The 42555-nt window shown below is 44.4% G+C and carries 37 protein-coding genes and 1 pseudogene (1 of these 38 only partly in view); 19 read left to right on the top strand and 19 right to left on the bottom strand.

What is annotated here, in order from left to right; all coding sequences use genetic code 11:
- The first annotated feature begins 427 nt into the window (after positions 1-427).
- The 5 genes from rpmH to yjgA all read left to right on the top strand — a co-directional run bounded on the left by rpmH (position 428) and on the right by yjgA (position 3439).
- Complete coding sequence (gene rpmH / locus J5X96_RS09685) at positions 428-562, top strand: 50S ribosomal protein L34 (RefSeq protein WP_007241546.1); 135 nt, start codon at positions 428-430, stop codon at positions 560-562.
- Between the two features lie 12 nt (positions 563-574).
- Positions 575-934, top strand: coding sequence for a ribonuclease P protein component (rnpA, locus tag J5X96_RS09680; RefSeq protein ID WP_209363443.1), 360 nt, complete (start codon positions 575-577; stop codon positions 932-934).
- Positions 898-1161, top strand: coding sequence for a membrane protein insertion efficiency factor YidD (gene yidD / locus J5X96_RS09675; protein WP_209363441.1), 264 nt, complete (start codon positions 898-900; stop codon positions 1159-1161). Before rnpA ends, yidD begins: the two co-directional genes overlap by 37 nt.
- Positions 1161-2792: a membrane protein insertase YidC gene (gene yidC, locus J5X96_RS09670; protein ID WP_209363439.1), complete on the top strand. Its 1632-nt coding sequence runs from the start codon at positions 1161-1163 to the stop codon at positions 2790-2792. Before yidD ends, yidC begins: the two co-directional genes overlap by 1 nt.
- Before the next feature lie 107 nt (positions 2793-2899).
- Positions 2900-3439 (top strand): ribosome biogenesis factor YjgA, encoded by a 540-nt coding sequence (gene yjgA / locus J5X96_RS09665; protein ID WP_209363437.1) that lies wholly within the window; start codon positions 2900-2902, stop codon positions 3437-3439.
- A 146-nt stretch (positions 3440-3585) separates the two neighbouring features.
- On the opposite strand, the gene fis is transcribed toward yjgA, so the two are convergent.
- From fis to J5X96_RS09640, 5 genes are all read right to left on the bottom strand, one after another.
- Positions 3586-3882 carry a DNA-binding transcriptional regulator Fis gene (fis, locus tag J5X96_RS09660; RefSeq protein WP_011608721.1) on the bottom strand — a complete coding sequence of 99 codons (297 nt, stop codon included), beginning with the start codon at positions 3880-3882 and terminating at the stop codon, positions 3586-3588.
- A gap of 20 nt (positions 3883-3902) precedes the next feature.
- A complete protein-coding gene (gene dusB / locus J5X96_RS09655; protein WP_209363435.1) occupies positions 3903-4865 on the bottom strand; it encodes a tRNA dihydrouridine synthase DusB in 963 nt (320 codons plus the stop codon).
- A gap of 370 nt (positions 4866-5235) precedes the next feature.
- Positions 5236-6606: a glutathione-disulfide reductase gene (gene gorA, locus J5X96_RS09650; RefSeq protein WP_209363433.1), complete on the bottom strand. Its 1371-nt coding sequence runs from the start codon at positions 6604-6606 to the stop codon at positions 5236-5238.
- Between the two features lie 108 nt (positions 6607-6714).
- The gene (locus J5X96_RS09645) at positions 6715-7560 is read right to left on the bottom strand and encodes a 23S rRNA (adenine(2030)-N(6))-methyltransferase RlmJ (RefSeq protein ID WP_209363431.1); all 846 of its coding nucleotides are present in this window, start codon (positions 7558-7560) and stop codon (positions 6715-6717) included.
- Positions 7561-7659: 99 nt separating this feature from the next.
- Positions 7660-10224, bottom strand: coding sequence for a penicillin-binding protein 1A (locus tag J5X96_RS09640; protein WP_209363429.1), 2565 nt, complete (start codon positions 10222-10224; stop codon positions 7660-7662).
- Between the two features lie 126 nt (positions 10225-10350).
- Between J5X96_RS09640 and J5X96_RS09635 the strand changes: the two genes are divergently transcribed.
- The 8 genes from J5X96_RS09635 to J5X96_RS09605 all read left to right on the top strand — a co-directional run bounded on the left by J5X96_RS09635 (position 10351) and on the right by J5X96_RS09605 (position 16763).
- Complete coding sequence (locus tag J5X96_RS09635) at positions 10351-11160, top strand: competence protein ComA (protein ID WP_209363428.1); 810 nt, start codon at positions 10351-10353, stop codon at positions 11158-11160.
- A gap of 9 nt (positions 11161-11169) precedes the next feature.
- A complete protein-coding gene (locus tag J5X96_RS09630; protein WP_209363426.1) occupies positions 11170-11688 on the top strand; it encodes a PilN domain-containing protein in 519 nt (172 codons plus the stop codon).
- Complete coding sequence (locus tag J5X96_RS09625; protein ID WP_209363424.1) at positions 11685-12218, top strand: competence protein; 534 nt, start codon at positions 11685-11687, stop codon at positions 12216-12218. The genes J5X96_RS09630 and J5X96_RS09625 overlap by 4 nt, the downstream gene beginning before the upstream one ends.
- Positions 12218-12613 carry a competence protein ComD gene (locus tag J5X96_RS09620; RefSeq protein ID WP_209363422.1) on the top strand — a complete coding sequence of 132 codons (396 nt, stop codon included), beginning with the start codon at positions 12218-12220 and terminating at the stop codon, positions 12611-12613. Before J5X96_RS09625 ends, J5X96_RS09620 begins: the two co-directional genes overlap by 1 nt.
- A 9-nt stretch (positions 12614-12622) precedes the next feature.
- Complete coding sequence (locus J5X96_RS09615; RefSeq protein WP_209363420.1) at positions 12623-14029, top strand: type IV pilus secretin PilQ; 1407 nt, start codon at positions 12623-12625, stop codon at positions 14027-14029.
- A gap of 222 nt (positions 14030-14251) precedes the next feature.
- Positions 14252-14779: a shikimate kinase AroK gene (aroK, locus tag J5X96_RS09805; protein WP_005715891.1), complete on the top strand. Its 528-nt coding sequence runs from the start codon at positions 14252-14254 to the stop codon at positions 14777-14779.
- 33 nt (positions 14780-14812) lie between these two features.
- Positions 14813-15901 (top strand): 3-dehydroquinate synthase, encoded by a 1089-nt coding sequence (aroB, locus tag J5X96_RS09610; RefSeq protein ID WP_245193463.1) that lies wholly within the window; start codon positions 14813-14815, stop codon positions 15899-15901.
- A gap of 4 nt (positions 15902-15905) precedes the next feature.
- A complete protein-coding gene (locus J5X96_RS09605; protein WP_209363418.1) occupies positions 15906-16763 on the top strand; it encodes a Dam family site-specific DNA-(adenine-N6)-methyltransferase in 858 nt (285 codons plus the stop codon).
- Between the two features lie 27 nt (positions 16764-16790).
- Here the strand turns inward: J5X96_RS09605 and selB are convergent, their stop codons facing one another.
- Positions 16791-18650, bottom strand: a complete 1860-nt coding sequence (gene selB / locus J5X96_RS09600) for a selenocysteine-specific translation elongation factor (RefSeq protein WP_209363416.1) — start codon at positions 18648-18650, stop codon at positions 16791-16793.
- A complete protein-coding gene (selA, locus tag J5X96_RS09595) occupies positions 18647-20041 on the bottom strand; it encodes an L-seryl-tRNA(Sec) selenium transferase (RefSeq protein ID WP_209363414.1) in 1395 nt (464 codons plus the stop codon). Before selA ends, selB begins: the two co-directional genes overlap by 4 nt.
- Before the next feature lie 153 nt (positions 20042-20194).
- On the opposite strand from selA, the gene proS reads away from it, so the two are divergent.
- Positions 20195-21910: a proline--tRNA ligase gene (proS, locus tag J5X96_RS09590; protein ID WP_209363413.1), complete on the top strand. Its 1716-nt coding sequence runs from the start codon at positions 20195-20197 to the stop codon at positions 21908-21910.
- Positions 21911-22011: 101 nt separating this feature from the next.
- Here the strand turns inward: proS and J5X96_RS09585 are convergent, their stop codons facing one another.
- A complete protein-coding gene (locus J5X96_RS09585) occupies positions 22012-22695 on the bottom strand; it encodes a 2,3-diphosphoglycerate-dependent phosphoglycerate mutase (protein ID WP_209363405.1) in 684 nt (227 codons plus the stop codon).
- Between the two features lie 249 nt (positions 22696-22944).
- On the opposite strand from J5X96_RS09585, the gene J5X96_RS09580 reads away from it, so the two are divergent.
- The gene (locus tag J5X96_RS09580; RefSeq protein ID WP_209363403.1) at positions 22945-24603 is read left to right on the top strand and encodes a phospho-sugar mutase; all 1659 of its coding nucleotides are present in this window, start codon (positions 22945-22947) and stop codon (positions 24601-24603) included.
- Between the two features lie 70 nt (positions 24604-24673).
- Here the strand turns inward: J5X96_RS09580 and J5X96_RS09575 are convergent.
- Both J5X96_RS09575 and J5X96_RS09570 read right to left on the bottom strand, forming a co-directional pair.
- Positions 24674-24850, bottom strand: a pseudogene (locus J5X96_RS09575) (lipopolysaccharide kinase InaA family protein); the annotation flags it as partial.
- A 365-nt stretch (positions 24851-25215) separates the two neighbouring features.
- Positions 25216-25944: a 3-deoxy-D-manno-octulosonic acid kinase gene (locus J5X96_RS09570; protein ID WP_209363401.1), complete on the bottom strand. Its 729-nt coding sequence runs from the start codon at positions 25942-25944 to the stop codon at positions 25216-25218.
- A gap of 86 nt (positions 25945-26030) precedes the next feature.
- Here J5X96_RS09570 and J5X96_RS09565 point away from each other — a divergent pair, with 86 nt between their 5' ends.
- The 3 genes from J5X96_RS09565 to eno all read left to right on the top strand — a co-directional run bounded on the left by J5X96_RS09565 (position 26031) and on the right by eno (position 29329).
- Positions 26031-27074, top strand: a complete 1044-nt coding sequence (locus tag J5X96_RS09565; RefSeq protein WP_209363399.1) for a glycosyltransferase family 9 protein — start codon at positions 26031-26033, stop codon at positions 27072-27074.
- An 80-nt stretch (positions 27075-27154) separates the two neighbouring features.
- Positions 27155-27817 (top strand): thiamine phosphate synthase, encoded by a 663-nt coding sequence (gene thiE / locus J5X96_RS09560; RefSeq protein WP_209363397.1) that lies wholly within the window; start codon positions 27155-27157, stop codon positions 27815-27817.
- A gap of 201 nt (positions 27818-28018) precedes the next feature.
- Positions 28019-29329 (top strand): phosphopyruvate hydratase, encoded by a 1311-nt coding sequence (gene eno / locus J5X96_RS09555; protein ID WP_209363395.1) that lies wholly within the window; start codon positions 28019-28021, stop codon positions 29327-29329.
- A 186-nt stretch (positions 29330-29515) separates the two neighbouring features.
- Here eno and ileS read toward each other — a convergent pair whose 3' ends face one another.
- Together ileS and ribF are read right to left on the bottom strand one after the other, a co-directional pair.
- A complete protein-coding gene (gene ileS / locus J5X96_RS09550; RefSeq protein ID WP_209363393.1) occupies positions 29516-32338 on the bottom strand; it encodes an isoleucine--tRNA ligase in 2823 nt (940 codons plus the stop codon).
- Positions 32339-32377: 39 nt separating this feature from the next.
- Positions 32378-33316 carry a bifunctional riboflavin kinase/FAD synthetase gene (gene ribF, locus J5X96_RS09545; protein ID WP_209363391.1) on the bottom strand — a complete coding sequence of 313 codons (939 nt, stop codon included), beginning with the start codon at positions 33314-33316 and terminating at the stop codon, positions 32378-32380.
- A gap of 168 nt (positions 33317-33484) precedes the next feature.
- On the opposite strand from ribF, the gene lpcA reads away from it, so the two are divergent.
- A complete protein-coding gene (lpcA, locus tag J5X96_RS09540; protein WP_021616266.1) occupies positions 33485-34063 on the top strand; it encodes a D-sedoheptulose 7-phosphate isomerase in 579 nt (192 codons plus the stop codon).
- A gap of 134 nt (positions 34064-34197) precedes the next feature.
- Here the strand turns inward: lpcA and J5X96_RS09535 are convergent, their stop codons facing one another.
- The 7 genes from J5X96_RS09535 to fucK form a co-directional block, all read right to left on the bottom strand.
- Entirely contained in the window at positions 34198-36462 is a 2265-nt protein-coding gene (locus J5X96_RS09535; protein ID WP_209363389.1) for an NADP-dependent malic enzyme, read from the bottom strand.
- Positions 36463-36701: 239 nt separating this feature from the next.
- Complete coding sequence (locus J5X96_RS09530) at positions 36702-37658, bottom strand: ABC transporter substrate-binding protein (protein WP_209363387.1); 957 nt, start codon at positions 37656-37658, stop codon at positions 36702-36704.
- 27 nt (positions 37659-37685) lie between these two features.
- Positions 37686-38687, bottom strand: a complete 1002-nt coding sequence (locus J5X96_RS09525; RefSeq protein ID WP_209363386.1) for an ABC transporter permease — start codon at positions 38685-38687, stop codon at positions 37686-37688.
- 1 nt (position 38688) lies between these two features.
- Positions 38689-40221 carry a sugar ABC transporter ATP-binding protein gene (locus J5X96_RS09520; RefSeq protein WP_209363384.1) on the bottom strand — a complete coding sequence of 511 codons (1533 nt, stop codon included), beginning with the start codon at positions 40219-40221 and terminating at the stop codon, positions 38689-38691.
- Between the two features lie 17 nt (positions 40222-40238).
- Positions 40239-40886: an L-fuculose-phosphate aldolase gene (gene fucA, locus J5X96_RS09515; protein ID WP_209363382.1), complete on the bottom strand. Its 648-nt coding sequence runs from the start codon at positions 40884-40886 to the stop codon at positions 40239-40241.
- 20 nt (positions 40887-40906) lie between these two features.
- Positions 40907-41341, bottom strand: coding sequence for an L-fucose mutarotase (gene fucU / locus J5X96_RS09510; protein ID WP_209363381.1), 435 nt, complete (start codon positions 41339-41341; stop codon positions 40907-40909).
- 17 nt (positions 41342-41358) lie between these two features.
- Positions 41359-42555, bottom strand: partial view of an L-fuculokinase gene (gene fucK / locus J5X96_RS09505; protein WP_209363379.1) — the 3' portion only. 225 nt of this gene lie beyond the right edge of the window; the window shows 1197 of its 1422 coding nt (coding positions 226-1422); its start codon lies off the right edge, out of view; the stop codon is at positions 41359-41361.

The raw sequence follows: 42555 nt of genomic DNA, 5'->3' as shown, positions 1-42555 counted from the left end.
TTTATGTATCCCTAATTAATAGTAATTGATGATTTTCATAGGTGTTTAACCAACCGGCGATATGTTTGTTTTTATGTAGCCTAGGCAACCGAACATCCTAAAACGCGGATCTTCGGCTGAAAGTGCGGTTGGAAAGGGAATTATTCTACAATAAAGGGAGAAAAAGATCTTCAACCCACGATCAAAAAAAGCAAAAAAGGTTGCTTGCCATTTTTAGCCAAAACCGTATAATCGCCTCGCTTTTAAATGCTGTGGGTGATGGAAAAATGAACGGATTGCCGTGTTTTGCCCTAATCTCATTTGACGAACGCTGAATTTATGATTACAATTCCGTTCCTTATTTTTTGATAATCTTTGTTTATTTAAACGTTTTCTAACGTTTAAAGTAGAAACAGTTACTGAAACTCTTTGACTTAGGTACATTATAATGAAACGCACATTTCAACCTTCTGTATTAAAACGTAACCGTACTCACGGTTTCCGTGCTCGTATGGCAACTAAAAATGGCCGTCAAGTTTTAGCTCGTCGTCGTGCTAAAGGTCGTAAAAGTTTATCTGCCTAATCGCATATCAATGTGGTTAAGCTAAACTTTCCTAGGGAGTTACGTTTGTTAACTCCCGAACATTTTAAATACGTCTTCCAACAGCCGTTTCGCGCTAGTTCACCTGAAATCACCATTCTTGCTCGCCAAAATCACCTTGAGCACCCACGCTTAGGTTTAACTGTGGCAAAAAAACACCTCAAACGTGCCCATGATCGTAATCGTATTAAGCGTTTATGCCGTGAATCCTTTCGTTTGAGCCAACACCGTTTACCGTCTTATGATTTTGTTGTTGTCGCTAAACAAGGAATTGGTCGTTTAGACAACCGCACTTTATGGCAAATACTGGATAAATTATGGCAACGACACATTCGTTTGGCGCAAAAATCCTGATCGGATTCATTCGGTTCTATCAAGTTGTTATCAGCCCATTAATCGGCCCTCGCTGCCGTTTCACTCCCACTTGTTCCTGCTATGGCATTGAGGCGTTAAAAAACCATGGCATGGTAAAAGGAGGTTGGCTTACGATAAAACGTATATTAAAATGTCATCCCTTACACGCGGGTGGATACGATCCTGTTCCACCAAAGATCAATAATAACAAAACAGAGAATAAATAATGGATTCAAGACGAAGCCTGCTAGTCATCGCACTACTCTTTATGTCTTTTGTTGTTTATCAGCAATGGCAACTTGATTATCACACGCCAAAACCAACGGTTACCGAGCAAGTAAAAAATGCCGTTTCTGATGTTCCCTCTTCAGCAAATTTAAATGCCGTTGCAGCAACAAACGAAACGTCAACCAACGGTCGTATTATCACCTTAGAAAATGATGTATTCCGCTTGCAAATCAATACAGCTGGTGGTGATGTTATCCGTTCAGAATTATTAAAATACGATGCCGAATTGAATTCTAATACGCCATTCGTATTATTACAAAATACACCGGAACACCAGTATGTTGCGCAAAGTGGGTTAATTGGTAAAGACGGCATTGATACCAAAGCTGAACGTGCCTTATACCAAGTGGAAGGCGATACCTTTAAATTGGCAGAAGGACAAAATGAATTGGCGGTTCCTTTTACCTATGAGCGTAACGGGGTAACCTATCGCAAAATTTTTGTGTTGAAACGTGGTGAATATGCGGTTGCGGTTAATTATGAAATTAATAACCAAAGTGATGCGGCAATTGAAGTTGAACCTTATGCTCAATTAAAGCATCGTTTAGTGGACAGTTCCGATAGCATCGCGATGCCAACCTACACCGGTGGTGCTTATTCTTCTTCTGAAACTAACTACAAAAAATACAGTTTCAGCGATATGGAAAATGCCGATCTCTCTATTCAAACAAAAGCTGGTTGGGTTGCGGTATTACAGCATTACTTTGTTTCTGCTTGGATCCCAAATCAAGATGTAGATAATCAGCTTTATACCCGAACTGATAAAGCTAATAATGTCGGCTCAATTGGTTATCGTAGTCCGGCGGTAGTGATTCAACCACACAGCACTGAAACCTTAACCAGCAAATTATGGACAGGTCCAAAATTACAAAATGAAATGGCAAAAGTGGCCGATCATTTAGATTTAACCGTGGACTATGGTTGGGCATGGTTCATTGCAAAACCGCTTTTCTGGTTACTTACGTTTATTCAGCAATTAGTCCATAACTGGGGCGTTGCCATCATCTGTATTACATTAATCGTGAAAGCCATTTTATATCCGCTTACGAAAGCGCAATACACGTCTATGGCCAAAATGCGTATGTTACAACCGAAATTGCAAGAAATGCGCGAACGTTTCGGTGATGATCGTCAACGTATGAGCGAAGAAATGATGAAATTGTATCGAGACGAAAAAGTGAATCCATTAGGCGGTTGCTTCCCGTTATTGTTACAAATGCCGATTTTCATCGCTTTATACTGGACGTTTATGGAAGCGGTTGAACTACGCCATGCGCCATTCTTTGGCTGGATTCAAGACTTGTCTGCACAAGATCCGTATTACATCCTACCAATCTTAATGGGCGCATCCATGTTCTTGTTGCAAAAAATGTCACCGACAGCGGCGGCTGACTCAATGCAACAAAAAATCATGAACTTCATGCCATTAATGTTTATGGTATTCTTCCTCTGGTTCCCGGCAGGTTTGGTACTTTACTGGTTAGTGTCTAACCTCATCACGATTATCCAACAACAGCTGATTTATCGTGGTTTAGAGAAAAAAGGGTTACATACCCGTCATAAAAAATAAACCTTACGCTTTCAATGAAAGTAAGTAACATCGGGACTGGTTTCTAAGAAACCAGTCCTCTTTTTATCTTACTTCCCAAAAGAACGACACAGAATCGGAGATAACACATGGCAAAACGCAAACAAGATGATTTTGAATGGCAAAATGAAGAACAAGAAGAGATTATTTGGGTTAGTAAAAGTGAAATAAAACGTGATGCCGAAGCATTAAAAAAACTCGGTGAAAAATTGGTTGAGTTAACCCCGGCAAAATTAGACAAAATTCCACTTGATGATAACTTACAAGAGGTGATTTTTCTTGCTCAGCGTTTGCAAAAAGAAGCACGTCGTCGCCAGTTACAATATATTGGTAAATTATTGCGAAGTACAGACGTTGAACCTATTCAAGAGGCACTTGATAAGATTGAAAATAAACACTTACAACAGCAGATAGTCCTACACAAACTAGAATTATTGCGTGATGAACTCATCGAACAAGGCGACACGGCATTAACTCGCCTACTTAATGACTATCCACAAGCCGACCGACAACAATTACGCAATCTTATTCGTTCAGCCAAAAAAGAAAGAGAGCAAAATAAACCTGCCAAAGCGTATCGTGAACTTTTTCAATGTTTAAAGGAGATCTTTCTTACGGAGTCGTTTTAGTAGGCGGTGATAAGGCTTTAAAAGCGTGAATGTGGAGTTTAATACAGTCAAATGGTTTTTGGATTGGTTATGACCACAATAAACTACTGAATAAACAAAAAGCCCTTGTCACAGGGACAAGGGCTACGATCAAAATCAGTTAAAAACTAACCCATACCGTATTTTTTTAATTTTTTACGCAAAGTGCCGCGGTTAATACCGAGCATAGTTGCAGCACGAGTTTGATTGCCGCGAGTATATTGCATAATCATATCTAACATTGGGTGTTCGACTTCTGCCAGTACCAATTCATACAGATCATTCACATCTTGACCGTCCAATTGGGATAAATAATTTCTTAACGCTTGTTTTACAGAGTCGCGCAATGGTTTGTTAGTGACTTGAGATTGAGAATTCAGCACTGAAACAGTTAATGCTTCTGCCGGATTACGTTGTTCTAGCATTTTTCTATCCATTAATTAAATCAAATTAAACTAAAAAATCGCTCTAATGCGGACAATTGTGCCGAAGCAGAGGTGAGCGCATTAAAATCTTGTTTAAAAACAGAATCGGGTTGAATGTCCTGTAAATACCAAGCAATATGCTTGCGTGCAATTCGGTAGCCTTTTTCTTCTCCGTAAAAGCGATGCAATTCACGGATATGCTGTAAAATTACACGACATTTTTCTTCTAAGCTTGGCGCCTGAATAATCGAATCATGTTCCACCAGTCCGACCACAGATTGAAACAACCAAGGTCGGCCTAATGCACCACGTCCGATCATAATGCCATCCGCACCCGTATCATCGAGTACCGCTTTGGCTTTTTGGGCAGAAGTAATATCACCATTAGCAATCACTGGAATGGAAACTTGCTGTTTCACCAATCGAATATGTTCATATTCCGCCTCGCCTTCAAATTTGCAGGCGCGGGTACGACCATGAATGGTTAACGCTTGAATACCACTTTGTTCCGCGATTTTGGCGATTTCTACACAATTTCGATTTTCCAAATCCCAACCAGTGCGAATTTTTAAGGTTACCGGAACCTCAACAGACTTCACCACAGACTCAAGAATTTGTCGAACAAGTTGGGGATATTGTAAAAGTGCGGAGCCCGCCATTTTACGATTCACCTTCTTTGCCGGACAGCCCATATTAATATCAATAATTTGAGCGCCGTATTCCACATTAACTTGAGCGGCTTGTGCCATTTCATCGGGATCGGAACCCGCAATTTGTACGGCGTTTATACCGGCGTCTTGGTGATGAGCCAGACGCAATTTCGATTTCTCGGTGTGCCATACCTGCGGGTTGGTTGACATCATTTCTGAGAAGGTCAAACCTGCGCCGTATGTAGCACAAATTCGACGAAAAGGTTGATCAGTAATGCCGGCCATGGGCGCCAATAAAATGCGATTTTTTAATTGATAATGACCAATCCGCATTATGACTCCCAAATTTCCAACGACTTGACCAAGCTCGGTTGCCAACCGACAAGGTGCGCTATCATACGCACTTTTCGAACATTTGCAAAGGGTAATTTTTATACAAAATAGATTTTTTTGATCATCCGGTGAAATTAGCAATGAGGTGGGAAGACGTGAAAGTGAGATAAGTCATTGTGAATCAAAAAATCTGCCGAAAAAGTTGTTTTAAAAGGGGCGGAAATCGGTGAAAAATCGCAGTGGTCTGATGATCGTCGCTATGGCGTTTAGTATGTGTTGACACTATACAAAGTGCGGTCGTTTTTCTTATTATTTTCGAAAAACAAAGGGCCTGATGATGTTCAGGCCCGAAGTGATTGTTCACAAAGTATTAACGCATGGTCACGAATTCTTCCGAACCGGTCGGGTGAATAGCCACTGTGTTGTCAAAATCTGCTTTTGTCGCGCCCATTTTAATAGCAACAGCAAAACCTTGGATCATTTCGTCCACGCCAAAACCGATACCATGTAAGCCCACAATTTTTTCCTCTTTACCAACGCATACCAATTTCATACGGCAAGGTTGACGATGCTGGGTGACAGCCGTATACATAGAGGTAAAGGAAGACTTATACACTTTCACATTTTCCGCACCATATTGTTCAATGGCTTGTGGTTCGGTTAATCCGACAGTGCCAATTGGCGGATGACTGAACACCACGGACGGCACTAAATTATAGTCTAAATGTTCGTTTGGTTTATTGTTAAACAGGCGTTCGGATAAACGACGTCCGGCTGCAACTGCCACCGGCGTGAGTTCAATGCCGCCTTCAATAATATCGCCTACCGCATAAATCCCCGGCACATTGGTGTTTTGGTATTTATCCACCTTGATGAAACCACGCGCATTCGCTTCTACGCCGGCGGCTTGTAAATTAATTTTATCAGTCGTCGGCTCACGTCCTATCGCCCAAATCAGGCAATCTACGGTTTGCTCACGACCGTCTTCAAGGTGAAGCGTTACTGAACCGTCTGCATTTTTCACCACCTCTTTTGGAATGGCATGGGTGTGCAGCGTAATGCCGTCTTGTTGCATAGATTCCACCAAGGTTTCCACCATCATTGGATCAAAATTACGCAACGGCGCGTGTTTACGCACAAATAAATGGGTTTCCACACCAAGGCTGTTCAAGACGCCTGCCAACTCCACGGCAATATAACCTGCGCCGACAACGGCTGTGCGTTTAGGCAGTTCGGTTAACGCAAAAACGCCATTAGAATCAATACCGTATTCCGCGCCTTTTATTGCTGGAATACTTGGGCGTCCGCCTGTAGCAATCAAGATATGATCTGCAGTCACTTGCTCGGTGGAACCATCGCCGAAAGTCACTTCAAGGGTATTTTTATTCACAAATTTGGCAAAACCACGAATCACCTCCACGTTATTTTTTGCCAATACGTTATCATATGAAGTATGAATACGGGAAATATAGGCTTGACGGCTTTCCACCAACTTAGCGAAATCAAATTTTTTCACACCCACATCAAAACCGTAATCCGGTGCATAATGATGGATGGCTTCCGCAATTTGTGCGCCATAGAACATCACTTTTTTCGGCACGCAGCCCACGTTAACACAGGTTCCACCTAAATGTTTTGCTTCAATAATGGCACATTTTTTGCCATAACTTGCTGCACGGTTAACGGAAGCGATACCGCCACTGCCACCACCGATGGCAATATAGTCATAATGTTTTGTCATAGTCTGTCCTTAATAAATAAAATTACGCCATATTCTCTAATAAACTGCGTTTTTCATGCAAACTGAATAAATAAATCGGTCTAATCGGTATTATCTCTGTCAACGAAATTACTCCGGCGTAATCCAATTCACCGACCAATTGCCGGTACCTTGTGGCACAAGTGCGGTGGTTAAATACGGCAAAATGGATTTCATCTGTTGTTCCAACGTCCATGGCGGATTCACCACAATCATGCCGCTCGCCGTCATACCACGTTGATCTGAATCTGGGCGCACCGCCAATTCAATTTGCAAAATTTTACGAATGCCCGAAGCTTCCAAGCCTTTAATGATGCATTTTGTTTGCTGACGTAGCACCACCGGATACCAAATGGCATACACACCGGTCGCAAAACGTTTGTAGCCTTCTTCAATGGCTTTCACCACCAAATCATAGTCTTCTTTCAGTTCATAAGGTGGGTCAATTAGCACCAAGCCACGACGCTCTTTGGGCGGTAATGTGGCTTTGACTTGCTGAAAGCCATCGCCGATTTTCACCGTCACATTTTCAAATTCTTTGAAATTATTGCGTAATAACGGAAATTCGCTTGGGTGCAATTCCATCATTAATGCGCGATCCTGTGGGCGCAATAAATTGGCAGCTAATAACGGGGAACCGGCGTAATAGCGCAATTCTTTCCCGCCATAGTTGAGTTTTTTAATCAGTGCCACATAGCGCGCCACTTCCGGCGGTAAATCCTCTTGCTCCCACAAACGCCCAATGCCGTCCACATATTCTGCCGTTTTCTCCGCCTCTTGGCTAAACAGACGATAACGCCCTGCGCCTGCATGGGTATCTAAATAATAAAAACCTTTTTCTTTTTGCTGTAGGCTTTCGATAATCAGCATTAACACGATATGCTTTAACACATCCGCATGGTTGCCGGCATGAAAACTATGGCGATAACTTAGCATAAATCCTACTTATAACCGTTTCAAAAAACGTTGTAAAAAACCACCGCACTTTTGTGCAGAAAAAAGAAGCCCAACAGCTGTCGGGCCTCCTATAATACACTAGAATAATTCTTCCGGTTGACCACCGGCAGGATTGTTTAATAACTCACTTGGTACATAATAGCCACGCTCTTCAACATAAACACGGGTTGGTTCGGTGCCTTTAATAAAATATTCCACACGCCCACCGTTGGCTAGCAAACCAGAACGCACATCAATGCGTTTTTCCACAATATTTGCCGGTGTCGGTAAATTACGCTCAGGTGTATCTTTCAAAATAGCCTTCATATAACTTATCCATGCCGGCATCGCACTTTTCGCACCGGCTTCGCCACGGCCTAAATTAAATTTATTATCATCGAAACCAATATACACGGCAGTGGTTAAATTCGCACCAAAACCGGCATACCATGCGACCTTGGAGTTATTGGTCGTTCCGGTTTTACCGCCAATGTCTTTACGTTTAATTTCGTTTGCCATCCGCCAACTGGTGCCTTTCCAACCCAATCCTTGTTCACCATAGATAGCGGTATTTAATGCGCTGCGAATTAAGAAGGCTAATTCACCGCTAATAACCCGTGGAGCATATTGTGTGGCGGATGAGCTTGTTTTCGCGTCTGCCATAAAATTCAAATTCTCTTCTTTTATTGCATCAGCACGCGGTTGTAATTCCGGAATATCCGGCACATTTTCCCCTTGCTCGATTTCTTCTTCTCCGTTGGTCGCCTCATCACTGCGTTTTAAATTATCCGCAACCGTCAAATCCGTATTTTTAAAGCCATCTAGCTTTTCTGTTTCACCATAAATCACCGGTACGTCATCACAAGTTGGGCAAGCTAATTTCGGATTCGCCACAAAAATTTCCTTGCCGGTGTTATCTAAGATTTTATTGATAATATAAGGATCGATTAAATAACCGCCATTATCGAACACCGCATAACCGCGAGCCATTTCAAGTGGTGTAAAGGAGGCCGCACCTAATGCAAGGGCTTCACTGGCAAAATATTGATCCCGTTTGAAACCGAAACGTTGTAAGAAATCCGCCACGAAATCAACGCCGGTCATTTGCATGGCACGGATCGCAATCATGTTTTTAGATTGCCCCAATCCTACTCGTAAACGTAACGGGCCATCATAACGATCCGGGGAATTTTTCGGGCGCCATTCTTTTTGTCCCGGTTTTTTTAATACAATCGGCGTATCTTGCAACACACTGGATAGGGTTAAGCCTTTTTCTAAGGCAGCAGCATAAATAAACGGTTTAATGGAAGAGCCCACTTGTACCAAAGATTGTGTTGCACGGTTAAATTTACTTTGTTCAAAACTAAAACCGCCCACAATGGCTTCAATGGCACCGTTGTCACTGTTTAATGACACTAACGCGGAGTTAGCTTGCGGAATCTGGCCTAAGACCCATTCACCCTTGTCATTTTTACGAATCCAAATTTGATCCCCTGTTTTCACCGGATTGGCTTGTCCGGTCCAACGCATGGCGCTACTTGGCAATGTCATCTTTTCCTCAGATGCTAACAGCAATTCTGCGCCGGATTTGGAAACGCTGATGACGGCGGCGGGAATAAACGGTTCAGAATTCGGTAATTTTTTCAAGAAGCCAATAATGGTGTCGTTATCCCAAGGGGTTTCGCCTTTTTTCCACAATGGCGCACCGCCACGGTAGCCATGACGCATATCATAAGCGATTAAATTATCACGCACGGCTTTTTGCGCGACTTCTTGGTCGTTAGAAAGCACGGTGGTATAGACTTGATAACCTTTGGTGTAGGCATTTTCTTCACCAAAGCGTTTTACCATTTCCTGACGCACCATTTCTGTCACATAATCCGCACGAAAATCTAATTTCGCACCATGATAGCTGGCGACAATCGGCTCTTTTAGGGCAGCATCGTATTCTTGTTGTGTGATGTATTTTTGATCCAACATACGCCACAACACAACATTGCGACGCTCCAGCGCACGTTTTGGCGAGGAGAGTGGGTTCATTGTGGAAGGGGCTTTTGGCAAACCGGCAATGACAGCCATTTCAGATAAGGTTAATTGATTTAATTCCTTACCAAAATAGGTTTTTGCCGCAGCCGCAACGCCGTAAGAACGGTAGCCGAGATAAATTTTATTTAAGTAAAGCTCAAGAATTTCGTTTTTATCCAGGGCGTTTTCGATCTCAATAGCTAAAATCGCCTCTTTGGCTTTACGAATCAAACTTTTTTCCGGTGTTAAGAAGAAGTTACGTGCCAACTGTTGCGTGATGGTACTTGCCCCTTGGGAAGCTCCACCTTTACTGATCGCCACCATCACCGCACGGCCGATCCCGATCGGATCTAGCCCATGGTGATCATAAAAACGACTATCTTCTGTTGCCAATACGGCTTGAATTAATTTTTCAGGAATATTTTCCAATTTTACCGGAATACGACGTTGTTCACCGACTTCACCAATCAACTTACCGTCTGAGGTGTAAATTTGCATCGGCTGTTGCAACTCCACCGTTTTTAAACTTTCTACATCGGGTAACTCTGATTTGAACTGGACATAGACCATGCCGACAGCAACACAGCCCAGAATAAATAAGGTTAACAAGGTGCTTAATATTAATTTTGCGATCCGCATCGAAAATTTCTCGCTTACTTAAAGGGGGTTAAGAAAATTAAAATAAAGTTAGCCAATAAGTATAAAGACTACGCGCCTAAAGAAAAAGCGAAAACTGTTGGAAATCGGGGGAATCAGGATAAATTTATGTTCATAAAACGTACACCTTCAATTCAAGTCGGCCTCTGGTTGCGTCATCACGCTATTGATGTGGTTTGGTTCGATAAGGACAATCGTCCGCATAGTGAGTGTTTGGAAAAATTAGATTTACTGGAGCTTCCCGCCACCCTTAATCGCCGACTTGCTATGCCTGCACGCAGAAAATCGCCTTATAAATTTATTACCGCCATCATGCCGCATCATATCTGGCAAAAAACACTGATTTTGCCGCACAATCTCACCCCGCTGGAATGTGAGCAACAATGTCATTTTACACTTTCCAACGAGCTGCCGTTGCCGCTTGAGGAGATTTGGTATGACTATGCCGCCACCCCATTAAAACAGGGGTTCCGTTTGGAAATCTTCGCGATTCGCCAACAAATTGCAACGGATTACTTACAGCAATTTATGCCGCTACAGATTGAGGTGTTAGACAACATGGCAAAAGCCTTGTTACGTGGCGCAGAATATGTGTTAGGCAAGCCCTTGCCGGCAGCGGCCATTTTCTTATATCAAGATGAACAAGGCGGATTAGCCGTACAATCTAAACTGCAACAAAATCAAACCTTATTCCAAACAGAGACAAATTTGACCGCACTTTTTGAGCAATATTGCCATCGTTATGACGAAAAACTGGAAGCCGTTTTTTACTTGCAAACGGAAGACACTGAAACAGCAGTGCCGGATCACTGGCATTGTCTCTCAACGGAATTGCCGCTTATCGCCCTTGGTAATGCCTTATGGCAACAAGATACGTATGCCAAATCCACCGCACTTTTCGATGCACCGATTGGTTAAGGAAGGGCGATGAAAAAAGACATTAATCTGTTGCCGTGGCGATTACAGCAACGCCGCCGGCAGGTCAAAGCCTTGGTGACGAAATGCGTGGCAGGTGCAGTGCTTTGTACGGTAATTAGCGTGGGGTTATACCGTGCTGCCGAACAGTACGCAAAACAGGCGGAAAAATTACAACATGAATACGTTGCATTGCAACGTGAGCTACAACTTACACAACAACACATTCAGCAGATCAGACATCATCAACGTCATGACCAAGAGACCCAAGCAATCACCAAAGAAACGTTTTTTTTATTGTTAAATCAATTAGCTGAGTTACCACTTACACAAGGAGAGCTATCCGCGTTGGCGCTTTCGGAGCATCATTTAACGCTTACCGGCCAAAGTGTTAGCCAAGAGGAGTTCGATCGTCTTAACCATTTTCTGACCGAGCAAGCGTTATTTAGCGAAGTGAAACTCACGGAATTTAAACCGCAAGCGCAAGAAATGCGATTTCAGTTTGATCTCAAATTGCAGGTAACCCCATGAAATGGATAGATAAAATGGCGACGACAAACCTATTCAGCCATTGGTATCAGCTTGCTGCTTGGCAACAGACGGCCTTGTTATGTGCGCTGGGTGTTGCCTCACTTTCTTTGCCGGCACAACATTATTGGCAGCAATGGACACAATTAGCACAACTGACAGAACAACAGGAAATGCAACAGGCGACACTAGCACATCAACAAAAAATTTTGGCAGCACTAAAAGAAAAAGCCGATAAGCATTTACTTACACCAAAATTAGCCGGCAAACTTGCAGCAATTAATCAGCAAATTCAACAGCTTGCCCAATCATTACACATTGAACATAGCCAGTGGGACTTTCATCAAACAGCGTTGTTAACACTGCACGTTCAAGGCTATTTTGATGAGTTAAGTGCATTTTTGACCGCACTTTTAACGGCAAGTAATGGGTTGGCGTTGGTGGAATGGCAGGTGCAAAAACGCAGCGAGCCGAATGACGACAGTATCCTTTTCAGCGAATTGTTATTCCAGTTCAATCCCGAGGAAAAATAATGGTAAGACAAATGTTATGGTTATTCATCAGCGTGATGATCAGCCACGCCGGTTTAGCGAAAGATCCCTTTGACAAAAATCGCCGGCAAAGTACGACGCAAGCCGCACCGGAAAAACAAAACAGCACGCTAAATTTAACCTGCCACACTGCACCTTCAACCATTTTCCCGCAAACGGCCTTTGAACAGATTCAAGTGATCGGCGTATTACAACATCACACCGATTGGCAAGTCATCTTGCTTGCTGACAATCAAGTCAGCCTTGCCCATCCCGGCGATTTGATTGCTGTCGAGCATATTCAAATTACTAAAATCGACAAACAACACATTGATTTTTTACGTTGGGACACTAGTGCGAACTGTGAGAAAACCACCCCTTTTCAAGTGAAATTTTAAGGAAGATTGATGAAATTAGTGCTTTCCCTCTGCCTAAAGTGCGGTCTGTTTTTCGGATGTTTTGTGAGTCTGGTGATGAGCTTTGCCGTATATGCGGAACAACCTCGCGTGTTTTCGATTCGGTTGAAGCAAGCACCATTAGTGCCAACGTTGCAACAGCTGGCATTAGCACAAAACGTCAATTTAATTATTGACGATGAATTACAAGGCACCCTTTCACTTCAACTGGATAACGTGGACTTGGATCAGCTCTTTCGGTCTGTTGCCAAAATCAAGCAGTTGGATTTGTGGCAAGAAAACGGTATTTATTATTTAAGTAAACTTGAGACCGCCGCCAAATTTGCCACCCAAATGGAAACGCCTTTTACGTTGCCTGCCGAGATGATGGAACAACCCACACAACTCACCACTGCCACGATTAAATTGCATTTTGCGAAAGCTTCGGAAGTGATGAAATCGCTCACCGGCGGTAGTGGTTCGCTCCTTTCTCCCAACGGCAGTTTAAGTTTTGACGATCGCAGTAATTTATTGTTAATTCAAGATGAACCGAAAGCCATTGCGAATTTAAAAAAGCTCATTAAAGAATTAGATAAGCCCATTGAACAAATCGCCATTGAAGCCCGAATTGTGACCATTAACGGTGAAAGCCTCAAAGAATTGGGGGTTCGTTGGGGAATTTTTAATCCAACAGAAAATGCGCATCACCTCAGTGGAAGTCTGGCTGGTAATGGTTTTGACAATATCACTCATCAATTAAACGTTAACTTGCCGACGGCGACCACGCCGGTCGGTTCTGTTGCGCTGCAAGTGGCGAAAATCAATGGGCGACTTTTAGACTTAGAATTGACCGCACTTGAGCGGGAAAACAATGTGGAGATTATCGCTAGCCCTCGTTTGCTTACCACCAATAAGAAAAGCGCGAGTATCAAGCAAGGGACGGAATTGCCTTACATTATGGTGAATGAAAAAAGTGGGACACAAAGCGTAGAATTTCGCGAAGCCGTATTAGGCTTGGAAGTGACACCGCATATTTCACAGGATAAACAAATTTTGTTGGATTTAGTGGTCAGTCAAAATGCGCCGGGTGGACGTGTTTCATACGGCCTGGGTGAAGTGGTTTCCATTGATAAACAAGAAATTAATACACAAGTTTTCGCCAAGGACGGCGAAACCATCGTGTTGGGCGGTGTTTTTCATGATACCATCACAAAAGGCGTGGACAAAGTGCCTTTGTTGGGGGATATTCCGGGCATTAAACGCTTATTTAGCAAAGAAAGTGAACGCCATCAAAAACGTGAGCTGGTGATTTTCGTCACACCGCATATTTTACGCCAAGGGGCATTTCCGGAAAGTCTAAAAAAATCATCGCAGGTAACGCCTCAGAATAAACGCAACGAACCGGCAAAAAAACGATAAATTCACTATGAACCTGTCATTTACATGGCGGTAAACGAAATAAATCGCTTGTTTAGGTTGAAAAGAATAGGGATTTATTGAGATAATCTTGGACAATTTTGGGGTGATCTTTTCCACTTATTCAAAACTTTCACACGACCACATGAATCATCACTTGCGGTCGTTTCTTATTTTCTAAAAGATCACATTTTTTCCGATGACATAAATTTAAGATGAATAACAATGGCAGAAAAACGTAATATTTTCCTCGTGGGGCCTATGGGGGCAGGTAAAAGCACTATCGGTCGCCAACTTGCACAACTACTTAACATGGATTTTGTCGATACCGACGCAGAAATTGAAGAACGCGCCGGTGCCGACATCGGTTGGATTTTTGATGTAGAGGGCGAAGAAGGATTCCGCAAAAGAGAAGAACGCCTTATTAATGAATTAACACAACGTCAAGGCATTGTATTATCTACCGGTGGTGGTGCAGTGTTATCAAAAGACAACCGCAATCATCTTTCCGCACGCGGTATCGTAGTTTATTTGGAAACTACCGTAGAGAAACAATATCAACGCACCCAACGAGATAAAAAACGTCCGCTATTGCAAGATGTTGACGATCCGCGCCAAGTGTTGGAAGACTTAGCTAAAGTTCGCAATCCGCTCTATGAAGAAGTGGCGGATATCACCCTACCAACTGACGAGCAAAGTGCCAAAGTTATGGCGACACAAATTATCGACCTGATTGACAACTACAACGGTTAATGCGAACGGTTAAATACTTCAAAGGCAAAGTAAATGTTGTATGTAAATGTTGAATTAAAAGAAAGAAGCTACCCGATTTATATCGGCGCCGGATTACTCACGAATAGCGATTGCTATCCGCTGCAATCCGGCAATAAAGTCATGATCGTGACCAATCCAACTGTTGCACAACATTATCTTTCTACCGTGACGGACACCTTAGAAAAAATCGGTTGTCTTGTTGAGCACGTGGTATTGCCGGACGGCGAACAATACAAGACACTGGATTCTTTGAACCTGATTTTCACCGCACTTTTAAAAGCTAACCATGGACGCGATACCACGATCGTGGCATTAGGCGGCGGTGTCATCGGTGACGTGGCAGGCTATGCCGCAGCAAGTTATCAACGTGGCATTCGTTTTATTCAAATTCCGACGACATTATTAGCCCAAGTGGATTCTTCCGTGGGCGGCAAAACGGCAGTAAACCACGAATTAGGCAAAAATATGATCGGCGCGTTTTATCAACCGAGTGCCGTGATTGTCGATACGCTCACCCTAAACACCTTACCAAAACGTGAATTCAACGCCGGCCTAGCCGAAGTCATCAAATATGGGGTGATTTTAGATTTCCCATTTTTCCAATGGTTAGAACAACACATCGATGACTTAGTCGCCCTTGACCAAAACGCATTACAACAATGTATCGCCCGTTGTTGCCAATTAAAAGCGGATATTGTAGCGCGCGATGAAACGGAAAAAGGCGATCGTGCGCTATTAAATCTTGGCCACACGTTCGGCCATGCCATCGAGACCCATTTAGGTTACGGCAACTGGTTACACGGCGAAGCGGTATCCGCCGGCTGTATGATGGCTGCGGCGTTATCAGAAAAATTAGGCGATTTAACACCGCATGATGTCGCACGGTTAGAAAAACTTTTAGCGCGCGCCAATTTGCCAACCGTTTCACCGGATGGCATGACCGCACAAGATTATCTGCCACTGATGATGCGTGATAAAAAAGTGCTCAATGGAAAATTGCGTTTGGTGCTCCTCAAAGCCCTTGGACAGGCTTATGTGGCGACAGATGTCCCACAAGAACAGGTGATTGAAGCCATCAATCGTTGTACGCAAGTTGACTAACCCCATGCCTAAATCTGCTAAAGCTACGACATCAACACCCAAAACTAAAAGTCGCCCCTTTCTCAAATGGGCGGGCGGTAAATATCGTCTCACAGACGAGATCAACCGCTTATTGCCAAAACGCAAACAATGTTTGGTCGAACCGTTTGTCGGTGCCGGTGCGGTATTTCTCAACAGCCATTTCGAACGCTACATTCTGGCAGACATCAACCCTGATTTAATCCACCTATTTAACATCGTCAAACAGGACGTTGAAGGTTACATCCAAGCGTGCAAACCAGTTTTCTTCCACCCGGATGCCAATACTGAAAGTTACTATTACAGCAAGCGTAAAGAATTTAATCAAAGTACCGATGTATTCCAACGTGCCGTATTATTCCTGTATTTAAATCGTTTTGGCTTTAACGGCTTGTGTCGCTACAACGCCAAAAACGAATTTAATGTGCCTTTCGGCGCTTACAAAACCCATTATTTCCCGGAAGAAGAACTCCGTTTTTTTGCCGCTAAAGCACAAAGTGCGGTCTTTATTTGCGCCGATTTTCAACAAACCTTCCAAATGGCGGATGAAGACTGCGTAATTTACTGCGACCCACCCTATGCCCCCATTTCACAAAACAGCAATTTCACCAATTATTCCGGCAATGAATTTTCCATCGCAAACCAACGCGATCTTGCCAACCTTGCCAAAGACACTGTGAAACAACGCAATGTCCAAGTGGTGATTTCCAATCACGACACGCCATTCACCCGAGAAATCTACCAGGGCGCGAAAATCCGCCGCTTAAAAGTGCAACGCTCGATCAGCCAAGCGCCGCATAAACGCGTCAAAGTAAGAGAGTTGATTGCGGTCTTCAACATCTAAAAAATAACTTAAAAACTTACCGCACTTTTACAAATCAAACACGTCCGCATCGCGTAACACGTGAATATTACCTTTGCGGCGTAAGAAACCACAGCGGTCAAAATATTCCACCAGTTGGACGGTCATTTTGCGTCCGAATTGTAAGACGTCTCGCAATTCGTTCACCGATATACCTTCTTTTCCGGCGACAAGCTGTTTGATTAAGCGAGCGGTGGCATAAATGTTCTCGGTCAGGAAGAAACGGTCTTTTACCACAGCGGTGAGATAGCCTAATTTACCGGCTTTGTAGAGGAAATTGCGCATGACACTTTCTTCTTGCCCTAATAAGCCTGCAAGATCACGCACCCATAATGCTTGTCCGTTATGTTGCTCAAATTGTTCAAAAACTTGCTGCCATAATGCGCGTTCTTGTTCATTAAATTGAATTTTATGATCGGCGGTGTGTAGCCAACCACGGGTTTGTTGTAGCTGATTTTCGGCTAATAATTCATCAATAAAATGATAAATCAGTTTTTCAGGCTGATTCAGTGCCGCAATGCGATATAAACGGGCTTTGCCTAAGCCGAGTTGGTCGGGATGTTGTTCGTGATATTGCGCAAGTGCGGTCAATAATTTAGATGTTTGTTGCGTGCGATACTCGGCATTAAAACACCAGGTTTGGAAACGAATGTCGCCGTTTTTTTCAAGAATGTCATCCAGTTGCGTGTCCGTCAGTTGCTCAATCCACATTAACTGCTCGGCTTCCACCGCATGATTTTGCAGATAAAGTGCGGTACGTTTTTCGGCTGTTTCTGCTTGAATCAGTTGGCGTAAATAATCGAAACGGGCTTCTGTGCGCTTATGGCGTTTCGGTGAATGGATTTCAATCACTTTTGCGCCACCGAGTACGGCGGTTGAGTTGCTGTTGCGTAAGATGATTTTGTCACCATGTGCCAAAAACAACGGTTGTTCTAAAATCAGTTCTGCCAGCGCGTGTTGCTGAGGTGCGAGTTTGGGTTGTTGCAATAACGTCAACTTGCCCGTGGTGTGTGAGGCGGCGTGATAAATATGCACCGGTTGGCTTTCGTTCAGTGGAATTTGGTTTTCTAGCCAAACGGTGACGCGATCTGTTGCTTTGGCGGGCGGTTGGGAGAACAACCAATCGCCGCGCTCAATTAACGTGCGGTCGAAATCCAAGTTAATATTTAGCGCGAGGCGTTGCCCTGCCAAGCCTTCTGTGCTTTGTTCATTTTGTGCGTGGATATTTTTCACCCGCACTTTTTGCCCATTGCTTAAATACAATTCGTCGTCAATGGCAACCTTGCCTGCAAATGCCGTGCCCGTCACCACGGTACCGGCGCCTTTAATGGTAAAAATACGGTCGATAGCATAACGGAACGGTTTTTCTGTCTCGGACAATTCCGGCAACTGCGCTAAATAATCGCGTAGCGTTTCGATGCCTTGACCACTGGTGGCAGAGGTCACGAAGAATTTACTGTTCGCCAAGATGGCATAGTGTTGGCGTAGCTGTTGTTCTAATGCGTCGATTTGTTGCGCATCGGCGCGGTCGGCTTTGGTGATCACCACCATGATTTCCTGCAATTGCAATAAGCTCAAAATGTTTAAATGCTCGATGGTTTGCGCTTGCACGCCTTCGTCTGCGGCAACGATAAGCATGGCGTAATGAATGCCGCCTAAGCCTGCCAACATATTGGCAAGAAAACGTTCGTGCCCCGGCACGTCGATAAAGCCGAGGATTTGATCTTTTAACGGCAAATAGGCGTAGCCTAAATCAATGGTCATGCCGCGTTTTTTTTCTTCCGGTAAATGCGCCGTATGCGTGCCGGTGAGGGCTTGTAATAGCGCGGTTTTGCCGTGGTCAACGTGTCCGGATGTGACAATAATCATAGCGCCTCCAACGTGTTGAGCAAGCGTTCGAGATTGGCCAAGCTACGTAAGTCCAACCAAATTTTATCCCGTTCAATGCGCCCGATAACCGGTTGCGGTAGCGCCAATAAACGGGCGAAAAGTGCGGTGGTTTTTGTCGGCATTTTTTCTGTTGCCGGCGCAATGGTTACTGCAACTGACGGAATTCGTGCCAACGGTTGGGAGCCACTACCAACCTGCGCTTCGCTTGGTTCGATCGCAATAACGTAATCTGCATTTAAACGATTTTCCAACCGCTTTTTCAGTTGTTCCGCCTGTGCTTGTAATTGGTCGATGGGCTGAGTGAGCAGATGAAGTGCGGTCAGTTTTTCGGTGATTTTTTCCGGCTGCAAATACAAACGCAAAGTGGCTTCCAGCCCGGCAAGAGTAACTTTGTCGCAACGCAACACGCGTTTGAGCGGATGGGCTTGTAGCTGTTGAATCAATGCTTTTTTACCCACGATAATGCCCGCTTGTGGTCCGCCAAGCAGTTTGTCGCCGGAGAAGGAAATTAAATCTAAGCCGTGTTGTAATTTTTCTTGCACCGTCGGTTCTTCTGGCAAGTCAAATTGTTTCAAATCAATTAACGCGCCGCTGCCTAAATCTGTGATGACCGGAATGCCAAATTCTTTACCTAATTCCGCCAGTTCTTGTTCGTCAACAGAATGCGTGAAACCGCAAATTTGGTAGTTACTACTGTGAACTTTCATTAAAAAGGCGGTATTTTCGTTAATTGCGTTGCGATAATCTTTTAAATGGGTGCGGTTGGTGGTGCCCACTTCCACCAGTTTGCAACCAGCCTGTGCCATGATGTCGGGAATGCGGAAAGCACCGCCAATTTCAATTAATTCACCACGGGAGATGATCACCTCTTTACCCTGCGCGAAAGTCGCCAACATCAGTAATACCGCCGCTGCGTTGTTGTTCACCACACAGGCGGCTTCGGCGCCCGTGAGTTGTTGCAGTAAGTCGCTGATGTAGTTGTCCCGATGGCTCCGCTCGCCAGCCGCTAAATCATATTCCAACGCGACATTGCCCTGCATAGCGTCTAGAGCCGCTTGTTGTGCTGCCGGTGACCACAACGCGCGTCCAAGATTGGTGTGTAATACCGTGCCGGTTAAATTATGTACGCTCTTAATGTTCACTTGTTGTTGTAACAATAATTGTTGGCGGATGTACTGAAAGGTCGCGTCATCGGTTTGCAAAAAGTGCGGTAGATTTTCATGGCGTTTTATATGTTCGCGCGCTTGTTGCAACATCTCGCGAGACACGCTGACAGTGGCACTATGGCCAAATTCTGCCACGAATTGTTCACCTTGCGGGGTTTTGAGTAATTTATCGACGGCAGGAAGGGCTTGATAAAGGGCTGACATGATGATTCCTTTTTCTGGAGTGTTAAATTGGCATTTTAAGCGGGGATTATAAGGCGTGAAACCTGATTTCTTCTTTGCTTTTTCGTGCGCATTAGATACACTAACGCCAATTTTTTCTCGTATTTTTAAATTCTTGGAATTATAGGTAATTCAATGCGTACAAGTAAATATTTATTATCCACCTTAAAAGAAACCCCGGCAGAAGCGGCAATTGTTAGCCATCAACTCATGTTGCGTGCGGGCATGATTCGCCCTCTTGCTTCCGGCCTTTATAACTGGATGCCAACCGGTTGGCGCGTGCTACAAAAAGTGGAAAACATCATTCGCGAAGAAATGAATAAAAGTGGCGCCATTGAGATCAAAATGCCCGTCGTGCAACCGGCGGAATTGTGGCAAGAGTCCGGTCGTTGGGATCAGTATGGCCCGGAATTATTGCGTTTCACCGACCGTGGTGAACGGAGTTTTGTGATCGGCCCGACCAATGAAGAAGCGATTACCGATTTAATGCGTCGTGAAGTGACTTCTTACCGTCAACTTCCCCTCAATTTATACCATATTCAGACCAAGTTCCGTGATGAAGTGCGTCCACGTTTCGGCGTGATGCGTAGCCGTGAATTTATCATGAAAGATGCTTATTCTTTCCACATGGACAAAGAAAGTTTGCAACAAACCTATGATGTGATGTACCAAACTTATAGCAATATTTTCACCCGCTTAGGTTTGGATTTCCGTGCTGTGCAAGCAGATACCGGTTCTATCGGTGGTAGCGCGTCTCATGAGTTCCAAGTGTTGGCAAACAGTGGCGAAGATGATGTGATTTTCTCCACCGAGTCCGATTATGCGGCGAATATCGAACTTGCCGAAGCCGTTGCCGTAGGTGAGCGTGCAGCTCCAACCAAAGCGATGGAATTGGTGGATACACCGAATGCGAAAACCATTGCGGAGCTTGTTGCGCAATTTAACCAACCGATTGAGAAAACCGTTAAGACCTTGATTGTAAAAGGGGCTAGTGAAGAACAGCCGTTAGTGGCGTTAATCATTCGTGGCGATCACGAATTAAATGAAGTCAAAGCGGAGAAACTGGCAGAAGTCGCTTCCCCATTTGAATTTGCTGATGAAGCCGCCATTAAAGCGAAAATTGGCGCAGGCGTCGGCTCCCTTGGACCGGTCAACTTAAACATTCCGGTGATCATTGACCGCAGCGTGGCGATCATGTCTGATTTCAGTGCCGGTGCCAACATTGACGGTAAGCATTATTTCAACATTAACTGGGAACGCGATGTGGCGTTGCCGAAAGTGGCGGATATTCGTAACGTGGTGGAAGGCGACCCAAGCCCGGATGGCAAAGGCACATTGTTAATTAAGCGTGGTATTGAAGTCGGCCATATCTTCCAATTAGGCGATAAATACTCCAAAGCCATGAATGCGACAGTGCAAGGTGAAGACGGTCGTCCTACGGTCGTCACCATGGGTTGCTATGGTATTGGTGTGACGCGTGTTGTGGCAGCCGCGATTGAACAACATCATGATGAACGCGGCATTATTTGGCCGAGCGATGCGATGGCGCCGTTCACCGTAGCGATTGTGCCGATGAATATGCACAAATCGGAAAGCGTGCAAGCATTCGCTGAAGAGTTATACCGCACTTTATTGGCACAAGGCGTGGAAGTGATTTTTGATGACCGTAAAGAACGTCCGGGCGTGATGTTTGCTGACATGGAACTTATCGGTGTGCCGCACATGGTCGTCATCGGTGAGAAAAACTTAGCGAACGGTGAAATCGAATACAAAAATCGTCGTAGCGGTGAGAAACAAATGATTGCGAAAGCGCAATTGATTGACTTCTTAAAAAGCCAAATTAAGGCGTAACCACAAAATAAAGTGGCTATGATAAATAAACGCACTTTTTATTATTCACCGCACTTTTATGATGAAAGTGCGGTGATTTTTTATGGCAAATTTCGTGAAAATTATAAATAGAATTTTTCGACCACTTTTAGGTTGTCGTCTAATTTATACACTAATGGCTGACCGGTTGGGATTTCTAAATCCATGATATCCGCATCGGAAATGCCTTCAATGTGTTTTGCCAGTGCGCGCAAAGAGTTACCGTGCGCCACCACTAAAACGCGTTTGCCGCTTAATAATGCCGGTGCGATTTGGTCTTCCCAGAACGGAAGTACGCGTTCTAGAGTCACTTTCAAGTTTTCACCATCCGGAATAACATCAGCCGGTAGGTTTGCGTAGCGACGGTCATTGTGGGCAGAATTTGGATCTTTCGGATCTAATAATGGTGGCAATGTGTCGTAAGAACGGCGCCAAATGTGAACTTGCTCATCACCGTATTTTTCGGCGGTGGCTTTTTTGTCTAAGCCTTGTAGCTCACCGTAGTGGCGTTCGTTTAAACGCCAGTTTTTCACTTGTGGAATCCATAATTGGTGAGATTCTTCCAACACGATATTACAGGTTTTGATCGCACGAGTTAAAACAGACGTGAAAGCAATGTCGAATTCAAAATTGGCATCCAACAATTTTTTGCCTGCCGCTTTGGCTTCCTCTACGCCACGTTCGGTTAAATTCACATCACGCCAACCGGTAAATAAGTTTTTTGCATTCCATTCACTAAAACCGTGACGAATAAACACTAATTCCATGATAGATCTCCTAAGATTAATTAAAAAAACTCACTCAGTTATAGCAAAAAAAGCCTTTCTGATAAAGAAAAAATGCCTTTATTTTCTGCCATGTTATTTGGGTTTGGCGAAGACCTTGATCGTCTTTGGGGGAATTTATGAAATAGATCAAAATGTTGTAATTAATCGGAAATAAACGTTTTACTTTCAGTATTTTTTAGATAGTCTAACAGGTATTTTTAATGTTTGATTTTCTAGAAGGAAGACATGATGACAACACTTTTCGAGATAGCACAAAATTGGTTAAACCAAGATCCGGATGCAGAAACGCACGCAGAATTAACCGCACTTTTAAGCGCGGCAAAAGGTGGCGATACAAAAGCCGAAGCTGAACTTGCTGCCCGTTTTGACGGACGTTTACAATTCGGTACTGCCGGTTTGCGCGGTCGCCTGCAAGCCGGTTCCATGGGGATGAATCGTGTGTTGGTGGCACAAGCTGCCGGTGGGTTGGCTGAGTATTTAAAAGGGTATGACAAACAGCCTTCCATCGTGATTGGCTATGACGGTCGTAAAAACTCCGATGTATTTGCACGCGACACGGCTGAAATCATGGCAGGCGCCGGCATTAAAGCCTATTTATTACCACGTAAATTACCAACCCCGGTGTTGGCTTATGCTATTCAATATTTTGATACCACCGCAGGCGTGATGGTGACAGCCAGCCACAACCCACCGGAAGATAACGGCTATAAAGTTTATTTAGGCAAAGCCAACGGCGGCGGACAAATCGTTTCTCCGGCAGATAAAGACATTGCGGCGTTAATTGATAAAGTCGCTGCCGGCAGCGTGAAAGATTTACCACGTAGCCAAGATTACGTTGTGTTAGATGACACCGTGGTGGACGCTTATATTGCGAAAACTGCCGCACTTGCGAAAGAACCGCAAACCGACATTAACTACGTTTATACCGCCATGCACGGCGTGGGCTATGAAGTGTTGAGCAAAACGTTGACAAAAGCGGGCTTGCCACAACCGCACATCGTTGCTGAACAAGTCTGGCCGGATGGCACTTTCCCAACCGTGAATTTCCCGAACCCGGAAGAAAAAGGGGCGTTAGATTTAGCGATTCAAGTGGCAAAAGCAAACAATGCCGAATTTATTATTGCCAATGACCCGGATGCTGACCGTTTAGCGGTGGCAGTGCCGGATGCTGAAGGCAACTGGAAACCATTGCACGGCAATGTGGTAGGTTGTTTCTTGGGTTGGTATTTGGCGAAACAATATCAAGCACAAGGTAAAAAAGGCGTATTGGCTTGTTCTCTTGTGTCCTCGCCTGCCTTGGCAGAGATTGCGAAACGTTATGGTTTTGAATCCCAAGAAACCCTTACCGGCTTCAAATATATCGGTAAAGTCCAAGGCTTGTTATTCGGTTTTGAAGAAGCGTTGGGTTATTTGGTGGATCCGGACAAAGTACGTGATAAAGACGGTATTTCAGCCGCTATCGTGTTCTTGGATTTAGTGCGTAGCTTGAAGAAACAAGGCAAAACCTTGGCAGATTATGCAGAGGAATTCACCAAAGAATTTGGTGCTTATGTGAGCGGACAAATTTCTATTCGTGTGAGTGATTTGTCTGAAATCGGCAAATTAATGACCGCACTTCGCAATAACCCGCCAAGCCAAATCGGTGGTTTCAATGTGGCACAATTTATTGACCACACCAAAACCGACCGTCAAAGCGACATTTTGGTCTTCGTCTTGGAAAACGGCAGTCGTCTGATTGCTCGTCCTTCCGGTACTGAACCGAAAATCAAGTTCTATCTTGATGCGCGTGGTACTGATCCGAAAAATGCGGATCATGTGTTGGCGGAATTCGATGCTGCCGTTCGCGCGATTTTACGTCAAGAGGCGTATGGTAAGCAGGATTGCTAATCTGCCGGACTAACTAGAAATAAAAAACGGTAGATCAATGTGCCTACCGTTTTTGTTGCCAATCCCGTGATTATTTTTGTGAATAACCTTCCATCAAGTGCTGCCAATGTTGCCCGTCAAATTGAATGTGCATACGTTCCACTTCTTTGTTAAAGGAACGTTGTAATCGTTGCAAATTGCCTTCCTTCCAAAAACTGCCCGATTTTTCACCGCACTTATCAAAATCAATGAACCAAAATTTTGTCCCGCCTTCCAGAATCGTAGCGTGCAACTTGTTGCACGAAATCATGAATGCCTGAAAGCGTTAAATAACGTTCCGTGCGTAATTTGGTCGTGCATCAAGATGCACGCTACGCATGAAATCGTGAATTACGCATCGAGGCTAATTATTCGTGCAACAAGTTGCACGCTACGAGGGGGTAAATAATCGTCCTATATATTGAGTTTCGCTTGTCAGCCTTGTTCATTATATAGCGAGGATTTTTTTCTGTTTATCGCTTAAGCTATTTGGCGCCATACGCATAGCCTATGACTTTTATAGCCAGACTTTGGCTGGCTATAATAAAAAACGGTAGGTCAATGTGCCTACCGTTTTTGTTGCCAATTCAGTGATTATTTTTGTGAATAACCTTCCATCAAGTGCTGCCAATGCTGCTCGTCAAATTGAATGTGCATACGTTCCACTTCTTTGTTAAAGGAACGCTGTAATCGTTGCAAATTGCCTTCCTTCCAAAAACTGCCCGATTTTTCACCGCACTTATCAAAATCAATGAGCCAAAATTTTGTCCCGCCTTCCAGTTGTTGGCACAGAATGTTGTGCGCGTTGAGATCGGTGTGGCAAATTTGTAAATCGTGTAATTGACGGATCAATCCGCCGATTTGTCGCCATTGGTCGGCGGTAAGACGTTGTGTCTGCAAAAGTGCGGTCAGATCTTGGGCATTTTCGATTTTTTCGCTCAGCAAATCAGCTTGATAACAGACTCCCAAGTTGCCTTTACGAACCCGTGCTCCAATGGGTGTGGGTACCGGTAGGCCGGCCTGATGTAATTGATTTAACAGGTTAAATTCAGCAATGCTACGAGTATTTTGTAGCTGCTGAAAAAGGTAACGATCCTTGTTGAACTTGCCCCATAAGCCACCACGGTAATAATGACGCAGCGCGGTGTTTACACCGAAGCGATCTGCCGAGTGTAAAAACCATGTGGTGCCGCGCCCTTGTGCCGATCCTAAAATGCGGTTTTGTCGGCGCCAAAAATCGGCGTTAAAAAAGTCTTCCTGATGGGGTTCCGGGTGTTCAAAATTAAACAGAAAAAAGTCGTTTTTCAGTTGATATTCAAGCATTTTGCGACCTTGAAAATGAGATAGCGGATGGGCGCATTCTACTTTAAAATAACGCAATTCCCAAATTCAACATCAACGAGAGATCTATGCCGCTTTTCACCCAGCCTCCGCAATCCCTTTGTATTTTACGTTTGTCCGCCATTGGCGATGTTTGCCATGCGTTGGCGGCGGTGCAACAGATTCAGCGTTATTGGCCAAGCACCCAAATAACATGGGTTATCGGAAAAACGGAAGCGCAGCTGTTTCGTCATGTGTCGGGGGTGGAGTTTGTGGTGTATGACAAAAAAAGCGGCTGGCGTGGGGTGTGTCAGTTGTGGCGACAGTTGAAAGATCGTCGATTTGATGCGTTATTAAATATGCAAACGGCATTTCGTGCGTCAATTTTATCCCTGGGTATTAAGGCGAAATATCGTATCGGTTTCGGTAAACAGCGGGCGCGCGAAGGGCAGTGGTTGTTTACCCATCGCAAGATTCAAGACCCGAACAATCCTCATGTGTTAGACGGCTTTATGGCGTTTGTGGACTATTTGGGTGTGCCTTGCACAGAACCGCAATGGGATTTGCCGGTAGCGGAGGATGATTTGATCACAGCGCGCCAATATATTGATCCCACCCGTAAGAATTTGCTGATTTCCCCTTGTTCCAGTAAGCCCGAAAAAGACTGGTTAGTAGAACGTTATGCGGAAGTCGCCAATATTGCCCACCAACATAATGTCAACGTGATTTTGTGCAGTTCACCCGCGCCTCGTGAATTGGCGATAATTGAGCAAATTCAGGGCTTATGTCACTTTGCACCAACCAATGCTGCAGGCAAGTTAACGCTTCCACAGCTTGCGGCATTAATCCGGCAGGTGGATTTGGTGCTTTCACCGGATTCCGGCCCTGCACATATTGCAACGACGCAAGGCACGCCGGTTATCGGTTTATATGCTTACCACAACCCGTTGCGTACCGGCCCTTATCGCAACCTTGCCAATGTGGTGTCGGTGTATGAAAAAAATGTGCAAAAGGAATTTGGCAAACCATCTGCGCAGTTGCCTTGGGCAACGAAGTTAAAAGGGAAGCATCTGATGGCACAAATTGAGGTGGCGCAGGTGGTGGAACAGATGAAAAAGTGCGGTTTGTTTTAAAAGAGAAAAACGCCTCAATATCTGACCGCACTTGCACTGTTGCCGTTATTTCATTTATGTCAATTTAATTGGAGTTTGCTATGGCCGTATCGCTATCTCATTTATCCGAAATCATCCCACCCAAAGCCCCTTTTGCGCCCACTGAATTTAAGTTAGGCTTGTATGTCATCGTAGACAGTTATGAATGGGTTGAACGACTCATTCACGCCGGCGTGAAAACCTTGCAAATTCGCATTAAAGATCGTTCTGCGGAACAGGCGGAAGAGGAAATTGCGCGCTGCATTACCTTAGCCAAACAACATCAAGTGCGGTTATTTGTAGATGATTTTTGGCAGTTGGCAATTAAGTATCAGGCTTACGGCGTCCATCTTGGGCAAGAGGATCTACTCACAGCGGATTTAAACGCCATCCAACAAGCGGGACTACGTCTCGGTGTCTCCACCCACAATCAAGAAGAAGTCGATCTGGTGTTACCGTTGCGTCCTTCCTATATTGCCCTCGGGCATATTTTCCCGACACAAACCAAAGAGATGCCTTCCGCCCCTCAAGGCATTGCCAATTTAGCCACACAGGTAAAAAACTTAGGTAAAATGCCGACTGTCGCAATCGGTGGCATCAGTGCTTCGCATTTTCCTGATATTTTAGCCACAGGGGTAGGCAGTATTGCCGTGATCTCCGCTGTCACCAAAGCACAAGACTGGCAAAGTGCGGTGAAAAACTTACTGCAATATTTTGCCGAATAACGGGCTATTTTCGTTCAAATTCATGGCGCATTATCTCGAAAAATTCATCTTAAAATTGAACCGCACTTAAGTTGGCGGAAAACATAGAGCAAAATCAAATTGTCTGTAGTTTTTGCAAGACAAAGGAACAAAATAGCTTTATGATACCGACATTTTTAGAGCAAACTAACCCGTTTTAATTAACTTAATGAGGAAAATAAAATGGCAAAAATCGTTAAAGTCATTGGTCGCGAAATTATCGACTCTCGTGGTAACCCAACAGTGGAAGCCGAAGTGCATTTAGAAGGCGGATTCGTCGGTCTTGCAGCGGCGCCATCGGGTGCATCTACTGGTTCTCGCGAAGCCTTAGAATTACGTGACGGCGATAAATCCCGTTTCTTAGGTAAAGGCGTATTGAAAGCGGTTGCTGCAGTAAACGGCCCGATTGCTGAAGCCATTCTTGGCAAAGATGCCTCTAACCAAGCTGAAATCGACCAAATCATGATCGATTTAGACGGTACTGAAAACAAATCTAACTTCGGTGCAAACGCCATCTTAGCGGTATCTTTAGCAAACGCAAAAGCCGCGGCTGCATCTAAAGGTTTACCTCTTTACGCTTACATCGCAGAACTTAACGGCACGCCAGGCGTTTACGCTATGCCATTACCAATGATGAACATCATCAACGGTGGTGAGCACGCCGACAACAACGTTGATATCCAAGAGTTCATGATCCAACCGGTTGGTGCGAAAACATTACGTGAAGCACTTCGTATCGGTGCAGAAGTGTTCCACAACTTAGCGAAAGTATTAAAATCTAAAGGCATGAGCACGGCTGTAGGTGATGAAGGTGGTTTCGCACCTAACTTAGCCTCTAACGCTGACGCGTTAGCCTGTATCAAAGAAGCGGTAGAAAAAGCAGATTATGTGTTAGGTAAAGACGTCACTTTAGCCATGGACTGCGCATCTTCTGAGTTCTATAACAAAGAAACCGGTAAATATGAGTTAAAAGGCGAAGGCCGTTCATTCACCTCTCAAGAGTTCACACACTATCTTGAAGAATTAACCAAACAATACCCAATCGTGTCTATCGAAGACGGTCAAGATGAATCTGACTGGGAAGGCTTCGCATACCAAACTAAAGTATTGGGCGATCGCATTCAATTAGTGGGTGACGACTTATTCGTAACCAACACCAAAATCTTAAAAGAAGGTATCGAAAAAGGTATCGCAAACTCCATCTTAATCAAATTCAACCAAATCGGTTCTTTAACCGAAACCTTGGCTGCAATTAAAATGGCAAAAGATGCGGGTTATACCGCTGTGATCTCTCACCGTTCCGGTGAAACTGAAGATGCAACTATTGCTGATTTAGCGGTTGGTACCGCAGCAGGTCAAATCAAAACCGGTTCTATGAGCCGTTCTGACCGTATTGCGAAATACAACCAATTAATCCGTATTGAAGAAGCATTAGAACGCGCAGGTACACCGGCGCCATTCTTAGGTTTAAAAGCGGTTAAAGGTCAAGCATAATTGCATAGATGCGGAGAAAAAAATAGGTGTAAAAGCCACCGCACTTTAATGTTTCAAGCTGAGTTCGACTAAAGTTGAACTCAGCTTTTTTATTCAACTAAAAAAGGATAAGCCTATCGACTTATCCTTTCTTCATTTTGATTGGCGCATTGACCGAGGTAAATCGGCCAATGCGAAAAGCGTGAATTAAGCGAAACGTCTGACTTCGCCATTGCCTGCAACGTTTTCTACACAACGCGGGCAAAGTGTCGGATGTTCCGAATTCACACCGATTTTGTCGGAATAATGCCAGCAGCGCGGGCATTTTTCGCCTTGAGAACGGGTAACGCTTACTGCAATCCCCTCTAACTCGCCATCAGCTACATCTGCCGGTTTATCTGACAATGCTTTCACTTCAGCTTTTGACGTAATCAACACGAAACGTAATTCATCGCCTAATTGTTCTAACAAGGCACGATATTCATCGTTAGCATAAACCGTTACTTCTGCTTCTAAACCGCCGCCAATCACTTTGTCATTACGGGCGATTTCTAACACGCGGTTCACTTCAGAACGTACTTTAATCAGTTGTTGCCAGTAAGCATCATCTAATTTTTCGTTCGCGCCTAAGCCGAATAAGCCTTCGTAGAATTCTTCCGTAAAGACGAATTCTGCACGTGCCGTCGCCGTTTGCGGCAAGTACCCCCACACTTCATCTGCCGTGAATGACAGGATTGGTGCCATCCAACGTACTAAAGCTTCCGCAATGTGCCATAAAGCGGTTTGGCAGCTACGACGCGCAAGGCTGTCTGCTTTGGTGGTGTATTGACGGTCTTTGATAATATCAAGGTAGAACGAGCCCATTTCCACAGAACAGAAACGCATTAAGCGTTGCACTACGGCATGGAATTGATAGTTATCATAAGCGTCTTTAATTTCTTTTTGTGCATCTAACGCACAAGCTACCGCCCAACGATCTAAGCTAATCATTTCTTCCGGTTTAACGGCATCACGTTGTGGATCAAAACCGTTTAAGTTAGCTAGTAAGAAACGTGCCGTGTTACGAATACGACGATAGCTGTCTGCCGCACGTTTTAAGATTTCATCGGAAACGGTCATTTCACCGGTATAGTCAGTAGAGGCCACCCATAAACGTAAAATGTCACCACCGAATTTATCCATGACTTCTTGTGGCGTCACGATGTTACCGATGGATTTAGACATTTTGCGTCCTTGACCATCCACCGTGAAGCCATGGGTTAATACTTGTTTGTAAGGTGCTTTTTTATCTGTTGCAGTTGAAAGCATTAAAGAAGACATAAACCAACCACGGTGTTGGTCGGAACCTTCTAAATACATGTCGATATCTTGACCGTTAAATTCCGGACGATTCGCCACCACAGAAGAATAGGTTGATCCTGAGTCGAACCATACGTCAAGAGTATCAGGCACTTTGCGATAGGTTTCTGCATCTGCGCCTAATAATTCTTTTTCGTCTAAATCCCACCATGCTTGAATACCGGCTTTCTCTACACGTTTCGCCACTTCTTCAAGTAACTCTAAGGTACGCGGATGAAGCTCTTCGGTTTCTTTGTGCACGAATAAGGTCATTGGTACACCCCAAGTACGTTGACGGGAAATACACCAGTCAGGACGATTTTCCACCATTTTTTCGATACGAGCTTGACCCCAATCCGGAATCCAACGCACTTGTTTGATTTCACCTAAGGCTTGTTGGCGTAAACCTTGTGTTTCCATGCCGATAAACCATTGCGGAGTCGCACGGAAAATAATCGGGGTTTTATGGCGCCAGCAGTGTGGGTAGCTGTGTTTGATTTTCTCCACTTTTAATAAGTTGCCCACTTCCTGTAATTTTTCAACAACCAATGGATTCGCTTCAAATACGCCTTTACCTGCGAAGAATTCAGTGGTTGAAATAAATTTACCGTCATTCGATACAAGACCCGCCATTGGTAAATTATATTTTTGTCCTACAATAAAATCGTCTAAACCGTGATCCGGTGCAGTGTGTACTAAACCTGTACCGCCATCGGTGGTCACGTGATCGCCTAAAATCACCGGTACAGTGAAATCATAGAACGGATGGTTAAAGCGTACTAACTCAAGTGCTTGACCTTTTACTGACCCTAAAATTTCAACCTGTTCTACACCTACCGCTTTCGCCACGGATTCCACTAATTCAGCGGCTAAGATCACACGCTCATCACCAAGTTGGACTAGGTTGTATTCTAATTCTGCATTTACTGCAATCGCACGGTTAGATGGCATTGTCCAAGGCGTTGTTGTCCAAATGACTGCAGATAATTTGCCATGACCTTTTCCGACAGCGTTAAATTTCTCTTCAATTTCTACCGCACTTACCGCCGGGAAACACACATAAATGGACGGAGAAACTTTGTCTTCGTATTCCACTTCCGCTTCAGCCAAAGAAGAACCGCAATCCAAACACCAGTGCACCGGTTTGGATCCTTTGTATAAGTGGCCGTTAGCAATCACTTTGCCAAGCGTACGGATGATGTGTGCTTCGGTATCAAAGTTCATGGTCAAATAAGGGTTATTCCAATCACCCAACACGCCTAAACGGATAAAGTCTTTTTTCTGGCCTTCTACCTGTTCCGCTGCATATTCACGGCATTTCGCTCGGAATTCAGCCGCAGAAATTTTCTCATTCGGTTTGCCTACTAAGCCTTCTACTTTTAATTCAATCGGCAAGCCGTGACAGTCCCAACCCGGAATATAAGGCGAGTCAAAACCTAATGCGGTTTTGGATTTCACAATAATATCTTTCAGAATTTTATTCACTGCATGGCCGATATGAATGTTGCCGTTCGCATACGGAGGGCCATCATGCAAAATAAAGGATTTTTTGCCTTTTGAATTTTCACGAATTTTTTGATAGAGATTTTTCTCATACCAGTTTTTCAACATCACAGGCTCGCGCTTGGCTAAATCGCCGCGCATTGGAAAGCCCGTTTCAGGGAGGTTAAGGGTATTTTTATAATCAGTCATTTTATATTCCAGTGTTATGTAAAAATTAAAATTTGTGTTCTATAAAGTGCGGTTAGTTTTGAAAACGTTTTTCGCCGTTTCCACGTCCTGCGCAATTTGTGCTTTTAAATCGTCAAAAGAGGAAAATTTCATTTCATTGCGGATTTTATGACAGAGTTCTACATCCAACCATTGACCATAAAGATCGCCTTGAAAATCAAATAAATGCGCCTCTAATAATTGATTCACACCGTTGATGGTCGGACGGGTGCCGATGTTTGCGACCCCATTAAAAAACGCGCCGGATTTTAACCGCACTTTAACTGCGTACACCCCTTTGACCGGATTTACCTGACGATGCAAGCGAATATTCGCAGTCGGAAACCCGATAGTGCGACCAAGCTGATTGCCGTGAATTACGCGCCCTAAAATACGATAAGGACGTCCAAGTAATTTTTCCGCTAACGTTAAATCATCCTTGGCTAATGCTTCGCGAATCGCCGTGCTACTGATTCGCAAGGCATCCAAACAAAAGCTACGGTTATCTTCGACGGTAAAACCAAACTTTTCACCGGCGTGTTGTAACAGCGCAAAGTTACCTTGGCGTTTGGCACCAAATTTAAAATCATCGCCAATGCTTAAAAATTTCACATTTAATTTACGCACCAACCAATCTTCAATAAATTGTTGTGCAGGCAAATTGGCAAAAGTGCGGTCGAATTTTGCGATGATAACCACATCCACACCGGCTTGTTTAAGATAATACAATTTATCGCGCAAACGCATAAGGCGAGCAGGGGCTTTGTCACCCAGAAAAAATTCTTGCGGTTGAGGTTCGAATAACATTACCGCCATGGGCAAATTCAGTTCGTCGGCTTTTTGGCGTAAATGGTGCAAAATCGCTTGATGGCCTAAATGTACCCCGTCAAAATTGCCGATAGTCAAAACACAACTCGACAAACATTGCGATACCTTAGAGAGCCCACGAATTAATTGCATGATATTGCCTGTAAAAAATTAAGATCAATCTTTTCATTATAACGATAAATGCCCACTTCGGAAAGCAAATCATAGACGGCTACATTGAACCCTAAAAAGGAGGTTATTATTGAGCAATAGGCTAAATTTGATTACAATTCGTTAATTTTTTTATATCAGGAGGACGGGATGTATTTTGACCAAATTAAAGCTGAATTAGACGAGGCGGCAACCGTATTAAACGCGTTTTTATCAGATGAAAAAAATATTCAGGCGGTGCAACAGGCGGCATTATTAATTGCCGATCGGTTTAAACAGGGCGGAAAGGTACTTTCTTGTGGTAACGGTGGTTCTCATTGTGACGCCATGCATTTTGCTGAAGAGCTCACCGGACGTTACCGCGCAAATCGCCCGGGATATCCTGCCATTGCCATTTCGGATGTCAGCCACTTAAGTTGTGTAGGTAACGATTTTGGTTATGAATATGTGTTTTCCCGTTATATTGAGGCAGTCGGTCAACAAGGCGATGTGTTATTTGCACTTTCAACTTCGGGCAATTCCGTGAATATTTTAAATGCCATTCAGGTTGCCAAAGAAAAAGGCATGAAGGTGATTGTGCTAACCGGCAAAGACGGCGGAAAAATGGCGGGCTTAGCCGATGTGGAAGTTCGCGTGCCGCATTTTGGTTATGCCGATCGGATTCAAGAAGTGCATATTAAAGTGATTCATATTTTGATTATGTTGATTGAATTTGAAATGAAAAAATAGATGTCATTGAAATTATCTGCGTAACTCAAGGGTAAAACTTCATTTATTCAGACGTAGATATTTATGAATCAGACTTAAAAAAAGAAGATGGTCTTCAAACCATCTTCTTTTTTGTTAGGCATAATTTGTATGCTTTATTGCGCTTTTACCGCAGCAATTGCCACCATATTAATAATACGGCGAACAGAAGCGACTGACGTTAAAATATGTGCTGATTTTTTCAAGCCCATTAAGATTGGCCCAACGGTTGTCGGTGTTGCCGTGCCTTGTAATAGATTTAGGCTGATACGCGCAGCTTCCATATTTGGCATCACTAGCACGTTTGCCGCGCCTTTGAGTGGGCTGTCCGGCATCACATCATCACGGAGCTGTTGCGATAAGGCAACATCACAGTGCATTTCACCGTCAATAGTGAGTTCCGGTGCGCGTTCTTTCACTAAATGTAAAACGTTACGCATTTTGACCGCACTTGGGGTGTTATTGCTACCGTAATTGGAATGTGAAATTAAGGCAATCTGTGGCTCAATACCAAATAAACTGACTTCTTTCGCTGTCATGAGCGTAATTTCCGCTAATTCTTCTGCTGTCGGATCATTGTTCACGAAGGTATCGGCAAGGAATAAGTTGCCTGCCGGTAGCACCAAACCGTTAACGGTAGCCGCCGTATGTACCCCTTCTTGCAAACCAATGACGTTTTTGAGGGTTTTTAAATGATCGGCATAATGTCCCACTAAACCACATAACATGGCATCGGCATGACCTAAATGCAACAACACGGCACCGATAGCGGTTGGGTTGTTAAACATTTCCCGTTTAGCAATATCCGGCGTGATGCCTGCACGTTTGAGCATGTCATAGTAAGTTTTACAACATTCTTGATAACGTGCATCATTTTCGATGTTAATTAACTCAAAATCACGCCCTGCCTGAATATGCAAACCGAGTTTTTTAATGCGTTGTTCAATCACGCTTGGGCGACCGAGTAAAATCGGATAAGCGATGCCTAAGGTCGAGATTTCTTGCACGGCATGTAAAATTCGGGTTTCTTCACCGTCGGTTAATAACACACGCTTCTTGTCTTGTTTCGCTTGCGCAAACACCGGTTTCATAAACAAGTTGGTTTTATAAACGAACTGGGTGAGTTGTTCGATGTATGCATCAAAATCTTTAATTGGACGAGTCGCAACACCGGAATCCATCGCGGCTTTTGCCACGGCTGGGGCAATACGCACGATTAAACGCGGATCGAATGGTTTTGGAATAATGTATTCCGGGCCAAACGTAAGTTCGGTATCACCATAAGCAGATGTCACCACATCGCTTTGCTCTGCCAAGGCTAAATCGGCAATGGCACGCACCGCGGCAAGTTTCATTTCTTCATTAATGGTGGTAGCGCTGACGTCTAATGCCCCGCGGAAAATGAACGGGAAGCAAAGTACGTTGTTGACTTGGTTCGGGTAATCGGAGCGACCGGTGCACACAATGGCATCCGGACGGACGGCTTTTGCCAATGGTGGTAAAATTTCCGGTTCCGGGTTGGCGAGTGCCAAAATTAAGGGATGTGCCGCCATGGTTTTAACCATGTCTTGCGTTAATGCGCCAGCAGCAGAACAACCCAAGAAAATATCCGCATTCGGAATGACTTCCGCTAAGGTACGCTTACCGTTATCGTCAATCGCATACAGTTTTTTGGTTTCATCCATACGATCATCACGGTTTTTATAGATCACGCCTTTGGAGTCGCACACGGTAATATTTTCCCGTTTCATACCGAGGGAAACTAATAAGTTTAAGCACGCAATCGATGCCGCACCGGCACCGGAAGCCACCAGTTTCACATTTTCAATTTTTTTATCAACAATGCGCAAACCATTGAGCACCGCCGCAGCAGAAATAATGGCTGTGCCGTGTTGGTCATCGTGGAAGACCGGAATTTTCATTCTTTCACGCAATTTACGTTCAATATAAAAACACTCCGGTGCTTTAATGTCTTCTAAGTTAATGCCGCCGAAGGTGGGTTCAAGGGACGCAATAATATCAATGAGCTTATCTGGGTCGTGTTCATTCACTTCAATGTCGAAGACGTTGACGCCGGCGAATTTTTTAAACAACACACCTTTCCCTTCCATCACCGGTTTTCCTGCTAACGCCCCGATATTGCCTAAACCAAGCACCGCCGTGCCGTTTGAAATCACCGCCACTAAGTTGCCACGAGAAGTATATTTATAAGAATCTGCAGGATCTGCTTGAATAGCCAAACAAGGTGCCGCTACCCCCGGAGAATACGCAAGCGCTAAGTCGCGTTGAGTCGCAAGCGATTTGGTGGGCGTCACTTCAATTTTTCCCGGAATCGGGAATTCGTGAAAATCTAATGCTGCTTTTTTAAGTTGTTCATCCATAAAAATATCCTCTTTTGAATAAATGCGTTGGAACAAGTTCGTTTTATTATAATGAAAATGGAAGAGAATTCTGTGACATTTCACACATTATTAACAATTTTTACGCACCATGAAACTGTTGTCAGGAGCGATAATGTCTTTCGGTCAGTGAGGTGCAGTAAAGTGCGGTGACTTTTTCTGTTCTTTTTTACGAAAAAAATTGACCGCACTTGAAGAAAGTGCGGTCGGCAGTTTAACGCTTAGTAAAGCACGGCTTTTGCTTCTTCTGAATCAATATTGTCTTTGGTTACAAAAACAACACCGGTATCAATGAATTTATCCACTTTTTCGCCTTTGATAATTTTATTAATCGTATTGACGCCTTTATAACCCATTTGGTAGGAAGATTGCACAACAATGCCTTCCAAGGTGCCGTCACGGACGAAGTTTTGTAGATCTTGGTTTCCATAAAAACCAACAGCGACTAATTTTCCGGCAAAGCCACGTTCTTTAATGGCGCGTGCCATCCCTACCGCAGTGGGTTCGTTTGCGCCAAAAATTGCGGTTAAATCCGGATTGGAAGTCAGTACATCAATGGTTTGATTTAATGCCGTAACCATGTCGGATTGAGAATAAAGCGGTTCCATCAATTTGATGTCCTGTTGTTTTTTCACTTCATCCATAAATCCGCCGGTGCGTTCAATCGCACTGGCTGCACCGGGCGTATAAGACATAACGGCCACTTTGCCTTTTTTCATGCCATGCTTAGCGAGGAGTTTTTCTGCGGCTAATTTCCCTGCGGCACGGTTGTCCGTAGCGAGGAAGGATTGGTAATATTTGCCGTCAGAATTAATGCCGGAGTCAATAATGACCACCGGAATCCCGTTTTCAAAGGCTTTTTTGACAGGTGGGATTAATGCTTCCGGATCGGAGGCGGCAAGCACGATGCCGGAAACGCCGCGGTTAATTGCGTTATTGACCATATTCACTTCTTCATCAATAGCGGTTTCCGCTTGTGGTCCTTGGAAGGTAACTTTGTATTCATTACCCAGATCTTTCCCTGCAGCTTCCGCCCCTTTTTTCACGTTTTGCCAGAAATTGGCATTTTCTGTTTTGACAATCACGGCAATTTCATTTGTTTTGGCAAAACTGGATGTACCGGCAAATAGGGTAGATAAACCCAGTACAGCAGAAGCAATAAGTGTTAACTTTTTCATACAATTCTCCTTTTTATATTGTTGAGGTTACGATTTTTTTCCACTCTTTTTGCTTTGGCGAAGTTGATCGAGACCAACGGTAACGATAATAACTAAGCCGATGATGATTTGTTGAACGAAAGCGGATATCCCATTCATGTTAAGTCCGTTGCGCAAGACACCGATAATAAATGACCCGATGAGTGTTCCCGGAATGGTACCAACGCCACCCATTAAGGAGGTTCCCCCAACAACCGCACTGGCAATGGCATCCAATTCGTAAGCAACCCCGCCATTAGGTTGTGCTGTGACCAAGCGCGACGCTAAGATGACGCCGGCTAAACCGGAAAGCAAACCGCTGGCGATGTAGGCGTAATTTTTCACCTGATTGGTTCGAATGCCGGATAAGCGTGCCGCTTCCTCATTCGAACCGATCGCGTAAAGGTAACGACCGAGTTTGAGTTTTGATAATGCAAAGGTAAAGAGAAGGGCAACAACAATCATGATAATCACCGGGTAAGGAATGCCGGGGAATTTGACAAGAGGCAAACCATTAGCGCCTTCTTCAACAATCCGGAACAGCGCACCATTACCGAGGTAAGAGAAGGATTCCGGCATCCCTGACACCGGTGCCGCATTTGTAACATACAACGCCAATCCGCGCGCCACCATCATGGTTCCCAATGTTGCAATAAAGGGCGGTAAGCGCATCAAGGTAACAATTACGCCGTTGGCAGCACCACATAGCCCACCAACGATAATGCCAAATAGCATACCTAATGGCACAGGCAATCCGGCGTTGACCGACATCGCTGCCGCCACGCCGGATAGCGCAACGACAGAACCGGTACTTAAGTCAATGCCGCCGGTTAAAATCACAATGGTTGCCCCGATACCGATCAACGCAATCGTTGAGGTTTGCAAGCCAATGGTTAATACGTTATTTAAGGTAAAGAAATATTCATTACTGATCGTAAACGCAATAATTAATAGGATTAATCCGGCAAGTGACGCAAGTTTGCGTAACATTTCTTTTTGTTTTTCGTTCATCTCATACCTCCTGTCCTTTTCGAGCGAACATATTTTTTACGCCTGTCGCATATTGCATAATTTCTTCTTGATTGGTTTCTTTCGTTTCAAGAAGTGCGGTCATTTTTCCCTCACGCATGACGATAATGCGATCGGACACGCCTAAAATTTCCGGTAATTCAGAAGAAATCACAATAATACCAACCCCTTGTGCCGCTAATTCATCTAATAATTGATAAATGGCATATTTGGCGCCCACATCAATGCCTCGCGTCGGCTCATCAAAAATCATGACCTTCGCATCACGGAATAACCATTTGCCGATAACTACTTTTTGTTGGTTGCCGCCACTGAGATTATTTACTAACTGTTCAATTGTTGGCGTTTTAATTTCCATTTTATCAATGAAGGTTTTGGAGGCTTTGGCTTCCTCGTCATGGGAAATCACGCCGGCGGCATTACACACTTTATCCATTGATGCCATGGTAATGTTTTCACGAATACTCATTCTTACGGCGACACCATTGAGTTTTCTGTCTTCAGATAAATAGGCAATACCGGCTTTAATGGAGTCTGCAGGACTGTGAATGGTCACTTTATTGTGGTGGACAAACACCTCACCGGCATCGAGTGGATCTGCCCCAAAAATCGCGCGAGCTAATTCGGTACGTTTCGCACCAACTAAACCGGTAATGCCTAATATTTCCCCTTTAAATAAAGCAAAGTCTAAGGCTTCAAACACACCATAACGCTCTGCCTGCATCACGGACATCACCACTTCATTTTCATCCACAACCGCCGTTTTCGGTGGAAAGTGATTGCCTAGCGGACGACCGACCATTTTCGTAATGATTTCATCCATGCTAATTTCATGAAATGGATGATCGGAAACATACGTGCCATCACGGAAAATAGTAATGTGATCGCAAATCCGTTTAAGTTCTTCCATTCGGTGAGAGATATACACAATACTGACGCCTTTCGCGCGGAGCTTATTCACCAATTCAAATAACTTATCGATCTCTTTTTCCGTTAAGGCTGAAGTGGGTTCATCCATAATCAGCACTTCAACATCAAAAGAAAGCGCCTTGGCAATTTCCACCATTTGTTGTTTTGCCACCGATAACGTCCGCACTTCTTCAGTCGGTTTCACATCAATATCAAACAGTGAAAGCAGGGCTTCCGCGTCTTTATTCATTTTGGCTTTATCAACCATGCCAAATTTAATCGGTTCACGGGCAAAGAAAATATTTTCAGCCACCGTTAAGTGGGGAATCAGGTTTAATTCTTGGAAAATCATACTGATACCCTGATGTTGTGCATCCAATACGGAATGAAAATTCACCGGTTTCCCTTTGTAAATAATCTCACCGCAATCGGCTTGATAAACACCAATTAAGCATTTCATCAACGTAGATTTGCCGGCACCGTTTTCACCCATAAGTGCGTGCACTTCACCTTTGCGTAACGTCAGTTGAACATCCTTTAACGCTTGCACACCGGCAAATCCTTTACTGATGTTACGCATTGTCAGTATGGTTTCATGTGTCGTCATATTGACCTCCCATTTCCTTATTCTTCAATACGCAACCCATAAGTATGGAACTTACCGAGGACAACCTTCATTTGTTCTTTACTGAGTAACGGGATTGTCAGCTTGGTGGCCAGCAATTTGAGATACCAGGTCGCAAGCACTTCCACTTCTTGTGCCAGCCATAAGGCCTTATCAAGGTTTTCACCACAACTGAGTAAACCATGATGAGCAAGTAAGATCGCCTTGCTTTCTTTGATGCCCTCTTCCACATAAGACGCTAATTCATGTGTGCCAAACGTTGCGTAAGGAATACAAGGAATGTGATCGGTGCCACCCACAGCCACCATATAGTGAATCGCCGGAATAGGTTTTTCCAAAATGGATAACCCGGCACAGTTAATGGAATGATTATGCACAACGGCATTGGCTTCCGGACGGGCGCGATACACGGCTAAATGGAATTGCCATTCGCTAGAAGGCAGCTTGTTTTCTTCGTGCTTGCCGTGGTTATCCACATACACAATATTTTCCGGCTTCATTAAGTGGTATGGCATCCCTGTTGGGGTAATCAGCATGCCGTCTTTATAACGCACGCTAACATTGCCTGCTGTGCCTTGGTTTAAGCCGAGGCGGGTCATCTCTAAACAGGTATCGATGATTTTTTGCGCAAGTTCTTTTCTATCCATTTTTCAGCACCTCTCAGCTGTTATAGAACGGGAGTAACCCCTTTTTTAATAATAATGTTGCCGTATTTTGCGGTTTCGCCACTGATGACGACGGCATACGCTTGTTTGGCGCGTTCGTAAAAGGCAAAGCGTTCAATACGCGCTAAATTAGGTGTAAATCCGACCGCACTTTGAATTGAGTCCAAGTAATTTGCTTCAACGCGAGGATCAAGGCTATCGCCCGGAACCGCCTGCATCATGATTAACGGCGCATCGACATACGCATCGAATTCAAATAACGGCGCAATGCCTTTGAGCAAAGTCGCCACAGGAATGCCATCGGCACGAATCACCTTTGAATGTAATGAATGTGCCGGGAAATGAGCGTCAGACAGCACAATTTCATCGCCATGTCCCATTTCGGCAAGGGTTTTGAGTAAATCGGGGGAGATTGCCGGGTGAATACCTTTTAACATTGTTGTTTCTCCAATGATTACAGTGATTGTGGGTAAATTCGCGTTCTATTCGGTTGCATCGCTTTCTGTGCCTGTTCCGGTGTGGCGTAGATGCCGATGCCTGCAAAGGTGAACATTGCCGCGCCAAGCACGGTACTTTCTGCGACATCCACGACATCAATCGGCAACCCTAAAACATCGGCGCGGATTTGGTTCCAGAGTGGGTTTTTCGAGCCGCCACCAACACAAAGCAAGCTTTCCGCTTTGAAGTGGCTGACGTGTTGTAATACGTCTAAGCCTTGTTTGAGTTGGTTTGCCATGTAATAAAGCGCGGCACGGTAGATTTCACCACGAGTGGAGAACATGGAAAGTCCGCGGATATTGCCTTGTCCGAGTTGGCTAAAAACACCCTGAAAATTGACCGCACTTTGCGTGCCTTTTTCAGCGGCAGAGGATCCTTCGGCGATCATGGTTGGATAATATTGGTCGGTGCCATGTACATCGGCGAACAACAATTTACCAAGCCACTCTATAATGCCTGAGCCGACCCATTGTACGGCGGGGTTAAAACAATTCGGTTGTGCGTCAAATTCGGTGGTTAAGCCTTGCGGCACAAAATCAAATTGTGGTTCGGCATGTTCCGTGCGAGCCATTAAGATTTCCCACGTGCCGGAACTGAGTACCGGTTGATTCAATCCTGCGCCAGAACCGAATACGGCAAATTGGGTGTCATGCCCACAGGAAATCACGGGAATACGATTTAAGCCCCAGTGGTCGGCAAGTGCGTCAGTTAATTCCCCCACTTTTTCACCGGCGTTACGCATCGGTGGAAAGTGGTTTTGGCTTAAACCGACCAGTTTCAGAATGTCCTCGTCCCAATTGCCGGTGGCGAGATGGGTCATCATGGATGTGCCTGCCATGGTGCGGTCGGTGGTAAATTTGCCGGTTAAACGTTGGGTTAGCATGGAGGAAATGAACACGAATTTATCCATTTTTTGGAAAATATCCGGTTTGTTTTCTTTCAACCAAAGCAGTTTAAATAAGGTATTAAAGCTGTATTGTCCGATGCCGTTACGTTGATAAAGGGCTTTGATGTCTAGCAACTGCGAGAGGTTTTCCATCACCGGCACCGTGCGCGGGCATTTCCACGAAATAATCGGGTAGAGCTGTTGCCCTTTTTTATCAAATGGTGCGCCGTCCACGCCGAACGTGGTAACGGAAATGCCAACAATTTC

Origin of the sequence: Aggregatibacter sp. 2125159857 (assembly GCF_017798005.1) — a bacterium.
Taxonomy (GTDB): Bacteria; Pseudomonadota; Gammaproteobacteria; order Enterobacterales; family Pasteurellaceae; genus Aggregatibacter.
This window is presented reverse-complemented; position numbering and strand designations above follow the sequence as displayed.

Bases quoted from the DNA above. Each gene is read 5' to 3' on its own strand.
- rpmH (WP_007241546.1), top strand. From the start codon at position 428: ATGAAACGCACATTTCAACCTTCTGTATTAAAACGTAACCGTACTCAC.
- yidD (WP_209363441.1), top strand. From the start codon at position 898: ATGGCAACGACACATTCGTTTGGCGCAAAAATCCTGATCGGATTCATT.
- yidC (WP_209363439.1), top strand. From the start codon at position 1,161: ATGGATTCAAGACGAAGCCTGCTAGTCATCGCACTACTCTTTATGTCT.
- yjgA (WP_209363437.1), top strand. From the start codon at position 2,900: ATGGCAAAACGCAAACAAGATGATTTTGAATGGCAAAATGAAGAACAA.
- fis (WP_011608721.1), bottom strand. From the start codon at position 3,882: ATGCTAGAACAACGTAATCCGGCAGAAGCATTAACTGTTTCAGTGCTG.
- dusB (WP_209363435.1), bottom strand. From the start codon at position 4,865: ATGCGGATTGGTCATTATCAATTAAAAAATCGCATTTTATTGGCGCCC.
- gorA (WP_209363433.1), bottom strand. From the start codon at position 6,606: ATGACAAAACATTATGACTATATTGCCATCGGTGGTGGCAGTGGCGGT.
- J5X96_RS09645 (WP_209363431.1), bottom strand. From the start codon at position 7,560: ATGCTAAGTTATCGCCATAGTTTTCATGCCGGCAACCATGCGGATGTG.
- J5X96_RS09640 (WP_209363429.1), bottom strand. From the start codon at position 10,224: ATGCGGATCGCAAAATTAATATTAAGCACCTTGTTAACCTTATTTATT.
- J5X96_RS09635 (WP_209363428.1), top strand. From the start codon at position 10,351: ATGTTCATAAAACGTACACCTTCAATTCAAGTCGGCCTCTGGTTGCGT.
- J5X96_RS09630 (WP_209363426.1), top strand. From the start codon at position 11,170: ATGAAAAAAGACATTAATCTGTTGCCGTGGCGATTACAGCAACGCCGC.
- J5X96_RS09625 (WP_209363424.1), top strand. From the start codon at position 11,685: ATGAAATGGATAGATAAAATGGCGACGACAAACCTATTCAGCCATTGG.
- J5X96_RS09620 (WP_209363422.1), top strand. From the start codon at position 12,218: ATGGTAAGACAAATGTTATGGTTATTCATCAGCGTGATGATCAGCCAC.
- J5X96_RS09615 (WP_209363420.1), top strand. From the start codon at position 12,623: ATGAAATTAGTGCTTTCCCTCTGCCTAAAGTGCGGTCTGTTTTTCGGA.
- aroK (WP_005715891.1), top strand. From the start codon at position 14,252: ATGGCAGAAAAACGTAATATTTTCCTCGTGGGGCCTATGGGGGCAGGT.
- aroB (WP_245193463.1), top strand. From the start codon at position 14,813: ATGTTGTATGTAAATGTTGAATTAAAAGAAAGAAGCTACCCGATTTAT.
- J5X96_RS09605 (WP_209363418.1), top strand. From the start codon at position 15,906: ATGCCTAAATCTGCTAAAGCTACGACATCAACACCCAAAACTAAAAGT.
- selB (WP_209363416.1), bottom strand. From the start codon at position 18,650: ATGATTATTGTCACATCCGGACACGTTGACCACGGCAAAACCGCGCTA.
- selA (WP_209363414.1), bottom strand. From the start codon at position 20,041: ATGTCAGCCCTTTATCAAGCCCTTCCTGCCGTCGATAAATTACTCAAA.
- proS (WP_209363413.1), top strand. From the start codon at position 20,195: ATGCGTACAAGTAAATATTTATTATCCACCTTAAAAGAAACCCCGGCA.
- J5X96_RS09585 (WP_209363405.1), bottom strand. From the start codon at position 22,695: ATGGAATTAGTGTTTATTCGTCACGGTTTTAGTGAATGGAATGCAAAA.
- J5X96_RS09580 (WP_209363403.1), top strand. From the start codon at position 22,945: ATGACAACACTTTTCGAGATAGCACAAAATTGGTTAAACCAAGATCCG.
- J5X96_RS09570 (WP_209363401.1), bottom strand. From the start codon at position 25,944: ATGCTTGAATATCAACTGAAAAACGACTTTTTTCTGTTTAATTTTGAA.
- J5X96_RS09565 (WP_209363399.1), top strand. From the start codon at position 26,031: ATGCCGCTTTTCACCCAGCCTCCGCAATCCCTTTGTATTTTACGTTTG.
- thiE (WP_209363397.1), top strand. From the start codon at position 27,155: ATGGCCGTATCGCTATCTCATTTATCCGAAATCATCCCACCCAAAGCC.
- eno (WP_209363395.1), top strand. From the start codon at position 28,019: ATGGCAAAAATCGTTAAAGTCATTGGTCGCGAAATTATCGACTCTCGT.
- ileS (WP_209363393.1), bottom strand. From the start codon at position 32,338: ATGACTGATTATAAAAATACCCTTAACCTCCCTGAAACGGGCTTTCCA.
- ribF (WP_209363391.1), bottom strand. From the start codon at position 33,316: ATGCAATTAATTCGTGGGCTCTCTAAGGTATCGCAATGTTTGTCGAGT.
- lpcA (WP_021616266.1), top strand. From the start codon at position 33,485: ATGTATTTTGACCAAATTAAAGCTGAATTAGACGAGGCGGCAACCGTA.
- J5X96_RS09535 (WP_209363389.1), bottom strand. From the start codon at position 36,462: ATGGATGAACAACTTAAAAAAGCAGCATTAGATTTTCACGAATTCCCG.
- J5X96_RS09530 (WP_209363387.1), bottom strand. From the start codon at position 37,658: ATGAAAAAGTTAACACTTATTGCTTCTGCTGTACTGGGTTTATCTACC.
- J5X96_RS09525 (WP_209363386.1), bottom strand. From the start codon at position 38,687: ATGAACGAAAAACAAAAAGAAATGTTACGCAAACTTGCGTCACTTGCC.
- J5X96_RS09520 (WP_209363384.1), bottom strand. From the start codon at position 40,221: ATGACGACACATGAAACCATACTGACAATGCGTAACATCAGTAAAGGA.
- fucA (WP_209363382.1), bottom strand. From the start codon at position 40,886: ATGGATAGAAAAGAACTTGCGCAAAAAATCATCGATACCTGTTTAGAG.
- fucU (WP_209363381.1), bottom strand. From the start codon at position 41,341: ATGTTAAAAGGTATTCACCCGGCAATCTCCCCCGATTTACTCAAAACC.